The 55,809-nt window shown below is 68.3% G+C and carries 55 protein-coding genes and 1 pseudogene (2 of these 56 only partly in view); 26 read left to right on the top strand and 30 right to left on the bottom strand.

Going from position 1 to position 55,809, the window contains the following annotated elements:
- On the top strand, positions 1–433 hold the 3' end of the coding sequence (locus DMB86_RS04430) for a pseudouridine synthase (RefSeq protein ID WP_113716724.1). It extends 494 nt beyond the left edge of the window; 433 of the gene's 927 nt are visible here — the last part of the coding sequence; its start codon lies beyond the left edge, outside the window; it ends in the stop codon at positions 431–433.
- A gap of 133 nt (positions 434–566) precedes the next feature.
- Here DMB86_RS04430 and DMB86_RS04425 read toward each other — a convergent pair whose 3' ends face one another.
- From DMB86_RS04425 to DMB86_RS04405, 5 genes are all read right to left on the bottom strand, one after another.
- Complete coding sequence (locus DMB86_RS04425; protein WP_113716723.1) at positions 567–872, bottom strand: hypothetical protein; 306 nt, start codon at positions 870–872, stop codon at positions 567–569.
- A 158-nt stretch (positions 873–1,030) separates the two neighbouring features.
- Complete coding sequence (gene ppc, locus DMB86_RS04420) at positions 1,031–3,850, bottom strand: phosphoenolpyruvate carboxylase (RefSeq protein ID WP_113716722.1); 2,820 nt, start codon at positions 3,848–3,850, stop codon at positions 1,031–1,033.
- Between the two features lie 120 nt (positions 3,851–3,970).
- Positions 3,971–4,573, bottom strand: a complete 603-nt coding sequence (locus DMB86_RS04415) for an SRPBCC domain-containing protein (RefSeq protein ID WP_113716721.1) — start codon at positions 4,571–4,573, stop codon at positions 3,971–3,973.
- 119 nt (positions 4,574–4,692) lie between these two features.
- Complete coding sequence (locus tag DMB86_RS04410) at positions 4,693–5,874, bottom strand: acyl-CoA dehydrogenase family protein (protein ID WP_113716720.1); 1,182 nt, start codon at positions 5,872–5,874, stop codon at positions 4,693–4,695.
- Entirely contained in the window at positions 5,871–6,650 is a 780-nt protein-coding gene (locus DMB86_RS04405) for a 3-hydroxyacyl-CoA dehydrogenase (protein ID WP_113716719.1), read from the bottom strand. Before DMB86_RS04405 ends, DMB86_RS04410 begins: the two co-directional genes overlap by 4 nt.
- Positions 6,651–6,756: 106 nt before the next feature.
- Here DMB86_RS04405 and DMB86_RS04400 point away from each other — a divergent pair, with 106 nt between their 5' ends.
- On the top strand, positions 6,757–7,821 hold the full coding sequence (locus tag DMB86_RS04400) for a glycoside hydrolase family 76 protein (protein ID WP_113719334.1): 1,065 nt from the start codon (positions 6,757–6,759) through the stop codon (positions 7,819–7,821).
- Positions 7,822–7,917: 96 nt separating this feature from the next.
- Here DMB86_RS04400 and DMB86_RS04395 read toward each other — a convergent pair whose 3' ends face one another.
- Positions 7,918–8,505, bottom strand: a complete 588-nt coding sequence (locus tag DMB86_RS04395) for a YdeI/OmpD-associated family protein (RefSeq protein ID WP_113716718.1) — start codon at positions 8,503–8,505, stop codon at positions 7,918–7,920.
- A gap of 51 nt (positions 8,506–8,556) precedes the next feature.
- Between DMB86_RS04395 and DMB86_RS04390 the strand changes: the two genes are divergently transcribed.
- The 3 genes from DMB86_RS04390 to DMB86_RS04380 all read left to right on the top strand — a co-directional run bounded on the left by DMB86_RS04390 (position 8,557) and on the right by DMB86_RS04380 (position 10,677).
- Entirely contained in the window at positions 8,557–9,288 is a 732-nt protein-coding gene (locus DMB86_RS04390; protein WP_113716717.1) for a VOC family protein, read from the top strand.
- A gap of 40 nt (positions 9,289–9,328) precedes the next feature.
- Complete coding sequence (locus DMB86_RS04385) at positions 9,329–9,868, top strand: NUDIX hydrolase family protein (protein WP_113716716.1); 540 nt, start codon at positions 9,329–9,331, stop codon at positions 9,866–9,868.
- A 92-nt stretch (positions 9,869–9,960) separates the two neighbouring features.
- The gene (locus DMB86_RS04380; RefSeq protein ID WP_113716715.1) at positions 9,961–10,677 is read left to right on the top strand and encodes an SRPBCC family protein; all 717 of its coding nucleotides are present in this window, start codon (positions 9,961–9,963) and stop codon (positions 10,675–10,677) included.
- Positions 10,678–10,765: 88 nt separating this feature from the next.
- On the opposite strand, the gene mctP is transcribed toward DMB86_RS04380, so the two are convergent.
- Entirely contained in the window at positions 10,766–12,478 is a 1,713-nt protein-coding gene (gene mctP / locus DMB86_RS04375; protein WP_269467410.1) for a monocarboxylate uptake permease MctP, read from the bottom strand.
- Positions 12,475–12,789 (bottom strand): DUF3311 domain-containing protein, encoded by a 315-nt coding sequence (locus DMB86_RS04370; RefSeq protein WP_113716714.1) that lies wholly within the window; start codon positions 12,787–12,789, stop codon positions 12,475–12,477. The genes mctP and DMB86_RS04370 overlap by 4 nt, the downstream gene beginning before the upstream one ends.
- 373 nt (positions 12,790–13,162) lie before the next feature.
- Here DMB86_RS04370 and tgt point away from each other — a divergent pair, with 373 nt between their 5' ends.
- Positions 13,163–14,518 (top strand): tRNA guanosine(34) transglycosylase Tgt, encoded by a 1,356-nt coding sequence (gene tgt / locus DMB86_RS04365; RefSeq protein WP_418202300.1) that lies wholly within the window; start codon positions 13,163–13,165, stop codon positions 14,516–14,518.
- Between the two features lie 75 nt (positions 14,519–14,593).
- On the opposite strand, the pseudogene DMB86_RS21315 reads toward tgt, so the two are convergent.
- The 8 genes and pseudogenes from DMB86_RS21315 to DMB86_RS04330 all read right to left on the bottom strand — a co-directional run.
- Positions 14,594–14,671, bottom strand: a pseudogene (locus tag DMB86_RS21315) (DNA-binding response regulator); the annotation flags it as partial.
- 29 nt (positions 14,672–14,700) lie between these two features.
- A complete protein-coding gene (locus DMB86_RS21395; RefSeq protein WP_257792227.1) occupies positions 14,701–14,826 on the bottom strand; it encodes a hypothetical protein in 126 nt (41 codons plus the stop codon).
- On the bottom strand, positions 14,823–15,128 hold the full coding sequence (locus DMB86_RS20850) for an ATP-binding protein (protein ID WP_129545461.1): 306 nt from the start codon (positions 15,126–15,128) through the stop codon (positions 14,823–14,825). The genes DMB86_RS21395 and DMB86_RS20850 overlap by 4 nt, the downstream gene beginning before the upstream one ends.
- A gap of 25 nt (positions 15,129–15,153) precedes the next feature.
- Positions 15,154–15,405, bottom strand: coding sequence for a hypothetical protein (locus DMB86_RS04350; protein WP_129545460.1), 252 nt, complete (start codon positions 15,403–15,405; stop codon positions 15,154–15,156).
- Between the two features lie 362 nt (positions 15,406–15,767).
- Positions 15,768–15,983 (bottom strand): hypothetical protein, encoded by a 216-nt coding sequence (locus DMB86_RS04345; protein WP_113716711.1) that lies wholly within the window; start codon positions 15,981–15,983, stop codon positions 15,768–15,770.
- Between the two features lie 34 nt (positions 15,984–16,017).
- The gene (locus DMB86_RS04340) at positions 16,018–16,278 is read right to left on the bottom strand and encodes a hypothetical protein (RefSeq protein ID WP_113716710.1); all 261 of its coding nucleotides are present in this window, start codon (positions 16,276–16,278) and stop codon (positions 16,018–16,020) included.
- Between the two features lie 216 nt (positions 16,279–16,494).
- A complete protein-coding gene (locus DMB86_RS04335) occupies positions 16,495–17,289 on the bottom strand; it encodes an SDR family NAD(P)-dependent oxidoreductase (protein WP_113716709.1) in 795 nt (264 codons plus the stop codon).
- Positions 17,273–17,779 (bottom strand): MarR family winged helix-turn-helix transcriptional regulator, encoded by a 507-nt coding sequence (locus DMB86_RS04330; RefSeq protein WP_227878593.1) that lies wholly within the window; start codon positions 17,777–17,779, stop codon positions 17,273–17,275. The genes DMB86_RS04335 and DMB86_RS04330 overlap by 17 nt, the downstream gene beginning before the upstream one ends.
- Before the next feature lie 216 nt (positions 17,780–17,995).
- Here DMB86_RS04330 and DMB86_RS04325 point away from each other — a divergent pair, with 216 nt between their 5' ends.
- Positions 17,996–19,363, top strand: coding sequence for an MFS transporter (locus tag DMB86_RS04325; protein WP_227878592.1), 1,368 nt, complete (start codon positions 17,996–17,998; stop codon positions 19,361–19,363).
- 150 nt (positions 19,364–19,513) lie between these two features.
- On the opposite strand, the gene DMB86_RS04320 is transcribed toward DMB86_RS04325, so the two are convergent.
- The 6 genes from DMB86_RS04320 to DMB86_RS04295 form a co-directional block, all read right to left on the bottom strand.
- Positions 19,514–20,251 carry a queuosine precursor transporter gene (locus DMB86_RS04320; protein ID WP_113716706.1) on the bottom strand — a complete coding sequence of 246 codons (738 nt, stop codon included), beginning with the start codon at positions 20,249–20,251 and terminating at the stop codon, positions 19,514–19,516.
- Between the two features lie 11 nt (positions 20,252–20,262).
- Entirely contained in the window at positions 20,263–20,874 is a 612-nt protein-coding gene (locus DMB86_RS04315; protein ID WP_129545459.1) for a hypothetical protein, read from the bottom strand.
- A gap of 107 nt (positions 20,875–20,981) precedes the next feature.
- Positions 20,982–21,800, bottom strand: a complete 819-nt coding sequence (locus DMB86_RS04310) for a MerR family transcriptional regulator (protein WP_113716704.1) — start codon at positions 21,798–21,800, stop codon at positions 20,982–20,984.
- A 217-nt stretch (positions 21,801–22,017) separates the two neighbouring features.
- On the bottom strand, positions 22,018–22,590 hold the full coding sequence (locus tag DMB86_RS04305; protein WP_113716703.1) for a hypothetical protein: 573 nt from the start codon (positions 22,588–22,590) through the stop codon (positions 22,018–22,020).
- A gap of 97 nt (positions 22,591–22,687) precedes the next feature.
- A complete protein-coding gene (kynA, locus tag DMB86_RS04300) occupies positions 22,688–23,530 on the bottom strand; it encodes a tryptophan 2,3-dioxygenase (RefSeq protein ID WP_113716702.1) in 843 nt (280 codons plus the stop codon).
- Between the two features lie 35 nt (positions 23,531–23,565).
- On the bottom strand, positions 23,566–24,309 hold the full coding sequence (locus DMB86_RS04295) for an alpha/beta hydrolase (RefSeq protein WP_113719332.1): 744 nt from the start codon (positions 24,307–24,309) through the stop codon (positions 23,566–23,568).
- A 172-nt stretch (positions 24,310–24,481) separates the two neighbouring features.
- Between DMB86_RS04295 and DMB86_RS04290 the strand changes: the two genes are divergently transcribed.
- Together DMB86_RS04290 and DMB86_RS04285 are read left to right on the top strand one after the other, a co-directional pair.
- Positions 24,482–25,408 carry an NADP-dependent oxidoreductase gene (locus DMB86_RS04290; RefSeq protein ID WP_113716701.1) on the top strand — a complete coding sequence of 309 codons (927 nt, stop codon included), beginning with the start codon at positions 24,482–24,484 and terminating at the stop codon, positions 25,406–25,408.
- Positions 25,409–25,525: 117 nt separating this feature from the next.
- A complete protein-coding gene (locus DMB86_RS04285) occupies positions 25,526–26,818 on the top strand; it encodes a hypothetical protein (protein ID WP_113716700.1) in 1,293 nt (430 codons plus the stop codon).
- Positions 26,819–26,854: 36 nt separating this feature from the next.
- Here the strand turns inward: DMB86_RS04285 and DMB86_RS04280 are convergent, their stop codons facing one another.
- Positions 26,855–27,772, bottom strand: a complete 918-nt coding sequence (locus tag DMB86_RS04280) for a ketopantoate reductase family protein (protein WP_113716699.1) — start codon at positions 27,770–27,772, stop codon at positions 26,855–26,857.
- On the bottom strand, positions 27,769–28,260 hold the full coding sequence (locus DMB86_RS04275) for a DUF2127 domain-containing protein (RefSeq protein WP_171814363.1): 492 nt from the start codon (positions 28,258–28,260) through the stop codon (positions 27,769–27,771). Before DMB86_RS04275 ends, DMB86_RS04280 begins: the two co-directional genes overlap by 4 nt.
- A gap of 183 nt (positions 28,261–28,443) precedes the next feature.
- Between DMB86_RS04275 and DMB86_RS04270 the strand changes: the two genes are divergently transcribed.
- Positions 28,444–28,791, top strand: a complete 348-nt coding sequence (locus tag DMB86_RS04270; protein WP_129545457.1) for a hypothetical protein — start codon at positions 28,444–28,446, stop codon at positions 28,789–28,791.
- A gap of 84 nt (positions 28,792–28,875) precedes the next feature.
- Here DMB86_RS04270 and DMB86_RS04265 read toward each other — a convergent pair whose 3' ends face one another.
- On the bottom strand, positions 28,876–30,879 hold the full coding sequence (locus DMB86_RS04265) for a vWA domain-containing protein (protein WP_113716696.1): 2,004 nt from the start codon (positions 30,877–30,879) through the stop codon (positions 28,876–28,878).
- An 8-nt stretch (positions 30,880–30,887) separates the two neighbouring features.
- Positions 30,888–32,276 (bottom strand): sigma 54-interacting transcriptional regulator, encoded by a 1,389-nt coding sequence (locus DMB86_RS04260; RefSeq protein WP_113716695.1) that lies wholly within the window; start codon positions 32,274–32,276, stop codon positions 30,888–30,890.
- Positions 32,277–32,507: 231 nt separating this feature from the next.
- Here DMB86_RS04260 and DMB86_RS04255 point away from each other — a divergent pair, with 231 nt between their 5' ends.
- Both DMB86_RS04255 and DMB86_RS04250 read left to right on the top strand, forming a co-directional pair.
- Positions 32,508–33,158 carry a histidine phosphatase family protein gene (locus DMB86_RS04255; RefSeq protein ID WP_113716694.1) on the top strand — a complete coding sequence of 217 codons (651 nt, stop codon included), beginning with the start codon at positions 32,508–32,510 and terminating at the stop codon, positions 33,156–33,158.
- A 13-nt stretch (positions 33,159–33,171) separates the two neighbouring features.
- The gene (locus DMB86_RS04250; RefSeq protein WP_113716693.1) at positions 33,172–33,873 is read left to right on the top strand and encodes an SCO1664 family protein; all 702 of its coding nucleotides are present in this window, start codon (positions 33,172–33,174) and stop codon (positions 33,871–33,873) included.
- Positions 33,874–33,895: 22 nt separating this feature from the next.
- Here DMB86_RS04250 and DMB86_RS04245 read toward each other — a convergent pair whose 3' ends face one another.
- The 3 genes from DMB86_RS04245 to DMB86_RS04235 form a co-directional block, all read right to left on the bottom strand.
- Positions 33,896–35,263 carry an MFS transporter gene (locus tag DMB86_RS04245; protein ID WP_113716692.1) on the bottom strand — a complete coding sequence of 456 codons (1,368 nt, stop codon included), beginning with the start codon at positions 35,261–35,263 and terminating at the stop codon, positions 33,896–33,898.
- Between the two features lie 151 nt (positions 35,264–35,414).
- Entirely contained in the window at positions 35,415–35,924 is a 510-nt protein-coding gene (locus DMB86_RS04240; RefSeq protein ID WP_113716691.1) for a hypothetical protein, read from the bottom strand.
- Positions 35,902–37,869: a primary-amine oxidase gene (locus DMB86_RS04235; RefSeq protein ID WP_113716690.1), complete on the bottom strand. Its 1,968-nt coding sequence runs from the start codon at positions 37,867–37,869 to the stop codon at positions 35,902–35,904. Before DMB86_RS04235 ends, DMB86_RS04240 begins: the two co-directional genes overlap by 23 nt.
- Positions 37,870–38,007: 138 nt before the next feature.
- Here DMB86_RS04235 and DMB86_RS04230 point away from each other — a divergent pair, with 138 nt between their 5' ends.
- From DMB86_RS04230 to DMB86_RS04165, 14 genes are all read left to right on the top strand, one after another.
- Positions 38,008–38,598 carry a TetR/AcrR family transcriptional regulator gene (locus DMB86_RS04230; protein WP_113716689.1) on the top strand — a complete coding sequence of 197 codons (591 nt, stop codon included), beginning with the start codon at positions 38,008–38,010 and terminating at the stop codon, positions 38,596–38,598.
- Positions 38,599–38,977: 379 nt separating this feature from the next.
- Positions 38,978–39,955 carry an AraC-like ligand-binding domain-containing protein gene (locus DMB86_RS04225; protein WP_113716688.1) on the top strand — a complete coding sequence of 326 codons (978 nt, stop codon included), beginning with the start codon at positions 38,978–38,980 and terminating at the stop codon, positions 39,953–39,955.
- Positions 39,956–40,131: 176 nt separating this feature from the next.
- The gene (locus DMB86_RS04220) at positions 40,132–41,541 is read left to right on the top strand and encodes an aldehyde dehydrogenase family protein (protein WP_113716687.1); all 1,410 of its coding nucleotides are present in this window, start codon (positions 40,132–40,134) and stop codon (positions 41,539–41,541) included.
- Positions 41,542–41,829: 288 nt separating this feature from the next.
- Positions 41,830–43,332, top strand: a complete 1,503-nt coding sequence (locus DMB86_RS04215; protein WP_113716686.1) for an APC family permease — start codon at positions 41,830–41,832, stop codon at positions 43,330–43,332.
- Between the two features lie 244 nt (positions 43,333–43,576).
- Positions 43,577–44,290 carry an IclR family transcriptional regulator gene (locus DMB86_RS04210; protein ID WP_113716685.1) on the top strand — a complete coding sequence of 238 codons (714 nt, stop codon included), beginning with the start codon at positions 43,577–43,579 and terminating at the stop codon, positions 44,288–44,290.
- Between the two features lie 296 nt (positions 44,291–44,586).
- The gene (locus DMB86_RS04205) at positions 44,587–46,059 is read left to right on the top strand and encodes a fumarylacetoacetate hydrolase family protein (protein ID WP_113716684.1); all 1,473 of its coding nucleotides are present in this window, start codon (positions 44,587–44,589) and stop codon (positions 46,057–46,059) included.
- Positions 46,056–46,772: a GntR family transcriptional regulator gene (locus tag DMB86_RS04200; protein ID WP_113719331.1), complete on the top strand. Its 717-nt coding sequence runs from the start codon at positions 46,056–46,058 to the stop codon at positions 46,770–46,772. The genes DMB86_RS04205 and DMB86_RS04200 overlap by 4 nt, the downstream gene beginning before the upstream one ends.
- Positions 46,773–46,812: 40 nt before the next feature.
- Positions 46,813–48,318 carry a 5-carboxymethyl-2-hydroxymuconate semialdehyde dehydrogenase gene (gene hpaE / locus DMB86_RS04195; protein ID WP_113716683.1) on the top strand — a complete coding sequence of 502 codons (1,506 nt, stop codon included), beginning with the start codon at positions 46,813–46,815 and terminating at the stop codon, positions 48,316–48,318.
- 27 nt (positions 48,319–48,345) lie between these two features.
- Entirely contained in the window at positions 48,346–49,419 is a 1,074-nt protein-coding gene (gene hpaD / locus DMB86_RS04190) for a 3,4-dihydroxyphenylacetate 2,3-dioxygenase (protein WP_113716682.1), read from the top strand.
- A gap of 217 nt (positions 49,420–49,636) precedes the next feature.
- Positions 49,637–50,422: a 2-oxo-hept-4-ene-1,7-dioate hydratase gene (gene hpaH / locus DMB86_RS04185; RefSeq protein ID WP_113716681.1), complete on the top strand. Its 786-nt coding sequence runs from the start codon at positions 49,637–49,639 to the stop codon at positions 50,420–50,422.
- Positions 50,407–51,222 carry an HpcH/HpaI aldolase family protein gene (locus tag DMB86_RS04180; protein ID WP_171814362.1) on the top strand — a complete coding sequence of 272 codons (816 nt, stop codon included), beginning with the start codon at positions 50,407–50,409 and terminating at the stop codon, positions 51,220–51,222. Before hpaH ends, DMB86_RS04180 begins: the two co-directional genes overlap by 16 nt.
- 112 nt (positions 51,223–51,334) lie before the next feature.
- On the top strand, positions 51,335–52,813 hold the full coding sequence (locus DMB86_RS04175) for an NAD-dependent succinate-semialdehyde dehydrogenase (protein ID WP_113716680.1): 1,479 nt from the start codon (positions 51,335–51,337) through the stop codon (positions 52,811–52,813).
- A 130-nt stretch (positions 52,814–52,943) separates the two neighbouring features.
- On the top strand, positions 52,944–53,234 hold the full coding sequence (locus DMB86_RS04170) for an antibiotic biosynthesis monooxygenase family protein (protein WP_113716679.1): 291 nt from the start codon (positions 52,944–52,946) through the stop codon (positions 53,232–53,234).
- A gap of 155 nt (positions 53,235–53,389) precedes the next feature.
- Positions 53,390–54,271 carry an aldo/keto reductase gene (locus DMB86_RS04165; protein WP_227878591.1) on the top strand — a complete coding sequence of 294 codons (882 nt, stop codon included), beginning with the start codon at positions 53,390–53,392 and terminating at the stop codon, positions 54,269–54,271.
- A gap of 123 nt (positions 54,272–54,394) precedes the next feature.
- Here DMB86_RS04165 and DMB86_RS04160 read toward each other — a convergent pair whose 3' ends face one another.
- A protein-coding gene (locus tag DMB86_RS04160) for an FAD-binding monooxygenase (RefSeq protein WP_113716677.1) crosses the window boundary here: on the bottom strand, positions 54,395–55,809 show its 3' portion. The gene runs 484 nt beyond the window's last position; 1,415 of the gene's 1,899 nt are visible here — the last part of the coding sequence; the start codon falls outside the window, past its right edge — the gene reads right to left on this strand; its stop codon occupies positions 54,395–54,397.

Raw genomic sequence — 55,809 nt, 5'->3', positions numbered from 1 at the left:
GCGCATCCAGAAGACGTACCGGGCCGTGGCGCCCGTCCGCCCCGGGCTGGATTTTCCGCTGGTGGTGCGCAGCCGCATGGTCAAGTCCCGCACATATCTGCTGGCCGAGGAAGTGCCCGGGGAACCCAACGCGGAAACCAGGATCGAGCTGATGGACACGCGGATGGACGCCGCAACCGGCCGGCAGCTGGGCCTCTACGACCTCCAGCCGCGCACCGGCAAGACCCACCAGCTGCGCGTCCACCTGGCTTCCGCGGGCATCGGCATCCTCAACGACCCGTTCTATCCCGTGCTCGAAGAACAGGCGCCGGACGACTACAGCAAACCGCTGCAGCTGCTGGCGCACAGCATTTCCTTTACCGACCCGCTCACGGGGCTGCCGGCCCGGTACTCCTCCAAGCTGCGCCTCGCCGCGTTCCCGGCCCACAACTGACCCGCAGTAGATGTCGAAAAACGTCGCGAAATCGCGTTTTTTCGACATCTACTGCGGGCCAGTTGGCGAATTTCGGGAGGGTTTGCGCGGACGTCCGTCCCGTCCAACTTCTGCCACACGGAACCGGGCTGGCTCAGAGCGGGAGCCATTTTCCTGCCGAACGGCGGAAGGTGCGCAGGGCGCCTGTCAGTGCCACGGAGCCCAGGCCGTGCTGCAGGGAGGCCGCGGTGTCCCGCGCCAGGTGGTTTTCGGCGTCGTACTCGCTGCCCTCCACCATGAAACGTACCGTGATGCGCGGAACCCCGGCCACGACGTCGAGCTGGTTGGCCTCCACCACGTGCCGGGAGGCCACCACGGCCACGGCCGTGTCCATGACCTCCTCCGGGGCGTGCCCGGGGCGCAGGCCGGTGATCTGGATGGTGGCGCGGAAGGAAGGCATTGGCCCAGCCTAGCGGCGCTTGTCGTGATCCATGGTCACGACCAACGCGCCGGAGGGGCTGGTTTGCTCGTAGGCTGCGTCAGGGAGACCGGAGGCCGCCCGCGGCCGAGGATCGGAAAGCAGCCGAGGGCATGCCTGCCTTTCCGGCGAACCTTCGCCTATCCGGTGTTCCGCAGGCCGGCGGCGACGCCGTTAATGGTGATGAGCATGGCCCGCTGGAGGCGCTCGTCCACCTCGGCCTTGGCGATTCCGGCCTCGCGGACGCGGCGCAGCAGTTCCACCTGAAGGTAGGAGATGGGGTCCAGGTACTGGTCGCGCACGTTCAGGGAGCGCTTGAGCAGCGGCTGCTTGTCCAGGAGCTCGGCCTCGCCCGTGAGCCGCTGGATTTCCGCCACGGTGAGGTCGTACTCCGCGCGGATGGTGGCAAACAGGTGCGTCAGGGACTCCGGCACCAGGGTGCGTACGTAATGCGCGGCGATGTCCATGTCCGTCTTGGCCAGGGTCATTTCCACGTTGGAGATGGTGGAGGAGAAGAAGCGCCAGTGCGCCAGCATTTCCGCCAGCTCGGCTTCGCGGCCGGCCTCGCGGGCCGCCTTGAGGCCGGAGCCCACGCCGAACCACCCGGGCACGATCTGCCGGGACTGGGTCCAGCCGAACACCCACGGGATGGCGCGCAGCCCGCCCAGCCCGGAGCCGGAGTCGGGCCGCTTGGATGGGCGGGAGCCGATGTTCAGGCTGCCCAGCTGTTCCACCGGGGTGGAGGCCAGGAAGTAGGCGGGCAGGTCGGCGTCGTCAATCAAGGCGCGGTAGCTGGCAAAGGCGGCGCCGGAGACAATTTCCATGACCTCGCCGAAGCGGACCAGGTCGTCCTCGGTGTGGCGGGGGGCCTGGTGCAGCGCGGAGCCCTGCATGACGGCGGCCAGCGAAAGCTCCAGGTTCTCGCGGGCCAGCTCGGGAAGCGAGTACTTGTCGGAGATGACCTCCCCCTGCTCGGTGAACTTGATGGCGCCTTCAAGCACGCCGTTGGGCTGGGCCAGGATGGCGTCATAGGTGGGACCGCCGCCGCGGCCCACGGATCCGCCGCGCCCGTGGAACATGCGCACGTTGACTCCGTGCTTGACCGCCACGTCGCGCAGCTTCCGCTGGGTCTTGTGGATCTCCCACTGACTGGTCATGACGCCGGATTCCTTGTTGGAGTCCGAATATCCGAGCATGATTTCCTGGACATTGCCGCGCAGTCGCACCAGCTCCCGGTAGGTGGGGTCGGAGAGCAGCTGGTCCACAATTTCACCAGACGCGCGCAGTTCCTCCACAGTCTCCAGCAGCGGCGCGAACCCGATCTTCGCATACCTGTTGTCCCCCGTGACCTGGACCAGGCCTGCCTCGCGTGCCAGCACGGCCGGGGCCAGGACGTCGTCGGCGCCGCGGGTCATCGAGATGATGTAGGTTTCGACGACGTCCGGCCCGTACGTGCGCAGCGCCCGGCGCACCACGCGGAAGACGTCGTACGTGCCATCCGCCGCGCCGTCGAGCTTGATGGGGTGGCCGGAGAGCGGGCGGTGGCTGGCCAGCTCCCGGCTAAGGACCTGCAGGCGCCCGGCCCGGTCCAGTTCCGCGTAGGGGCCGGGCAGTTCGCCCACCCGGTCCAGCAACTGCCCAACGGCGTCGTGGTGGTGGTCCGCGTGCTCCCGGATGTCCAGGGTGGCCAGGTGCAGGCCGAAGGAGGCGACGGCGCGGCGGACCGCGGCCAGGGCGCCGTCCGCCACCAGCGCGGCCGAGTTGTTGCGCAGGGAGGTCTCCAGCAGGGCCAGGTCCGCCAGGAGTTCGGCGGTGTTCGCGTAGTCGCGGCCGGGCTCGTGGTGGGCGTCCGCGGCGATGCGCCGCCGGGTGTTCAGCAGCTTGGCCTTGATGCAGGTGAGCTTGAGCCGGTACGGCTCCTCGGCGTTGAGCTCAAGCACGCGGGGGTCGATCCCCGGCAAATTGGCCAGGTCCACCGTGATGGACTCCAGAAGTTCCGCATCCGCGCCATAGAGGGAACTGGAGTTGGAGAGGACGCTCAGCAGCTCGTCGATCATCGCGACGCTGATCTTCACGGCGTTCGCGTTTTGCAGGACCAGCACGTCGCGGGTCACGTCCGGGGTCACGTTGGGGTTGCCGTCCCGGTCCCCGCCAATCCAGGAGCCGAAGCGCAGCGGCGCGGCGTCCTCGGGCAGCGTCACCCCATGTGCCCCGAGGAGGCCGCTGAGTTCGGTCAGGACCTCCGGCATGGCGTCCGTGAGGATGTTGTTCAGGTAGTAGATGGCGTTGCGGGCCTCGTCCATCGGCGTGGGGCGGACCTTGCGGAGCTCGTCCGTCTGCCACATCTGGTCGATGATCTCCGCGAGCTTGCGGTCCTGCCGGCTGCGCGCGCTGCTGCCTTCCGCGGACGGCGTGGCCAGGATGTCGGAGAGCTTGCGCACCTTGTCCAGGACCGAACGGCGTGAGGCCTCGGTGGGGTGGGCGGTGAATATGGGGCGGACGTCCAGTTCGTCGACCACCTTTTGCAGCGCCTCGGCACCGGCCTTCTCCGCGATATCGGCAACGGTCCTGGCCAGCCAGCCGTCCTCTTCGGCCCGCGCGCGCAGGCTGCGGACCCGGTGGACCTGCTCGGCGGCATTGGCCAGGTGGAAGTAAAACGCAAAGGCGCGCACAAGGTCGGTTGCCTGCTCGAGGGGCAGGGAGGCGAGGACCTCGCGGACCTGCTCGGCGACGTCGTTCGCGCTCCACGGGCCGGTCCCCGTCTCCCCGCGCGCGGCCTCCTTGGACTCCTTGGTCAGCAGCCGGACCTGCTCCACCATGGCCAGCAGTTCCGGGCCGTGCTGGCGGACCAGGGACTCGCCGAGCAGGGTGCTGACGCGGCGGACGTCGCGGCGCAGGTCCGTGTCCCCGGCAGGATCCTGGGTGTTTTCCAGCAGGGTGGCGGGCAGTTCAGAGCTCATGAGTCAGCGTCCTTACGGTCTGTGATTCTGGAGTGCTCGTATGCGGCGTTGAATACGGTGGGGCCCAAGCTGGGGCCTTTTGGATAGTACTGTGTGGGCCCTCACACCCGCCAGTCGGTCTCAGGTGCCGGGCGAAACATAGGCCGCGTGGACCTGCTCCCAGCAGGGGTAAAAATCGTCCCACCAGTGCTGCCAGTCCACGGCCCTGCCCTCCAGCGCCTCGGCCAGGTGGTCCAGGTGCACGTGCCAGCCGGCCAGCGACATCAGCACCACGTCCTGCGGCACCGCAATGACATTCGTGAAGACCAGCCGGGTACCGGCGCCGCTGGGCGTGAGCTCCACCCGGATGGTGCCATGCATGGCGTTGCTGATTTCCAGGACCTGCGGCGCTGCGGCTTCCAGGACGCGCCCGTTCCACCAATCGGTTTCGATGCCGTGGCCCTCGTCCTTGACGTTGAGCCATTTGAGGTCAAAGGACGATCCCGTCCGGGCCCGGCCTCGCACCCTGCACCACCACAGCTCGGTGTTGGCGGGCTCCGTCAGCATGGCCCACACCTCCCCCGGCGCGGCCGCGTAGTTGCGGGCGAGGGTCAGCTTGACCTGTCCGCCGTCCAGTGTCTCGACGGTGCCCGGCGCAAAACGGGCCATGTCCTTGTTCAGGCGGCCGTTGTCCGGACGGTCTTGCTGCCGTCCGGCCTTGTCAGTGTGGCTGTTCGATCCCATCACACCATTCTTTCACCGTCCCGCACCGTTGAGGTTGGAGATCATGACGCCGCGAGGAACGAGCGGGCGTCATGATCTCCAACCTCAACGGGGCACCGGGGCACCGGGGCAACGGGGCGTCACACGATCGCGGAGATGCCCGTGATGGCGCGCCCGGCGATGAGGGTGTTGACCTCGTGCGAGCCCTCGTACGTGTAGATGGCCTCGGCGTCGGCAAAGATCTTGGCCATGCGGTAATCGGTGACAATGCCGTTGCCGCCCAGGATGGACCTGCCCATCGCCACGGTCTCGCGCATGGCCGCCGTGGTGTGCGCCTTGGCCAGCGCCACCTGCGCCATCGTGGCGTCGCCGTCCCCGTCACGGTCCTGCAGCGCGGCAAGGCGCACCATCATGGCCAGCGAGGCCGTCGCGTTGCCGAGCATCTTCACCAGCTGGCCCTGGACCAGCTGGAAGGACGCCAGCGGCCTGCCAAACTGGTGGCGTTCGACGGCGTAGGCCCGGGCCACGTCGAAGGCCGCCAGCTGCTGCCCCACGGCCTGCCATGCGACGGAAATCCGCGAGGCGCGCAGGAGTTTGTTCGTGTCGCCGAACGAGCCGATGCCGCTGAAGCGGTCGCGCTCCTCCACGCGCACGTCATCGAGCAGGATGTCCGCGTTTTGGACGGTCCGCAGCGCGATCTTGTGCTCGATCCTGGTCCGCGTCACACCCGGCAGGGACGCGTCCAGGATGAAGCCGCGCACCTGCCCGGTGTCGGCATCCTTGGCCCAAAGCAGCATGTGGTTGCAGAACGTCCCGTTGCCGATCCAGCGCTTGGCGCCGTTGAGCACCCAGGAGGTGCCGGCGTCGTCCACCACCTTGCGGGCGGTGGTGACCATGCCGCCGGCCACGTCGCTGCCGTGGCCAGGCTCCGTCAGGGCGAAGGCGCCCGTGGTGCGCAGGGCGACGGCGTCCGCCAGCAGCCGCTCCTTCTGGTCCTCGGAGCCAAAGTCGATCAGGGCCTGGACAAAGAGGTCGTGGTGGACCAGGAAGAACGTGGCCAGCGAGGTGTCCGCGCGCGTCATCTCCGCCACCACCAGGCCGGTGAACAGGTGGCTGAAGTGGCGCCGGTCCGGGGCGGCGAGCCCCAGCGCGGCGATCTGCGGCAGGATGTGGGCCGGGAACTCGGCGTCGTTCCACCAGTCCACGGCGTGCGGGGCAACCTCGGCGGCCAGAAACTCGCGCAGCTGCGCCAGCTTGGCCGCCTCCCCGGCGGTGAGCAGGGATTCGACGTCGTAAAAGTCCGCCTCGGGAAGGTCCGTCACTTGGGCGCCATCCGGATGGCGCCGTCGAGCCGGATGGTTTCGCCGTTGAGCATGGCGTTGGCGGTGATGTGCTCCACCAGCGCGGCGTATTCGGCCGGCTTGCCCAGGCGCGATGGGTGCGGCACCTGCTGCCCCAGCGAATCCTGCGCGGCCTGCGGCAGCCCGGCCAGCATGGGCGTTTCGAAAATGCCCGGCGCGATGGTCATGACGCGGATCAGGGAGCGCGCCAGTTCGCGGGCCAGGGGCAGGGTCATGGCCGCGACGGCGCCCTTGGACGCGGCGTAGGCGGGCTGGCCGATCTGCCCGTCGAAGGCGGCCACGGAGGCGGTGTTGACGATGACGCCGCGCTCGGGGCCGAACTCGCCGTCGAGCTGCTGGGCCGCGGCCATGGCCTCAGCGCAGAGACGGACCACGTTGAAGGTGCCGACCAGGTTGACCTGGACCACGCGGCTGAACTGCTCCAGGGGCAGGACGCCCTCACGGCCCAGCACCTTGCCCGGCGTCGCGATTCCCGCGCAGTTGACCGCGATGCGCAGCGTGCCGAGTCCGGCCGCCGCCTCGATGGCCGCGCGCACCTGGCCTTCGTCGGTCACGTCCGCCGGAACAAATACGGCCCGCTCCCCCAGTTCCGCCGCCAGCTCCGCACCGCTGGAGCTGGGCAGGTCCACCAGCACGACGCCGGCCCCCGCCGCGTGCAGGCGCCTCGCCGTGGCGGCGCCCAGGCCGGAGGCGCCGCCGGTGACGAGCGCAACGGTGCCGTTGTTTGAAATGTCCATGTTTCCTCCTCGTTGAGGTCCGCCGGGCCGCTGCCGGGCTGCCAAACTGCGTTAATGCATACTAACTGAAATCCAGAGGCCCCACGGCAAACAGTACGCTGTGTACATGACGGGCAACAGCGGGCGGCACGGGGCCGGAGGCCCGGCCGGCGGGGGCCAGCCAGCCGATTGGGGCATGCTCGCCGCCGCGGCGGCGGGCGCCGTGCACGCACGCTTTGGCCACCGGCTCATGCGGCTGCCCGGCACGTGGATCGGCGCCGTTGCCAGCCCTCCTGCCCAGGCACCGGCCCCGTGGTCGGAGTGGCACTACTGGTGGCAGGCCCACTACCTCGATGCCGTGGTGGATGCGGGATTCCGCGGCCTGCGCGGGGGCAACCGGGACGCCGCCGCACAAGACCTGGCACGGGGAAGGGCGCTGCTGCGCGGCATCATGGTCCGCAACTTTGGCCGCTTCCCCAATTTTTACTACGACGACATGGCCTGGCTGGCCCTGGCCGCCGGCCGGCTCGACCAGCTTTCGCGGGCGGCCGCGGGCAGGCCTGCAACGCTCGCCGGCCTTGCCTCCTCCACGCTCACGGCCCAGCTGCGCGCCGCGCACGACGACGTCCTGGGAGGTGGCCTTTACTGGTCCCGGAAGCGCGACTACAAGAACACTCCCGTGAACGGGCCCGCGGCCCTGCACTTTGCCCGTATCGGCGAACCGAACCGGGGCCGCGCGTTGGCGGACTGGCTGCGCGCGCGGCTGTTCGACGACGCGTCAGGGCTGTACCTGGACGGCCTCCATCCCTCCGCCCGCGGCCCGGAGGTGGAACGCACCATCTACACCTACAACCAGGGGCCTGTCCTGGCCGCCCTGCTGGCACTGGACCATCCCCGGTACGCGGAACAGGCGGCGGAACTGGTGGCCGCAATCGAACGGCGGCTGGCCACCGGAGGCGGCGGTCTGCGGCTGGAACCGGGCGCGGACGGCAGCCTGTTCACCGGCATCCTGTGCCGGTACCTGGCCGTCTCCGCGGGGGACCGGCGGCTGCCCGCCCCGGCGCGCACCACGGCGGCGCGGCTGGTCCGGGACACGGCCGGCGAACTCGTCGGCGCACCGGAGCCGGGGATGCTGTCCGCCGCCGTGCAGCGCTGGACGGTCTTCGAGGCGGCGGCCGCCCTCGGCAGCTGAGCGCCAGAACCCGCGAAATTCATCCCGCCGACCTTCCCGCAGCACCGTCGGCCGCCACGCCACAAAACAGAGGGGCTGCAGTTTCTGCCACACAGCTCAGGGACGGCGCTTTTGGGGATAGGGGGCGTCCCCGGCCGCCAGCATCTCCACGAAGCGGGCAATCTTCGCGGCCCGGGCCGCCGGGGCCTTCACCGTGGTGGTCCGGTAGATCAGGGCGTAGCGGTTCACGGCCGTCAGGACATTGAACATGGCCTGCGCCCGCGGATTGTCCGCGATGGCCGCGGCGAGGTCTGCCGGGACCTCCGCCGCCGACTGGCCCGCGTAGGCTGCCTCCCAGCGGCCGTCGGCCTTGGCAGCGTCGACGGCGGCCTGCCCGGCAGCTTCGAGCAGTCCAGCGGCGGCAAGCCGCTCAATGTTGCCGATGTTGTTCTTCGACCATTTGCTGGTCCGCGTGCGCGGCGTGAACCGCGTAAGGTAGCTGCCGGCGTCGCGCCTGCCGATGACGCCGTCAATCCAGCCAAAACAGAGTGCCCCATCGAGGGCGCCGGCGTAGTCCAGCGCCGTGACGGTGCCACCCTTTTTGTGCAGCACCAGCCGGACTCCCGGGCTCGACGCGTGGTGTTCGGCCAGCCAGGCCCGCCACGACCCCGCGTCCGGCAGCAGAAGTTCGGGCAGCTCGATCATGGCTTTACCCTAACTTTGGTAGCGTGGGGGCACCACCACCGTCGGAGAAAAATGCTGCGAGTGCGCCCCATCCTGTTCACGTCCAGGCCGGACCGTTGGACCGCCCTGCTCACCGCGCTGGGCCTGGCCTGCACGGAGGACCACGGCGGCTGGCGCGTCTTTGGCTCCGGCAACGGCAAGGTGGGCCTGCACCGGGTCGCCCCGGGCAGCGAGGACGACGGCGTGACGCGGCTGGGCTTTGAAATCCGCGAACGCGAGGTTTTTGTCCGCCGCACCCTTGCCGACGGCACGCGGGCCGAGCTGGTCGAATCCGACCACGGCCCCTCAGCACGCGTCACGGCCCCTGACGGCTTCAGCTTCCTGGCCGACCCAGTCGCGGATGCCGCGGACCTCGCGGATGCCGCGGACGACCCCGGAGACGCGGGGCCCGGGAACGGCACCCGGGGACATCGAGCCCCCGGGCGGCTCACGGTGGTCCAGCTGTGGCGCACGCCGGAGCCGGATGGTGCCCGGAAGGTGCTTGCGGACATCGGCGCCCGCCCCGTCCCGCCGCGCACTGACGGCCACGCCGCCTTCCGCGCCAAGAACGGCGGCCTGGTGGTTGTGCAGCCCAGGCCGGCATCCGGCGTCGTGCCGGCCCTGGAGTACGACGGCGACCTCGCCGCCCTCGGCGCCCGCCTCACCTCCCAGGGGGTGCCGGCTGCACCGGACCGCGGCGCCCTGTCGGTGCAAACCCCGGACGGCACCTTGCGGATCATGGCGGACGGGGCCGCGTGGACGTGAGCGGAAGCTGGCCGGGGCGTTCATGCGGTAGAACTGTTACATGAGCGTCCGTACCCCTGATCCGTATCCCGGCTGGCTGTCCGAAGAGGACCTGTACGAAGCCAGGAACCGGCTTCCCATGGTTTATGTGGAGGCCGTGCCGGTGCGCCTGGACCCCCTGGGCTATGTCAACGAGGTGGGCCTGCTGCTGCAGGCCGACGAGAACGGCAGCATGGTGCGCACGCTGGTGTCCGGGCGCGTCCTTTACCGGGAAACCATCCGCGCCGCGTTGATCAGGCACATTGAAAAGGACCTGGGCGCCCTGGCGTTCCCGCAGCTGCCCGTCAGCCCCGTCCCGTTCACGGTGGCAGAATACCTTCCCTCTCCGTCGCAAACCGGATTCACGGACGAGCGGCAGCACGCCGTCGCCCTCGCCTACGTCATCCCGGTGACCGGCGAATGCGAGCCGCGGCAGGATGCCTTGGAGCTGACGTGGATGACGCCGGAGGAAGTGCTCAGTCCGGGCGTGCAGGCGGAGTTTGCGGGAGGCCGCGGCGCGCTGGTCCGTCAGGCAATCTCCTACGCCGGGCTGGGGCGCTAGACACCGCCCTAGGCCGGGCCGGGGACGCTGAACACCGCCCCCGGCCGTTGGCGTGCTGGCCCCTTCCTTGGAAGCGGCGTAGATTACGATGCATGGACACGACCCAGCCTTCAGTCCTTGTCAACGCCGACGCCGAACAGGTGTGGCTCATGCTGCGTGAACCTGCCAGGACCGCCCAGTGGCACGGCTGGGAAATGGAAGGCCTGGCCGACGAGATCCGCCAGATCTACCACGACGACGTCAAGGAAAGCCCCGACCACCTCCGCCTGGAGTTGAGCATGGGGGACGTCTTCACCCTTGTTCCCCGCCCCGACGGCACCTTGGTGACCATGAAACGCGGGACGGCCACCGGAGAATGGGCCAAGTACGAATCCGACATCACCGAGGGCTGGAGCATCTTTCTCCAGCAGCTTCGGTTCGCGCTCGAACGCCATCCGCATACACCGCGCCGCACCGTCTTCGTGGACGGCACCAGCGCCGCGCACACCAACCTTTGGGACGCACTGGGCATTGACACCGGCTGGCTCCCCGACCCGGGGGAGCCCTACGAGGTCACGCTCACCACGGGCGCCACGCTCACCGGCAAGGTCTGGTACCGCACCGACACCCAGCTGGGCCTGACCGTGGCGGACTACGCCGAGCATGGCGACGGGCTGCTCATTCTGGCCCAGCAGGCCGCCGTCGACGGCCTGCGGGATCATCCCGGCGCCCAGGTCATCGCCTCGACGTATGGCCTGGGCGCGTCCGCCCTGGAGGCCATCGGCGCCCAGTGGGACACCTTCATGGAAACCCACTTTCCGGACGCGTAGGGCGCCAGGTACAGCGAAAAGGCAAGGGAACGACGCCGGCCAGCGGGCCGGCGTCGTTCCCTTGCCTTTTCCCCTGGAGCCGGAAGGGCTAAATGACCGGCCCGGGCGTGTCCACCGACCTGGCCGCGAACGCCCGGACCTCGGGATCGTCCTCGTCGGCACCGTAGTCGGAGGCCCTAGTGATGTCCTTACCGTCCGGAACCTTCAGCGCACGCAGCACCAGCGTCACCACCAGGGCCACCACGGCGTTCAGGACAAACGCCGTGACGGCGATGTACACCTTGGTGTTCGTGCCCGGAATGGCGGCAATGGATCCGCCAAAGTGCGCGTGCGTGACGGGGTTGACCACGCTGTACGCGGTCCACGTGCCGTACACGATGCCCACGGCCCAGCCGGCAAACAGCGCCCACTTGTGGAACCAGCGCGTATAGAGGCCGGCCACAATCGCCGGGAACGTCTGCAGGATCCAGATGCCGCCCAGCAGCTGCATGTTGATGGCCGCCGAGGCGTCCAGGCCGATGACAAATATCAAGGCACCGAATTTCACCACCAGGGAGGCCAGCTTGGAGACCTTGGCCTCCTGCCGCGGCGTCGCGTCCTTCCTGAAGAGGTCCCTGTAGATGTTGCGGGTAAACAGATTGGCGGCCGCGATGGACATGATGGCGGCGGGCACCAGGGCGCCCACGGCAATGGCTGCCAGTGCGACACCGGCAAACCAGGACGGGAAGTTGTCCAGGAACAGCTGCGGCACCACCAGCTGCGGGTTGATGGTCTTGCCGTTCAGCTCCACAGGATGGGTTCCGGCGGCGATGGCCACGTAGCCCAGCAGCGCCAGGAAGCCGAGCACCAGGGAGTACAGCGGCAGCACGGCGGCGTTCTTGCGGATGGTGTTGCGGCTCTTCGTGGCCAGCACGCCCGTGATGGAGTGTGGGTACATGAAAAGCGCCATGGCCGAGCCCAGCGCCAGCGTCGCGTAGGCCGCGTAGCTGTCCGCGCCCGGGATGAACGGGCCGGGGACCTTGCCTGTGGCCGGGTTCACGGTGGTCATCTTTTCCTGGGCTGCGCCGAAGATGTGCTCCCAACCGCCAAATTTCGACGGCAGGTAGATGATGGCAACGATGACGGCCAGGTAGATCAGCACGTCCTTGACGACGGCGATCATGGCCGGGGCGCGCAGTCCCGAGGTGTACGTGTAAACCGCGAGCACCACAAAGGCGACAATCAGCGGCAGGTCGTTGAGGAACCAGTTGCCTGGATTGCCCACGCCCAGCACAGTCAGCACCGACTTGATGCCCACCAGCTGCAGGGCAATGTAGGGCATGGTGGCGATGATGCCCGTCAGGGCGATGGCGAGCGTCAGGGGCCTGCTGCCGTAGCGCCCACCCACAAAGTCGGCCGTCGTGACAAAACCGTGCCGCTTGGACACCGACCACAGACGGGCCATCAGCAGGAACACGATCGGGTACAGCACGATCGTGTAGGGGACAGCGAAGAAGCCGCTCACGGAACCGGCCGCCCACATGGCCGCCGGCACCGCCACGAACGTATACGCCGTGTACAAGTCGCCGCCGAGCAGGAACCACGTAATCCAGGAACCAAACTTCCGCCCGCCCAGGCCCCACTCGTCCAGCGAGTGCAGCCCGTCCGTTCCGCCGCTGCGCCAACGGGCAGCATAGAACCCCAGGATGCCCACCAGGACAAACAGGACTATGACGACGACGAGGGCCGTCACGTTGATCCCCCGCGTTGCCGTCGGCGCCGCGGCCAGCACGCCCGTCAGGTTCCCCAGCGCGGCGCTCACTTGGCCTCACCGCCGGCGTCGTGCCTGCCATGGTGACCGGGCTCCGGCCGCACGGCGGCGCGGCGGCGCTTGTCCTCGGCCGTCAACAGCCAGTAGGAGATCCCGATCAGGATGGCGCAAATGGGCACCCACATCATCTGGTACCAGTAGAAGAAGGGGAAGCCGAACAGACGCGGGCCGTCCTTGGCATACATGGGAACCACCAGCGGCATGATGATGGCAGCCGCCAGGAGAACACCGCTGATGACGTACGGCAGGGGTTTCGCCGGGCCTCGCGTGGGGGAATCGTGGGTGATGTTCGTTGCGGACATGAGCAGCTCCTTCGGGCTCTGAAGTCCTTGATGGTTCTTGTCTCGTTCATGGTAAGGACCACGACCGAGCGACCGGTAGGTTATGGGCGAAAGTATTTTCGCGTGTCGCAGCCCACTCCCCGTTGAAGTTCGAGATAATCCCCACGCCCTCCCACCACTCGCAAGCTCGAGGCGGGCCCCTCGGGCGCGTGGGCCCAACGCCCTCCCGCCACTCGCAAGCTCGAGGCGGGCCCCTCGGGCGCGTGGGCCCAACGCCCTCCCGCCACTCGCAAGCTCGAGGCGGGCCCCTCGGGCGCGTGGGCCCAACGCCCTCCCACCACTCGCACCACGGCTTTTCCACCGGCGGAGGGCGTGGGCGGCAAACACTGGCAAAATGGAGACCATGCCTTCCCCCGTAGCCAGCACCGACCTGCTCACCACCGCGCCAACCGCGCCCCACGGCATTCCCGGCCGGCCGGCGTCCCAGGGCGAGTTTGGTTTCCAGCTGGGTGCCCGGCTGCGTGAGCGCTGTGCGCCGTCGGGCGCCGCCGTCGAACTTAATGGGGGAGAATTCCAGGGCCGCACCGGCGTCATCACCACCCCGCACGGCGCCATCAAGACCCCGGCGTTCATCGCCGTCGGCACCAAGGCCACCGTGAAATCCGTGCTGCCGGAGTCCATGGCGGAGCTCGGCGCCCAGGCGCTGCTCTCCAACGCCTACCACCTGTACCTGCAGCCCGGCGCGGACATCCTGGACGAGGCAGGCGGCCTGGGAAAGTTCATGAACTGGTCCGGCCCCACGTTCACGGACAGCGGCGGATTCCAGGTCATGTCCCTGGGCTCGGGCTTCAAAAAGGTCATCAACATGGACGCCGCGGCCGCCTCCCCGCATGCCGGCGCGGACGATTCCGTGGCCGTGGGCAAGGAGCGGCTGGCGCACATCGACGACGACGGCGTCTGGTTCAAGTCGCACCTGAACGGGGACATGCACCGCTTCACCCCGGAGGTGTCGATGCAGGTCCAGCACCAGATCGGCGCGGACATCATGTTCGCCTTCGACGAGCTGACCACGCTGCTGAACTCGCGCGGCTACCAGGAAATGTCGCTGGAGCGCACCCGCCTGTGGGCGCAACGCTGCATCGCCGAGCATTTCCGGCTCACGGAGGACCGGGCGGGCAAGCCGTACCAGGCGTTGTTTGGCGTGATCCAGGGCGCCCAGTACGAGGACCTGCGCCGGAAGGCCTCCCGCGATTTGGGCTCCATGGACTTTGACGGTTATGGGATCGGCGGGGCGCTGGAGAAGGAAAACCTCGGCACCATCGTGCGCTGGTGCGCGGAGGAACTGCCCGAGGACAAGCCGCGCCACCTGCTGGGCATCTCCGAACCCGACGACATTTTCACGGCCATCGAGAACGGGGCGGACACCTTTGACTGCGTCTCCCCCACGCGCGTGGCCCGTACCTCGGCGTTTTACACCCCGGACGGCCGGTTCAACCTGTCCGGCGCCCGCTTCAAGCGAGACTTTGCGCCCCTCGTGGACGGCTGCGACTGCTACGCATGCGCCAACTACAGCCGCGCCTACATCCACCACCTGTTCAAGGCCAAGGAGATGGTGTCCGCCACCCTGGTGTCGATCCACAACGAACGCTTTGTGGTGAAAATGGTCGACGACGCCCGGCTCGCCATCGAGGACGGCACGTTCTTCGATTTCAAGGCCGAGACGCTGCGGCGCTACTACGCGAACCGGTAGGCCGCAGGAGCTCCTGGCCCGGTCGCGCAGGGCCTGAAAGACATATTCATCCAAGTCAAAGGTGGTCAGGACCACGACGGCGGACGCGGTGTGCGCCGCGGCAAGCCGCCGGACGGCCTCCAGCCCGTCCATGAACGGCATCCTGATGTCCATAAGGACGACGTCGGGATGCAGTTGCGCTGTCAGCGACAGTGCCGGCTTTCCGTCGCCTGCTCACCCACCACCTCCAGGTCCGGTTCCAGGTTGAGCATCAGCTTGAACCCGTCCCGGATCAGCTGCTGGTCGTCCACGTGCAAGACGGTCGTCATGTGCCCTCCCCTCCCGCGGCGCCGCTGGACCGGGAGCCCGGGCCGGGGATGCGCGCGCAAACCCGCCAGCCGCCGTCGTCCATGGGCCCGGCATCGAGCGTTCCGCCCGCCAGCTGCATCCGTTCGCGCAGTCCCAGAAGGCCTAGCCCCTGCCGGGACCGCCGGCGGGCGCGTTGCCCGGCGCGTTGCGGATCTCCGCCTCCACCCCGCCGCCGGCAGGCTGCACGGACACGCTGGTCGGGATCATGCCGGCCGTCCAGCGCGGCGCCGGCAGCGTCTGCCTGCACGGCGATCACGCTCATGCTGTGGCCAAGCACGTCGTGAAGTTCACGGGCTATCCGAAGCCGCTCCTCGGCGACGGCCAGGCGGGCAACATCGCAGCTGTTGGTATTTCAGGCGGCCACGCCACACCCGGGCGGCCCGGCCCAGCAGCCAGATCCCACCAAACACCAGGACGATGAACAGATAGTCGGGCCCGTGCCCCAGCCATTCACCGGCCAGCCGGGCGGCCAGTAGCACCGTTCCGCCAAAGGCCGCGGCGCCTTCGGAGGACCAGGCGGCCACCGAGTGCATCCCCACGGCGAACACCACCAGCGACCACAACGACCCTGGCGTGTGCGCCAGCCATCCTGGAGAAGGTTAGCCACGGCGGCAGCCAGGGCGGGCAGCAGCGGGAGCTTGCGGCGCCAGGCCAGCGGGGCCGTCATGGCCACGGCGGCCGGAACGGTGATTACCAGCGGGCCCTCATCGGGGGTTGAGTGGGATCCGTGCCGTCATTAGCGCTAGCAGGATTTCCGTTTCGGGGTAGCGGCTACGATCAGTGCTTATGGCTGGAGTTTTTCTCACTGAGGCGCAGTCCGCCGCATACACCGTTAATGAGATGGTCCCGCACGCTATGTGGCGGCCCGGGTGTCCGTGGCGGGGATGCGTGGGTATGCCGTTCACATGCGTGGTGGTTTGGGCAGGCGTTCGCTGCTGGTTGCGGCCCGGGCGGCGAGCTGTTCGAATTGTGTCTGCGTGAGGTCGTTGTCTGCGGAATGTGGTTCCGGGGGGCCGGCCAGGCAATCCGCAGCCCGTGCGACTTCCGCCGTTGTGAGGCTTCGCTGGCCGAGGTCCAGGAGGGCGATCATGGCCAGTGTTTCGAACTGTGTGGCCACGGTGTTACAGTCTGCCCGGGATATTCCGGCGTGTTCATCGGCAGGATTCAGGGGAGAGCGCAGCCTTCAGGTTTGGATCCGCCCGCAGGGCGCCCCCGCCGATGCCGATCGTGAAGAAGATCGCGGTGAACCCCGCGATGATCGTGCCCCCACCCAACTGCAGCCCGGCCGCGATAAGCATCGCCCCGCCCATGACCACGACCACGACCACGACCAGGCCGAGATTGGCCGAATACCGGCCCTTCCGCGGCCGGACCGAGCCTCCGCCGCTGCTGGCCGCCGCCGCGCCGTTCATCCTGCCCTGTTCTGAGACATCTGTCCCACTCGTAACGCCGTCGATGCGGGGCAGCCGATCCCACGGCCCCCGCGGTCTCGATCGCAACCTTCTGCTCGTTCGTCACATCATCCCTCCACAGTCTCACAGGCCGGTCAAGTCGGCGTACCGATCCATCAGAGCACCACGGCACGGCGGCGGGACCCAAGCCCGGGGCCAGCCGCCGTCCTCGTCCGGTCAAGCGGGCAGGAAACCCCGCCGGTCTTCGGCGATGGAGCTGTGGCTGGACATGCCGCCGTCGACGGTGAGCAGCTGTCCGGTCAGGTAGCGCGACTCGTCCGAGGCCAGGAAGAGCATGGTGTTGGCGATGTCGTCCGGCTCGCCCAGGAACGGCAGGGCGTTGTGCGCCACTATTGCGTCGATCTCCGCAGATGAGAGATTGTCGAGCAGTGCCGGGGACGAGATCGCGCCGGGGGCTACCGCATTGCAGCGCACGTTCCGGGGTCCGTATTGGGTGGCGATGTATTGGGTCAGGCGGATGACGGCGGCCTTCGCGGTGCCGTAGGCGCTTTGCAGGTAGTCGCCGGAGAGCCCGGCGACCGATGCCGTGTTGATGATCGAGCCGCCGCCGGCAGCGATCATATGCGGCAGTGCCAGGCGCGCGCCCAGCACGGTGCTGCGCACGTTCAGCGCCATCGTCTTGTCGAATTCATCCAGGTCCATGCGCAGCAGGTCCAGGTCCTTGCGGGGGTTGCTCCCACCCACGTGGTTGCACAGGACGTGCAGGGAGCCGAATTCATCCACCGCCCGCCCGATCAGGGAAGCGATGGACTCTTCGTCCATGACGTTGACGGCCGTCCCGACGGCTGTGCCTCCGGCTTCGGTGATCTCCGCGGCCGCAGCCACAGCGCGGTCGGCATTGACGTCGCCGATGACGACGGCGGCGCCCTCGGCAGCAAAGCGGTGTGCTGCGGCCAGGCCGATTCCGCTCGCTCCTCCGGTGATGACTGCGGTCTTATGTTCTAGGCGCATGGGAATCCTTGTCCTTGGTCATGGTGGTTGGGTCGGTTGGATCATCCAGATCGGGGCGGGGCCAATGCCGGCCCTCGAGGTCCTCGATCGCAACATTGAAGCGCATCAACAGCTCGGCGAACTGTTCCACGTCGGCGCGCTCCCACGAGCCGATGGTCCGTTTGACACCGGCTTCATAGTGGAACCGGTCGGCATTAAGCTGACGCAGGCCCTCCGCGGATGGACGGAATCGGCGCGCCGTGCCGCCCGCTGGATCCAGGCATGGTTCGGCGTGCCCGGCGCGCTGCAGGGCCGCGATCTGCCGATTGACGGTCGACAGGTCCAGTCCGAAAGCCCGGGCCATCCCCTTGATCGTCAGCGGGCCCTCCGCCTCCAGACGGCTCAGGATCAGGTAGGCGGACCGTTCCAGCCGCAGGTTCCGATCCCGGGACTTCAGGTACTGCCGGGACAGCAGGGCCAATTCACGTTCGAGGATGCGCACGTCGTTCACATCGATTCCTTGTCGTCGCGGATAATGCGCTGAATGGCCAGAAAAAGCCGCGGATGTCCAATATGTGCATCATACACAATGTATGTATGATGCACATACTATGGGTATTCGACGGTTAGTGGGAGATAGATGAACGCGATAGCACAATCCGCACCTCGGGTGAATGGGGAGGCTGCGGAACCGAGCGGTCGTCGACCGGGCGGAAGACCCGGCTTGGTGATCTTCGCGCTGAGCTTCGCCGGGGTCGTCGTCGCCTTGATGCAGACGCTGGTCATCCCCCTGATTCCGCAACTTCCAAGGCTTCTGCACACGACGGCGTCCAACGCGTCCTGGGTCGTGACGGCCACGCTGCTAGCCGGCGCCGTGGTGACCCCGATCAGCGGCCGGTTAGGTGACATGTTCGGCAAGCGCCGCATGCTCATCCTATCCATGACGGCACTCATTGTCGGGTCGGTGTTGTGCGCTGTCACAGAAGAATTCCGCTTAGTGGTCGCCGGACGGGCACTGCAGGGCATCGCCACCGGAGCCATTCCGCTGGGCATCAGCATCCTCCGCGACGAACTGCCGCCGAAGCGGGTCGCATTCGGGATGGCCGTTGTCAGCGCGACCCTCGGCGTCGGCGGTGCCATCGGTCTGCCAGTGTCCGCTGCCATCGCCCAGGCGGGCAATTGGCACGTCCTGTTCTGGGCCGCCGCCGGAATGGGCGTACTCGCCCTGGGCCTGGTCCTGGGGGTGGTGCGCGAATCGCCGGTGCGGTTGGGCCCCTCGGTGCGATTCGATTACCTGGGCGCGGCAGGTCTGGGCCTGGGCCTGGTGGCCTTGCTCGTCGGCGTAAGCAAGGGTGCGACGTGGGGCTGGGCGTCACCCCTGACATGGGGCTCGCTCGGTATCTCCCTCATGGTGCTCCTACTCTGGGGCATCTACGAGTTGCGTACCGCTGCACCCCTGGTCGACCTGCGCGTGTCGGCTCGACGCCAGGTCCTGTTTACCAACCTGGCCTCCGTCGTCGTCGGGTTCGCCATGTACGGGATGTCGCTGACCTTGCCGCAGCTGCTGATGACTCCCAAAAGTACCGGGTACGGCTTCGGCCTCGACATGGTCCAGGCAGGACTGGTCCTGGCCCCGGGCGGGCTGGTGATGCTCTTGCTGTCGCCGATTTCCGCGGGGATTTCTGCCCGCAGGGGGCCCAAGTTCACGCTCATGGCAGGGGCAGCAGTCATCGCTGTCGGTTACGGGTTCGCCCTTCTCGCCAACACGCAGATCTGGCAGGTCATGGTGGCCGGCATGATCATCAGCGGCGGCATCGGCCTTGCCTATGCTTCGATGCCGGCCCTGATCATGGCATCGGTGCCCGTCCACGAAACTGCCTCCGCCAACGGCCTCAACACACTGATGCGCTCGGTGGGCACCACTGTATCGGCCGCGGTCATGGCCCTGGTCTTGACGGCCATGACCGTCACGGTCGGTTCCACGAAAATCCCCTCGCAGGACGGTTTCGTCATGACCTTCGTCATCGGCGCGGTCGCCGCACTCACAGCCGTCGCCGTGGTCGCGTTCATTCCCCGGCGCCCGGCTGGCATGTGAGCAGAACCGCCACGGGCAGGAATGAGCGATAGACGCAGGTGACGCGGGACGACCTGCGCTGCTGGCGAGGTTCGTGCCCACGGGGCTGGCGCTGCGGGCGAGGAATGCAGCGCTTGCCGCGCCGGCGGCGAACTCGGGCCGGGCTACGCGTCAGATGGCGTAGCTCGGTTCGTGCCGCTTGAACCAGCCGATCACCAGGGTGGTCACGGGGACCAGCAGGTACTGCACGCCCACCTTGTACAGGAAGCCCACCAGCACGTAGTTGGCGAACATGCCAAAGCCGACAATGCCGATGACCGGCGCGGCAATCGTGCAGAAGATGAGGGTGTCGATGAATTCACCCACGCCGCTGGAGCCCATGAGGCGCATCCACAGTTTCCGTTCCCCCTGGCGGGCCTTGAGCCGGACCATGATGAGCGAGTTGATGGTCTGTCCGGCCAGGAACGCGAGCAGGCTGGCCAGCACGATCTGCGGGACCGGGCCCAGGGCCTCCACCAGGGCGTGCTGCTTGGCCACGCCGTAGTCGTCGGTGAATCCGGGCAGCGCAATGATCACCCAGTAGCTCAGCGACGCAAAAATGGACAGCGCGAACGTGGTGAAGATGGCCTTGCGCGCCATCTTAAAACCGTAAATTTCACTGATCACGTCTCCCAGGATGTAGGCGAACGGGAAGAGGAAGAAGCCGCCGTCGGTCACGATCGGCCCAAAAAGGACACCTTTGGAGGCGCCAATGTTGGAGAGGATGACGATCACGGCCATGCTCGCCAGCATGATGCCGTAGTACCGGCTCCCGACGTCGGCAAAGCGGGCGCCAACTTGGGGGCTGGCCGCAGCCCCGGGAGTGGCGTTGGTTTCGGGCGTGGCGGCATTGTTTTGCAGCGAAGGCATGGCAGGCAGTCTCAAATCGGTTGTAAGTGGTTCGCCCAGCCGCCCCCGCATGAGGTGGCGGCCGGCTGTATTATCACTGGGCCCGTCTGCACCCGGGCCACCACCAATTCTGCCATGCCGTGCCGGGCTGCACCTCCGACGGTGCCGGCGGCCTGCCCGGCGCGGATCTTTCCCCTGGCGTCCACGACGGTGAGGTCATCGCCGCAGATGGCGCACGGTGCCTTCAGCCGCCCGCGCAGCAGGTTCTTGCGCAGGTAGGCCTGTTCGAGCCGGATGGTGGTCGGTGTCTGCTGGTCCGGCTCGTCGGCGCCCCACGCGCTGCCGGGCAGCCCGCGCAGGCTCCCCGCGGACGACTGCGGGGCCGTTACACCGCACTCGTGAAGCAGCGCCTGCCCCTCCTCCTCGGTCAGCGCGGAAATGTACCGTTGGAGCGGCTTGCCGGCGGCATTCTGGGGTCCCGGACCACTTTCCGCGGTGAGGCCGGCGGCGCGTTCACGGTGCACCCGGAGACCATCGGCCAGCGGCGTCGTGCGCACCAGCCAGCCGTCGTCGCACTCGCCCAACTGCTTCTCATGGCCGTCTGGCCGTGGCGCGTCCTGCCATTTCTCGCTCACCACGCTCACGGCCCGGATGTAGGGCCAAAGTAGTTGAAAACCACGTCGCCGCGCCACTTGTGAAGCTGCGCAAGGTTCAGTGGTGAACTCTGCGCAGCTTCACAGCCGGCAACGGCTCAGGGCCGCCTGACAGGCTCCTGCAGCTCGGTGATCCACTGCTGCTGATCCGGGCCCATGCCGTAGTCGAGGTACAGCTCCCGGTTCAGGCCGGTGGAAACCCAGCCGTTGGCGTCGATCCACCGGGCCAAGGCCTGCACCGACGGCATGACGTTGTCCATGACCCCGCGGTGGATCAACGTTGCTGCCTGCTCCACGGCCGGAAGGTCCACCACGTCAAAGGCGCCGCCGGCCACGGAGGCCGAAATCTGGGCGCCGGCGTGCACACGGACGCGCCCGCCGTCGAGCCACTCGTAGTACGCAACGCCGGGGCCGGTGGGCGCGACCCCGGCAGCGTCCAGCGCGCCGTACAGCCTTTCGTAGAGCGGCTGGATGACGGGGCTGATGGAGGACGGCTCGAAGCTCTCCGCTTCCGCGGACAACTCGGCGAGCCGGACAGCCGGGATGGACTTGATGATGACTTCGTACTCGGGCATGGCGCCCTCACTTTCGATGACACGGAGCCTCGCCTCAACGGACGCCAGCCGGGCCGAATCCGCTGCGAGCCGTTCTTCAAGCTCGCTGCGGCGCAAACGCAGCATGCCGCGCAGTTCCTCCGCGCTCGGGCTGGAATCAAGGATCCGGGACACTGTTTCCAGTGTGAACCCGAGGTCCTTCAGCGCAACGATCCGGTTCAGCCGGGCCAGTTGCGGGCCCTCATAGTACCGGTATCCGGTGGAATCCACGCGGGCGGGGCGCAGCAGCGCAATGCTGTCGTAGTGGCGCAGCATGCGCACCGACACCCGGCCGGCCCTGGCGAAATCTCCTATTTGGAACATGACACCTTCAAGACTCGTACCTGCCACCGTGTCAGGGTCAATCCCCCATTCCTCCCCAACCTCGTTCCTCGGCCGGGGCCCCTCGAAACCGTGGCCCCACCCATTTCCTCCCCAACCTCGTTCCTCGGCCGGGGCCCCTCGAAACCGTGGCCCCACCCATTTCCTCCCCAACCTCGTTCCTCGGTCGGGGCCCCTCGAAACCGTGGCCCCCGGACAGCTATTTCTTGAAGCTGAGGATCTCCGCCACCTGCGTCCAGCCACGGGGAGCCATGCGTGCGGCCTGCCCGGAACCGGCCACAAAATACAGGACGTCGGCGCCATGCAGGAAGGCCTCCTCGCCCAGAGACGCGATCATGACGGTCTCCAGCTCGGTCTGCATGCCCTCCCCCTCGGGATCCACGTGCAGACCGCCCAGGACAGCCAGTCCGTCGGTCACCTTGACCCGTCCGCCAGCCACCGGGCGGTCGAACAAGGCAACCTCAACGGCGTCGTAGTGTTCCAGCGGCACTTCTGCCAGGTTTGTGTTCGGCGGCATGTGCGGGACAAGGTCAAGCTCATCGGTCGACGCGGACAGCAGGACGGCGGCGCCCGTTTCGGTGAGCCGCGCCGCGGCGGCAAACGCGCGGGCGGCCGCCGTGTCCTCGGTCACCAGGTGCATGACGCTTCCCTCGGCAATGGCGCCGGCACCGACCGGCCAGGCCAGAATCTGTTCCGCAGCGGGGTCCTCCAAGTCGCGGATGGCCGCCCAGGCCGGTCCCCAGGTACTCAGTGATTCGTGCCAGCTCGTCATCGTTGCATCCTTGCCTTGAATTTCGGTAGCCAAGAGCCGGTCGCGGGAAATGGCCGCGGGTCCGGCCCCTCCAGCATAGGCACACCGCCGGGCCGAATCAGTTCCCGATTTCGGTCCGGACGGCGTACAGTTCCGGGAAAAACGTCAGGTCCAGGGCCCGCTGCAGGAAGCCGACTCCGGAGGAGCCGCCCGTGCCGGACTTCATGCCGATGATCCGCTTGACCGTGGCCACATGGCGGAAGCGCCAGAGCTGGAAGTTGTCCTCCAGGTCCACCAGCTCCTCGCATGCCTCGTACAGGTCCCAGTGGTCGTCGGGCTTTTCATACACGACCCGGACAGCCTCCACGACGGCCTGGTTGAACACGTGCGCCTTGGTCAGGTCCCGTGCCAGCAGCTCCGCTGGGACGGCAAAGCCCCGGCGGGAGAGGAGCGCCAGGAATTCGTCATAGATGCTGGTTTGCCGCAGGATCTCCGCCAGCATGGCCCGGGCCGGCGGGTTAGCCTCAAACACCTTGAGCATCCCGGCGTTCTTGTTGCCCAGCATGAATTCCACGGCCCGGTACTGGTACGACTGGAACCCCGACGCCGAACCCAAGTCGCCGCGGAACTGCACGTATTCACTGGGTGTCAGGGTGGCCAGGATGCTCCACTGTTCCGTCAGCGAGCGCTGGATGTGCTTGATCCGGGCCACGCCCTTCATGGCGGCGCGCAGGTTGTCCGCGGCGAGCTGGACGCGCACGGCCCGCAGCTCGTGCAGCATGAGCTTGAGCCAGAGCTCGGAGGTCTGATGCTGGATGATGAACAGCATTTCGTCATGGTGCCGGCTGACGGGCTGCTGGGCGCTGAGCAGGGTGTCCAGCGCCAGGTAGCTTCCGTAGCTCATCTTGTCGCTGAAGTCCGTCTCAATGCCGGATTCAATTTTCCGGGTGTTCTGTGGCATGGCCGTTCCCCTTCACAAAGCGGTTTGAACTCACATTACGCCCGCGCCAGCAGCCCGAGGACCAGGTCCCGGCATACGGCCCAGGCGCGGCTGCCCGGGTCGATCAGGGCGTAGTGGTCGCCGGGGACGGAAATGAACTCCGCCGTCCCGCCCGCCGCGACCGCCGCCGCGACGTAACTGCGGCTCTGGGAGGCGGGGACGTCGTCGTCGTCCGCGGCCTGGACAGCGTACAGGGGGACGCCCAGGGGCAGGGCCGCCATGGGATCCGCGCGCGCCACATCCCGGCCCAGCAGCGCCGTCACTGCGCGGTTGCTCAGCCCCAGCCGCTGCGCCTCGGCCAGGTTCAACAGCCCGGACTGGCTGACGACGCCGGACACGGCCACCGCGGGTCCCCCGCCCACCGCCGTGGTTGGGAACGCGCCGCGGCCGGCCGCCCACACGCCCAGATGTCCGCCGGCGGAGTGGCCGAGCACCACCACGCGCGCAAGGTCCAGGCCGTGGCCCGCGGCGGCCAGTGCGTCGATGCCGGCCGCCACGTCCAGGAACGTCTCCGGCCAGCCCCCTCCGTTGCCCATGCGCCGGTACTCCAGGTTCCAGGCCGCCACCCCGTGCGCGGCGAGGTCGCGCGCCAGCGGGGCGCCCAGCTCGGCGCCGTACGTGCTGCGCCAGTAGCCGCCATGGATCACCACCACCACGCCTGCCTGGTCCGGTTCGTCCGGCAGGTGGAGGTCCGCCCACTGGGAGGGGTCCGGGCCGTAGGAATAGCGCTGCGGGATCATGGTCCACAGCGTAGCCGGTCCGTTCTGCGCACCCGCCGTGGCGGCCGGTGCGCAGACACTGTCATGCGCGCCGTAGCGCATGAACACCGCGCAGGGCCGGACGGGAATCATCCCGGCCGGCCCGCGGTTGGCCCAAGGAGACAGGAATCCAACAGCAGAGGCGGAGAACCCCATGAAGGCCATGAGCTATGCACGCTACGGCGGCGCTGAAGTCCTTGAACGTACCGAGCAGCCCGTGCCGAAGGTCTCCCCCGGATCCGTGCTGGTCCGGGTCAGGGCCGCCGGCGTCAACCCCGTGGACTGGAAGATCATGGCCGGCCATCTGGACCAAATCATGGACGTGACCTTCCCGGTGGTGCCGGGCTGGGATGTGGCCGGCGTCGTGGAGGCAGTGGGCCTTGACACGCCGGAGTTCGAGGTGGGGGACGAGGTCTACTCCTACGGCCGCCGCGACACCGTCCATGGAGGAACGTTTGCCGAGCTGGTCGCCCTGCCCGCCTCAGCGGTCTCCCGCAAGCCCGTGTCGCTGGGCTGGGAAGAAGCCGCAGGGCTTCCGCTGACCGGACTGACGGCGCTGCGGACGTTGGATGCCCTCCGCCTCACCGGGGGCGAGACGATTCTCGTCCACAACGGGTCCGGCGGGGTGGGCCGCACGGCCGTCCAGCTGGCCGTCCATGCAGGAGCCCGCGTGATTGCCACGGCGTCCGCCAAAAACCACGCCCGCCTGCGCGAACTTGGCGCCGAGCCGGTCGAGTACGGCGACGGCCTGGCCGGCCGTGTCCGCGCCCTGGCCCCCGACGGCGCGGACGCCGTGGCGGACTTCGCCGGCGGCGTGCTGGAAACGACGTTGGCCGTGCTCAAGGACGGCGGCCGCCACGCGTCGATTGCCGACGGTTCCGTCTCCGGACAGGGGGGCCGCTATGTCTGGGTCCGCCCGGACGCCCGCGAACTGGACCGGCTCAGCGCGCTGGTCGACGCCGGCACACTCACCGTTGACGTCTCCGCCACCTACCCGATGGAGGAGGCGGCCGCGGCGTTCGCTGCCAGCATGTCCGGACACGGCGGCGGCAAGATCGTCCTGTCGGAGTTCAGCAGCTAGGCGGCAGTCCTTTCAGAAGACCGCGTGACAATGAGCCACAGGCGGTGACGGCTGCGACCCCGGTGCCTTGCGGATACGGTTAGAGGGATCGTTTCCCCGCCGACCGCAAGGAACCCTGTGGCCAAGAAGTCCAACAAGTCCCGCTTCGGCAATCCCGCAAAGGCTGCCGCTGACACGGCCGCGCGGGCGAATGTCATGCCGCTGCGCGACGTGCGGTTGGACCGCGTCATGGAGGCGCTGGCGCCGGGATTTGCGCTCTGGCTGGAATCCCAGGGCCGTGGCGACGCCGGCATCGACACCAGCTTGATGATCCTCGACGACTTCTTTGACATGTACCGCACGGTTGAGCCCCGGCCCGACGCGACGTCGCTGGCGCCCGCCGCGGTGCGGGAGGTCCTGGAGGCCGGGACCGCAGCAGGTCCGCAGGACGGCTTTGCGCTGCGCAGCGGCGTGAGGGATTATGTGGGCTACCTGGTCCAGGCGTCACTGTGGACGGGGACTGCCGGGGAACTGGCGGAACTGCAGGAATTGTTCAAGCAGCCCGGCCTTGACGCCACCCCCGGCCTTGACGCCTTCGTGCCGCCACGTGCGGGCGCCGACAATGACGACGTCCGTAAAGACGACAGTGCCAGCGGCGGCGGTTTCGTTGACCCCGACGACTATGACTTTCCCGATGTCTACATTCCGAGGCTGACCGCCGAACAAGTCAAAAGCACGGTCGCGGCATCACCGCTGTGGAAGAACATTGAGTCGCTCCTGGCGTGGGTTGGCGGCGGCCGGGACGTCACCACCAAGGGAGCCCTGCGAAAGAAGGACAGGGCAGAAGCTGCCGCGGCCCTCACCGACAGCGGCGCCGGGATCCTTGGTGACGCCATCCGGTCATCCGCCACGCCCGCCGACCTCGAGTGGGAGGCCCTGAACAGGCTCAAGCTGTACTGGCACCTGCTGGGCGGCCTGGGACTGATCACGTTCGACGCCGGCCGGGCGGTCCTCCCGCCGCACACCAAGGAGCGCTTGGAATGTGAGGAAGCCAGGGTTGCGGCGTTTCTGGACGTGCTTGGCCAGTTCATCTTCATCTCCACCCTGACCGGATCCGAGCCCGGCAGCTACAACGGCTGGCACGTGGACATGGCCTCCTTCATGGCTGAATGCGCCACCGACAACCCGCCCGAATCGGCGCCGCTCGTCCATGCCCTGGAATCACCTGACGCCGTCCATCCGGACCTGCACATCCTCGCCAAGAACGTCGCAAGCTGGGCCGCGGAAGGGCTCGTCACCATTGACGACCACGTTACGGTCCCACCCGCATTCCGCCCGGATCTGGTTGGCATGCTGGAGGAGGACTTTCCTGTCAAGGCCGTGGGCCCGGGCGCAGGCGTGGACGTCGCGGAACTGTACCGCAAGGGCTGACCACCTTGCTTTCCCGCAGGCCGACGCCTGCCCCGCCTAAATCCGCCCGGCCTCGTGCACGCGCAGCTGCATGAGGGCCAGGTCGATGAGCGGCACCTCCAGGCCCATCTCCGCCGCGCGGCGCGCAAAGTCGCCCAGGATGTGTTCGGCCTCGTTGGGCAGCCCCGCCGTGACGTCGCGGTACAGCGACGAGGTGAACGTGGAGCCCGGCTGGGTCAGGAACCCCAGCGCCTCCGCGATGACGGGGTCCGGAACGGGGAAGCCAGCCTCGGTGGAGACGGCGACGGCCTCGGCCAGGGCCGCGTAGACAAAGTCGGCGCCGCCCGGGACGGCCACGATGGCGCCCACGGGCCCGCGCATCAGGCACGTCACGACGCCCGCCGTCGCGATGAACACCCACTTGTGCCACATCGAAGCGAGCGCGTCGGGGACCGCCCGGGCCGTGTAGCCGGGGACGTCGATCTCGGCGAGGATCCGCCGCACCCTGTCGCTGGGGCCGCCGCGCAGCTCGCCCAGGTCCCACTCGGCGAGGGGGCCCAGCTGGAGGATGCCACCGCCGTCGTCCAAGGTGGTGAGCACCTTGACCACGCTGCCCAGCAGCCGATCCTCCCCAAAGGCCGCGGCAAGCGCGTCGAGGTGCGCCATGCCGTTGAGGAAGGGGATGACCACCGTGTCCGGACCGACGGCGGGGGCCAGGTCGGCGATGGCGCCGGCGAGCCCGCCCGCCTTGACGGTGACCACCACGACGTCGAACGGCCCGCCCGGTTGGCCTGCCGTCACGATCTGCGGCTCGATCCGCTGGTCCTGGCCCAGCCCCGAAATCCGCAGCCCCCGCTCCCGCAGGACCGCCGCCCGGCCGCCGCGGACCAGGAAGGTCACGTCGCGCCCCGCCTGCGCGAGGCGTGCGCCAAAGTAGCCGCCGGTCGCGCCGGCCCCCACCACAAGAATCCTCATGTCAGCTCTTTTCTGCGTCTGCGGTGCCTGACGTATTCGTGCCAGGTCAGGCCCACAATCAGGATATCGAACACGGTCAGCACGACCAGCCCCAGCGACGGGGTGAGCGTGAGCTGGTAGAACTGGTAGAGGATGAAGATGACCAGGACGCCGATCATCCACGGGTAGGCCCAGAGCTTGTCCAGCAGCAGCGCCGTCACCAGGACCACCTTGACGATGCCGTGCGCCAGCAGGTAGGCGGCGGTGAAAACCACCACATGGTCGCTGAGGCCGGATGCGCCCTGCAGGATGTGGTTGGCGATGAAGTCGTTCGGATCGTCAGTCAGTTCCGGCTGGGTGATCAGGATGGCCAGATCCTTGATCTGCTCCGGCGCCACGAACAGCAGGAACAGCCCGCCCACCAGCTCCAGGGCCCCGTCGAGGCCCTTGAGGATGATGCCGATGGCAAAGAACCTGTCCCACCAGTCCGTGAATTTCAGTAAGGCCATGCCGCCTCCCAACGGAAATGCTGTCTGGAGCGTAGCACCGTCACCCGTGCGGCGGCTGGCCTGAATGAGGCCGGGCCGCAACGGTGACGCCGTGCTGAACGCGGCCACGGTGAAGTCGGGCAGGGCCTGCGCCCGGGGGCTGGGCCGGGGGTGTTCGGGCCAAATGGCCACCATGGTGGTCTGGTGGCCGGCGGCGCCAACGGACGCACGGCCACGGGAAAACCCTCGAGGCTGACCGGTGCCCAGTTGGGACGAGACATCCCCGGCGAGGCATTCCTGGTGCCCGTCGTCGAACTGTTCCGCAAGCACTGGCTCCTGGTCATCCTGGCGGCCCTGGTGTTTGTGGGCAACAACGCCGCCGGCTACATGGCCACGGGACGCTTCATCCCCAGCTGGTGTTCGCGGCGCAGGCGCACCTACACCGTCGGTTACATCGCCATGGCCCTGACAGCCCACCAGGCGGAGCAGGATCTGGGCTCCGCCATCTTCGACACGCGCCTCCCCTCGGCCGTGGCTCCCGCGCAGGCCTAAAAACCCGTGCAGGCCTACACCCCGGGCACGACGGCGGCACCCACCTTGGGCGGGTGCCGCCGTCGTGCCCGTCGCGCCCCGCGGCTATAGCGCCCAGCCGGCTTCACCGTACGGCCCCTGTGAATGCGTGCGGAGGTACTCCCGGAGGACGGCGGCGCCCAGGTCGCCGACGTCGGGCGCCACCACGCGGCCGCCAATGCGGCGGGCCATGCCATCCACGAACCGCTCCAGGCCGGGGTCCCCGCCCAGGCGGAAGAACGTCACCTGCGTGCCGGCCCGGCCCAGGCGGTCGAGTTCGGCGACCGTGGCGCCGACGGTCGCGGGGTCCGGCGGCCAGGAAAACCAGGGCTCGCCGTCGGGCAGGAGATGTGCGGTGGGTTCACCGTCGGTCACCACCAACAGGACCGGCTGCAGGGACCGGTGCTGGTGGAAGAAGCGCCCGGCCAGCAGCAGGCCGTGGTGCAGGTTGGTTCCCTGTTCCCGGTCCGCCGGCAGGGCGGTCAGCTCCCCGATGTCCATGGACTGCGCGCGAAGGCCGAACGTGATTAGCTGCAGCCGGTCCCCCCGGAAGCGGGTGGAGACGAGGTGGTGCAGGGCGAGCGCGGTGCGTTTCATGGGCACCCAGCGCCCCTCGGCGGCCATGGAGAAGGACACGTCCGCGAGCAGGACGACGGCGGCCCTGGTGCGCGCCTCGGTCTCCGCCACCTCGATGTCGCCGACCTCCAGGTGCAGGCCGTTGGCCGGGTTCCCGCCGTCGGCCGCGGTGCGGGTGATGGCGTTGGTGATGGTGCGGGTGACGTCCCACGGCTCGGCATCGCCGAACTGCCACGGGCGGCTGGATCCGGCCGGCTCCCCCGCGGCACCGGCGGCCCTTGTGTCCCGGGATCCCGTCCGGCCGGAGAGCTGCCTGGCGGTGTCGCGCAGCAGCGACTTGCCCAGGCGGCGCATGGCCTGCGGAGACAGCCGGAGGTCCCCGCCCGCATCACGCCGCAGGTAGCCGCCGTCCTGCATGGCCCGCTCGATCTCCGCGAGGGTGCGGGCCGAGACCGCCGCGTCCGCCCCCAGCTGGCGGGCGAGCGCGGCCAGGTCCAGGTCGTCAAGGCTTGATCCGGCGTAGGACTGGGAAAGCTGTTCGGCCAGCCCGTCCAGTTCGGCAAGGTCCTGGAGCACACCCGTGCCGTCGCCGAGGCCCAGGCCCTCCTGGCCGCCGAAGCGTTCGGAGCCGGACCAGTTCTCGCCCGGCCGCAGGGCCTGGAGGTTGGAGTCGAGCGCGTCGAGCTGCGCCATCAGCGCCTGCGAGCCGAAGGCCTGGGCGGAGAGCCGCGTCAGTTCCTCGCGCTGCTCCGCGGACATGGACTGCATGAGGCGCTGGGCCGCCGCCGCGCGCCGGGCCAGCGCGTCCACGAGCTCGTCGACCGATCGCGGGTTCTCCGGAAAAAAGTCTCCGTGGCGGCCCATGAAATCCTGGAAGTCCTGCGCGGTGTCCTCCCCGCGCCGGTGCTTTTCGAGCAGCCCGTTGAGGTCGCGCAGCATGGCCTCCACGGCCTCGCGGTCGTCCTCCGTGGCCCCCTCCAGGGCCTGTTTCATCCCGGCGAAGCGCTGGTCCAGGAGCTCGCGGCCCAGCAGGTCCTTGATCCGTTCGTAGGACTCCCTGGCCTCGCTGGACTGCCAGTCGTAGGAGGCTAGCTCGTTGACCGCGGCCGCGGTCGACGGCGGCAGGTTTTCCAGCTGCATTTCCCGGAAGGCGCGGTCGGTGTCATCCATGTCGACGTCGCGTGCCAGCTGCTTGCGTTCGGCGAGCACGGCAGCGTCGAGGAGCTTGCGGACCTCCTCGAGGGTGCCGTCCAGCCGGTGCCGGCCCAGCAGTTCATGGCGGCGCTGCTGGATGCGGCCAGCCAGCTCGTCCAGGCCCGGCCTGTTCCGGCCGCCGCGGCGCAGGTACTCCCTGAGCGCGCGGCGCGGTGAGTAACCGGCCATGACGTCCTCGGCGAGCGCGTCGAGGGCCTCGGCCAGGTCCACCGGCGGCGCCAGCGGATCGGGCCCCCCGGCATACCGTCCGTACCGGGAGCTGTGTTGGTGGACGCCCATGGTGCCTCCTACCCGTAGACCGTCTCCCCGCCGTCGGACTCCTTGGAGATCCGCCGGGCCAGGAAGAGCCCTTCCAGCGCCAGTTCAATCGCTGCCGCCCGCTGACCGTCGTTGCCCGCCTGCAGGTGGCTGCCGATCGCGTCGTAGAGGCCGGATCCGTCCAGTGCCGGGAGGTTGTCCAGAAACTCGCGGGCGGTGACGGCATCGCCCGTGGTCACGGTGACCTGGCCGTCGAACGCGGCCACCAGCGGGCTGAAATCCAGGCCGCGGTAGTGCAGCCGCACAGCCTCCGCGGTGGCCGTGCGCAGCAGGTGGCCCAGGATTTCCCGCTCGCGCCCCTCCTCCCCGGATTCAAATTCCAGCTTCCCGGACAGGACGGCCACCGCGCTTTCCAGGTCGACGATCCTTGCCACGGCCGTGTCTTCCCCGCGCACCGCGGCCCGCCGCAGCGCCGCCGCGGCGACCGTTTCGGCGCCCGCGATGCCGAACCGCGCCGAGACCCCGGAGCTTTGGTTGATGGCCGGGGACTGCCGCAGCGCGCGGGTGTAGCGGGCCAGGATTTCCAGGATGACCGGCGGGACGTCGGCCACCAGCTTCCCCTCCTGGCGGATGACGGCCACCTCGTCGTCGAGCTCCAACGGGTAGTGGGTGCGGATCTCCGCGCCAAACCGGTCCTTGAGGGGCGTGATGATCCGGCCGCGGTTGGTGTAGTCCTCGGGGTTGGCGGAGGCCACCACCAGGACGTCCAGCGGCAGGCGCAGCACATAGCCGCGGATCTGGATGTCGCGTTCCTCCATCACGTTCAGCAGTGAGACCTGGATCCGCTCGGCGAGGTCGGGCAGTTCGTTGATGGCGACGATGCCGCGGTTGGCGCGCGGGACCAGGCCGTAGTGGATGGTTTCCGGGTCACCGAGCCGGCGGCCCTCGGCGACCCGCATGGGATCGACGTCGCCGATGAGGTCGGCAACCGACGTGTCCGGGGTGGCCAGCTTCTCCACGTATCGTTCGGTTCGGTGGCGCCAGGCCACGGGCAGGCTGTCCCCTTCCCCGCGGACGCGGGCCCAGGACCGCTCCGTAATGGGTTCATAGGGGTGTTCGTTCAATTCCGAGCCATCAATCACCGGCGACCACTCGTCCAGCAGCCCGGCCAGTGTGCGCAGCAGGCGCGTCTTGCCCTGTCCGCGCTCGCCGAGCAGCACCACGTCGTGGCCGGCGAGCAGGGCACGTTCAAGTTGGGGAAGGACCGTCTCATCCAATCCGTGGATGCCCGGCCAGGGATCGCGGCCTGCCGACAGCGCCGCGAGCAGGTTGTCGCGGAGCTCGTGGCGCAGGTCCTTGTGCACATGCCCGGCGGCCCGCAGTTCACCAACGGTGGAGATGTCTGGACGATCACTCACACCTCCACGGTAGTCCACCCCATGCCCGTCAATCGAGACCCCGGCGGGGTTCGTCCGGCGGAAAGGGGACCGGCGCCCGGTCAAGAACCGGCCAGGAGGTCGATTCGGACATTTGAGGCTGATTTATCGACCTCAAATATCCAAATCGACCTCCTGGGTCCTTTACCGCTCCGCGACTCCCCCACCCCTCGCAAGCTCGGGCGGGGGCCCCTGCCGCTACGCTTAGTCCTGATGAGCGCAACAACAACTTCGGCGCCGGCGGGAACCCTGCTCCTGCTGGTGCGCCATGGTGAAACGCCGACCACGGGCCAGGTGCTGCCCGGCCGCGCGCCCGGGCTGCACCTCTCCGGCCGCGGGCACGTCCAGGCCGAGCGGATCGCCGACCGACTTGCCGGCCTGACGCCCGACGCCGTCCATTCCTCCCCATTGGAACGTGCCCGGGAAACGGCGGCGCCCAGTGCAGCCCGCTGGGGGCTCGAGGTGTCGGAGGACGCCGGGCTGACCGAGTGCGACTTCGGGGCGTGGACCGGCGCCCCGCTCTCCGAGCTGGCGCGACTGCCGGAGTGGCAGTCGGTCCAACAGACGCCGTCGGCCTTCCGCTTCCCGGACGGGGAGAGCTTCGTGGAGATGCAGACGCGGATGGTGAACACGCTGGAACGGTTGTGCGGGGCCCATCCGCGGGGCGTCGTCGTCTGCTTCTCCCATGCCGACCCGATCAAGGCGGCCGTGGCCCATTACCTGGGCACGCCGCTTGACCTCTTTCAGCGAATCACCATCAGTCCGGGCTCGGTTTCCGCCGTTTCGCTGGTGGAGGACCAAGGGCCGGCCGTGCTCATGGTCAATTCGACCCTGGAGCCGCTGGGCGGGCGGAGGCCGTCATGACCGAGGGGCCCCCGTGTCAGCCCGGGAGCTGACGCTGCTTGCCGGGGGCGGGGTGGAACTGGTGGGGCGCGTGGCGAACAGCAGCAACGCGACATTCCTGGTTGAGGTTTCCGACGGCGGCGATGCGGCCTACGCGATCTACAAGCCCGAAGCCGGGGAGCGGCCGCTGGCCGATTTCGCGCCGGGACTGTACCGGCGCGAACGGGCGGCCTACCTGCTCAGCGAGGCGCTGCAGTGGGAAATCGTGCCGCCAACGGTGATCCGGGGGGACGCGCCGCTGGGGATCGGATCGCTGCAGTGGTTCATCGAGGCCGACGCCGGTGAGCACTACTTCACGCTGTACGCGCACGCACCCGAGACCCGGGCGGCCCTGGCGCGGATTGCCGTGTTCGACTGCCTCGCCAACAACACCGACCGCAAGAGCGGACACGTGCTGCGCGGGCCGGACGGGCATATCTGGGGCATCGACAACGGGCTGTGCTTTGCCGCGGCCAGCAAGCTGCGCACGGTGATCTGGGATTTCGCGGGAGATCCCATCCCGGACGCCGTGCTGGCGGACATCGCGCCGCTTGGCGACGCCGTGCCGCCGGAGCTGGCGGACCTGCTCGACGACGGCGAGGCCGCCGCGCTGGCCCGGCGGGCGAGGCGCCTGCTGCGCGACGGCGTGCTGCCGGAAGATGCCACCGGCATGCGCTACCCGTGGCCGCTGGTGTGAGCGGCCACGGGCGGATGCGCTGCTACCGGCCCCCGGCCGCCTCTTCGGCGGCCAGGCGCACGAGTTCGTCGTCGAGGTCCTCCACATGGAGGTTGTTCCCGCGCGTCTCGCCCACCCAGAGCACGGCCGCGACCGAGACGACCGTGAGCGCCATGATGTAGAGCGCGATGGAGCCGGACCAGCCGGTTTTTTGCAGCAGGACTTCCGCCACCGTGGCGGCGAACGCCCCGCCGAGGATGGCACCGATCGCGTAGCCAATGGAGATGCCCGAGTAGCGGATGTGTGCCGGGAACATCTCGGCGTACATTGCTGACTGCGGGCCGTAGGAGAGGCCCAGGCCGATGGTCAGCACGAACACGGCGGCGCCGTAGATCACCACGTTGCCTGTGTCGATCAGGAGGAACATGGGGATCATCCACACGAACACCAGCGCATAGCCGGCCACGAACGTGGCGCGCCGGCCGATCTTGTCCGAGAGCCAGCCGCCGACCAGGGTGAAGATGAGCCACCCGACCGAGCCGATGGTGGTGGCCAGCAGCACCGGGGCCAGGGGCATGTGCAGCACCTTGGTCGTGTAGGCGATGAGGAACGCGATGACCAGGTAGCCGGCGGCGTTGTTGGAGACGAAGATCAGGGCTGACTGGATGACCTGCTTGGTGTTCGTCTGGAACAGCTGCTTTAGCGGGGTGCGCTCGGAGGCCTTGCGCAGCGCCAGCTGCTTGAAGACCGGGGATTCCTCCACCGCGCGGCGGATCAGGTAGCCGACAAACACGAGCACCACCGAGAGCAGGAACGGGATGCGCCATCCCCAGGCGGTGAACTGCTCCGGCGTCGTCACGGTCCGCAGGATAAACAGCATGCCGGTGGCCAGGATCATGCCCAGCGGCACGCCGATCTGCGGGTAGGCGCCGAAGTAGCCGCGCTTGCCGGCCGGGGCGTGTTCGACGGCCATCAGCGCTGCGCCGCCCCATTCACCACCGGCGGAGAAGCCCTGGACGACGCGCAGCAGCACCAGCAGCAGCGGTGCTCCCATGCCGATCTGCGCATACGTCGGCAGCAGGCCGATCAGGGCCGTCGCCACACCCATGAGGATCAGCGTGAGCACCAGGATGCGCTTGCGGCCAAACTTGTCGCCGAGGTGGCCGGCGACGATCGCGCCCAATGGGCGGAAAAGGAAGGAGATGCCGATCATGGCGAAGGCCAGAATCTGGCCGAGCCCCGGGTTGCTCTCGCTCAGCGGCTTGAGGAACAACGGTGTCAGCAGCGTTGCCGTGAGCTGGGCAAAGATAAAGAAGTCGTACCACTCGATCGTGGTGCCGACCAGCGTGCCGGCCAGGACCCGGCGGGCCTCCTTGGGGAGGGACGGTGCCACTGTTGGGGAGGGGGCCATGCGAACTCCATCGTTCAGCGCGTAATCGCGGATTCTTCAGGTGGAAAGTTACCGACCGTTCGGACGGTAATACCAATCGAGCCAGCGTACCACGAATTGTGGGCGAACTCACAACAAGCCGTGGTATGCGCAGACAGTGCCGGACCCGCGGTCAATCCGCGACGCAGGTCCGCGAGCGCCGCATCACCCACGCGGCCAGCATGGCCACGGCCAGCTCCAGGGCCACGATGCACAGCATCGAGGCCGGCTGGGACATCGCACCGGCCAGGCCGCCGTCGGCCATGGCTGGCATGGAGGCTATGGCTGGCATGGCTGGCATGGAGGCCATGGCGCCCATGCCACCGTGGCCGTGCCCTGCCATGGAGCCCGGCGCCAGGAGCAGGACCGCGTGCACGCCCACCATGGCCAGCGCCATCCCGAAGAGCAGTTGAACGGCCCGCTCGTGGCCGCGGCGCCACACCGACACGGCGCACGGCAGGCAGGCCGCGGCCATCAGGAACATGAGCGCCGCCTCCCACGGCACGCCGCGGTGTTCCCACGCCATCCAGACGTGTGCGCCGACGGAGCCCAGGGCGACGGCGGCGCACAGGCGGGCCGGGAACCCGGCCCGCCTCACGGGGCTGACGCGGTTCCCCGTGTCAGCACTGGCAGTGATCGCCACCGTCGGCCCCGCCCTGGTCGCCGGCGTGATGATCCGCCTGGCCCGCGGCCCCGTGCCCGCCCTTGCTGCTGGCCGGCACATCAAGCACGGGGCTGTGGTCAAAGAAGCCCTCGGGGCGCAGCTTGAACCCGACGGAGTCGACGGGCATGATCGGCCAGTCCTCCACGCGCGGGAAGTGGGTCAGCCCGAACGTGTGCCAGAGGACGATGTCCTGGCCGTCCAGCTCGCGGTCCGCCTCGATGTACGCTGGCAGGCCGGCCCCGCCGCCGTGCTGGTTGACGAAGTCGCCTGTCGGGTAGCGCTCGTCTTCCGCGAAGCGGGTGACCCAGAGGTCCTTCGTGGCAAAGGCGGCACGTCGGGCCACGGAGGAGGCCGGATCGGCCAGCAGCATGGGCTGGCCCTGGGGGTGCAGCTTGTAGCCCACCGGCTCGCCGAGGCGGTTCAGGGAGCCGGGATTGGTGACCACCCAGGTCCGGCCGGCGCGCATGTCCGCCTCCCGGACGGCGTCGGACTCCCTGGCCAGGACGGTCCGCTTGCGGGTAAAGGCGTTGCCGCGCTCGTTGCCCTCGCCCATCGGCACGCGCACCACGTCCTCCTCCTCGACGCGGTTCGCGAAGCCGTCCAGGGCCACGTCCAGGCGCGCGCCGAACAAGTGCTGGTGGTACGGCGCGCCCAGGCCCGGTGCCAGTTCCGAGGCGTAGGGGTAGCCCTTGCCCGGGTAGGCGCTGGTAAAGACCACGCCGGTGGCCTTGGCCTCAAACTCGATGGTGCCGTCCAGGTAGAGGTACCAGTAGAAGCCGTAGTCGTAGTTGCCGATCGTGGTGAAGAAGGAGACCACCAGGCGGCGGTTGCGTCGCGTGTAGTCGATCCCGGTCCACAGGTCCGAGTGTTTGGAGAGGATGGACCAGTCCTCCTCGTGCATGCAGATGCCGTTGCCGATCTCGCGCGGGTTGCCGAATGCGTCGCTGATGACCGGGCTCAGGTAGGTGATCTCGCCGAGGCAGTCGCAGCCCAGCTCCAGGGAATTGGCGTACTGGCCCACCAGGTATTCCCCGGTGTCAAAGTAGTTCTGCCAGGACCGCACGGGGGACGGGTCGCCGTAGGGCACCACCATTTCGGCGATCGAGGCGCGCTTGATGATGGAGCGGCGGCGGCCGCCGTCGTCGAACGCCAGGTTGTGCAGGACCACGCCTTCGCGGGCGTCAAAGCCCACATCAAGGCTCCACTTCTCCCACTCGATGTGGTTGCCGCCCGTGACGGTGAAGCTCGGCCCCTCGGGCTGGGTGATGTTGATGGGTTTTTGCGTTTCCCGCATGGGCCCGGTCAGTTCCGGGTCGGTGTAGTTGCCGTGCTCGGCCGGAACGGGGACCACTCCGTAGTCCACCACGGCGTCGACGCTCTTGTGGGTCACGTCGACGTACGCCACGAGGCCGTCCACCGGGTGGGCCCACGGGCTGTCCTCGGGGAAGTCCTGGACGAAAGCCAGCCCGCGCAGGATGCGGCGGCCTTTCTCCTCCGGGTACTCGAAGACGCCGGCGGAGAGCGGGGCCACGCGCACCTTGGCGACGTCGAGGTTCCGGGCCTTGAGGGCCTTCAGCCAGTCGGGATGGCTGGCCAGGATTTCCTCCACGACCTCGAACTCCTCCTCCAGCACGGGCAGCTCACCCGAGGTCGCCGTGTCAAGTTCGACGGCGGATTCCACGGCTCCGCTTGTCACGGAGACCACCGCGTCCCTCGGGGCGGCACCGGAGACGTCGTGCAGGAACACCCGGAAGCGGCGGTCGAATTCGGTGGCGCCGCGTGGCGGATCAAGCAGGCCGAGGTAGGCGATGCGAGCCGACTCCCCCAGCAGCCCTTCACGCTGCAGGATGTCCCGCACGGATTTGATTTCCGCGGCGCTGGCCAGGGGGTGGGGGGAGGTTTCGACGGCGGTTTCGGCTGTCATGGCTTCTCTTTCCGTGGCGGGCGGCCGCGCGGCAGCCCTCGTTTTTATTCTATGATTGTAGAGAATACCTCCACGTAAGATGCATCACAAGGGGTCAGCCCCTTGTATTTGCCGCCACGGCCCGCCAGGAGAACCTCAGTGCCCAAGATTGTGGACCACGACCAGCGCCGCCTTGAGCTGGTGGACGCCACCTGGCGCATCATCGCCCGGCACGGGATCGAGGGCGCCACGATGCGTGAGATTGCCCTCGAGGCCGGCTTCGCCAACGGCGCGCTGAAGCCCTACTTCCCCACGAAGGATGACCTCATCACCTTCGCCTTCGGGCATGTGTTCAACCGGACCAACCAGCGCATCGCCGGCACCTCCGCCGGCAAGGCGGGCCTGGAGGCGCTGCGGGGATTCTGTCGGGAAGTGCTGCCCCTGGACGAGGACCGCATCAACGAGGCCCGGATCGTCATTCCTTTCTGGCAGAAGGCCCTGACCGACCCCGAAAAGGCCGAACTGCACGAAACCTCCATGAACCAGTGGCGCTCCGCACTTCAAGGACACCTCCGCCAGGCGCGGGACCGCGGGGAGGTCACCACCGCCGTGGGCGACGAGGACATCGTCAACCAGCTGATGAGCATGCTGCTCGGGGCCCAGATCGTCGCCGCCATGTCTCCCGGGGAACACCTGCCTGCCCAGCTGGACGCAGCCCTGGACGCCTACCTCCTGCTCCTCCACCCCTAGCCCCCGCTTCCCGCCTCCGTTGAGGTTGGAGATAACCACCCCTCCCCCCGCTGAGGTTGGAGATAACCACCCCTCCCCCCGCTGAGGTTGGAGATAACCACCTCTCCCCCCGCTGAGGTTGGAGATAACCACCTCCCAAAACCGTCAAGGAGGGGATTATCTCGAACGTCAACGGGGCGGGGGGTCGTGATCTCGAACGTCAACGGGGCGGCCGGGATATTCGCCGATTGTCGAAAATAAGTGACAGCAGCCACAACAGCCGCTAAGGTGATGAAAAGTGTCGTCCGACACACCTCCGGGCCCCGGCCACTCGGCTGCGACGCCCTCCCGGTCGGCACGCTCCCGCCACACCGGCCCTCGCTCCAAGGGAATTTTGTCAATGACCACCTCCCTCGACACCTCCACACCCGACATTGCCGACGCAGTCCACACCGCCGTCGCCGATTCATTCTCCGCCTGGCACGATCTCATCTCGGAATCATTCGTGCCGCTGTATGTCCGCTCCGGCGACCCCGACCACTTCCGCGGACAGCTGCGCTCCCGCCTCCTGGACGAACTGTCCATTGTGGAGGTCACGGCCATGGGGCACAGCGTCCACCGGACCCCGTCGCTGATCGCACTATCGGACAGGCTGTACTACAAGCTCAACCTCCAGCTGGCCGGCACCGGGATCCTGGTGCAGGACAACCGTGAGGCCGTCCTCCGCCCCGGGGACCTGGCCGTCTATGACACCCACCGCCCCTACACGCTCGGCTTCGAATCCGATTTCCGCACGCTGGTCCTGATGTTCCCGCACGACGCCCTGGACCTGCCGGCCGGTTCCGTGGCCGGGCTGACAGCCACGCGGATGGCCGCCGACGAAGGGCTGGGGCGGATGATCAGCCCCTTCATGACCCAGCTGGCGGAAAATCTAGAGGTCCTTTCCGGCCCCAGCGGGCACCGGCTGGCCCACAACACGGTGGACCTGCTCAGCACCATGTTCGCCTCCGAGCTTGACCGGCGCCCGGACAACACGGCACATCCGCACGCCGAACTTCTGGGCCGGATCCGCCGCTTCATCGAGGCCAACCTGGCCGATCCCGGGCTGTCCCCGGCAGGCGTTGCCGCGGCGCATTTCATCTCCACCCGCCACCTGCACAATGTCTTCCAGGAGGCGGGCACCACCGTGGCGCAGTGGATCCGCACGCGGCGACTGGAGAACTGCCGGCGCGAACTGCGCGATCCCCTGCAGGGCCACCGGGCCGTCAGCACCATTGCGGCCCGCTGGGGCTTTGTCGACGCAGCACACTTCAGCCGCATCTTCCGTGACGCATTTGGCGAGCCGCCCAGCAGATACCGCCGGCCCGTCCGCGGCTAGAAGCCGCGCCCGGCGGCCCTGGCCGAGAGCCGCTGCGCGGTTCCAACCCCCCTGTCGCCTCCGTTCGCCGGCCGTCAACAGTCCTACGCTCAAAGACAAGACGGCACACGTTCGTCCCGGCACACTGGAGCCATTAGACCTTCACCCCCCCACCACCGACTCGAAGTGGAGTTTTCATGGAAACGTACGCTGACATCCTCACGTCCATTGCACCGGCCTCCGGGACAACACGGACCCTGCTCGACCCGGCCACGGGCGAGCCCGTCGGGGAAGCCCCCGTGCACACCGTCGAGGACCTGGAACGCGCCGTCGCTGCCGCCGCCGCCGCCCAGCCCGCCTGGGCAGCCCTCGGCCACGCGGCCCGCAGCTCCGCGCTCCTGCGGGCGGCGGACGCCGTCGAACGATCCGCCGAGGCCCTGGCCGTGCTGCTCTCCCGCGAGCAGGGCAAGCCGCTCAACGGCCCCAACGCCCGCTTCGAGGTGGGCGCCTGCGCCGCCTGGCTCCGCGCCACTGCCGCCACCGAACTGGCTCCGGAGACCGTGGTGGACGACGGCGAAACGCACGCCGAACTCCACTACCGGCCCATCGGCACCGTCGGCGCGATCGGCCCGTGGAACTGGCCGATGATGATCACCGTCTGGCAGATCGCCCCGGCACTGCGCATGGGCAACGCCGTCGTCGTCAAGCCCTCCGAATACACGCCGCTGAGCGTGCTGGCGCTGGCCGGCGTGATCAACCAGGAACTGCCCGAGGGCCTGCTCTCGGTGGTCTGCGGCGGCCGGGACGTCGGCGCCCGCCTGGCCGAACACCCCGCGATCGGCAAGATCATGTTCACCGGTTCCACCGCCACCGGAAAGGCCATCATCAAGTCCTCGGCCGGCACGGTCAAGCGCCTGACCCTCGAGCTCGGCGGCAACGACGCCGGAATCGTGCTCCCGGACGCCGATCCGGCGGCCATCGCGGAGGACCTGTTCTGGGGCGCGTTCATCAACACCGGCCAGACCTGCGCCGCCCTCAAGCGCCTCTACGTCCACGACGACATTTACGACGCCGTCTGCGAGGCGCTCACGAAAGTCGCCACCGCGATGCCCATGGGCGTGGGCCTGGACGAGAACAATTTGCTCGGCCCCCTGCAAAACAAGGCCCAGTTCGACATCGTGTCCCGGCTCGTGGACGCGGCCAGGGACTCCGGGGCGCGCGTCCTGCTCGGGGGAAATCCGCAGGCGGACCAGCCAGGCTACTTCTACCCGACCACGCTGGTCGCGGACATCGAGAACAGCAACCCGCTCGTGGCCGAGGAACAGTTCGGCCCCGCCCTGCCGATCATCCGCTACAGCACCGTCGACGAGGCGGTGGAGATGGCCAACGCGCTCGACGTCGGTCTCGGCGCCTCCGTCTGGTCCTCCGACCCGGCCCAGGCCCGCGCCGTCGCCGCCCGCATCCAGGCCGGCACGGTCTGGATCAACAAGCACGGTGCCGTAGACCCCCGCATTCCCTTCGGCGGCGCCAAGCAGTCCGGCTACGGACTTGAATTTGGCGTCGAGGGGCTCAAGGCCCTCGGCGTGCCCCAGGTCATCACCGGCTGATCTGCCGCCGCCGGCGGGCCCGAGGTCCGGACGGCCCCGACGGCGGCTTTGCAGGCCGGGGGGCGCTTGGAGGCCGGGGAGGGACCGCGACCACATTCTGGGGTTGCGGTCCTCTTTCCTGCCCGTCTCCCCCGGGCCTGCGCTTCGACAACGTTTTCACCGCTGGCGCTTTCGCGGCGGGGCCGGGAAGCCTGCACTGGAAGTCAATCGCGGTGCCGCGAACAACAAGACACGCCCTGTGACACCTGCCACACTGAAGGTATCTTTATTCTCCCACTGGAGGTTTTAATGTCACACGAAAAGACCCTTCCGTCCGCCGGCCCCGCCGCCGGCAACGGGGACACCCAAGGCCTAAGCAAGCGCACGCTCGGCGTGCCCGCCCTCGTCTTCATGATCATCGCCGCCTCGGCGCCGCTGACGGTGGTTGCAGGCGGCATCCCCAGCAACTTTGCGGTCACGGGAAACGTCGGCATCCCTCTGTCGTTCATCGTCCTCGGCGTCTGCCTGGTCCTCTTCGCCGTCGGCTACGCGGCAATGAGCGCCCACATCCGCAATGCCGGCGCGTTTTACGCCTATATTGCCCAGGGGATTGGCCGGGCCACGGGGGTGGCCGCGGCCTGGGTGGCGCTTGTCTCCTACAACGCGATGCAGATCGGCATCTACGGCCTCTTCGGCTTTGCGTCGGCGTCCTTTGTCAATGCCAAGCTGGGGCTCAACGTCCCCTGGTGGGTCACGGCACTGGTGGGCTTCGTCATTGTCGGCTGGCTGGGCATCAACAAGGTTGACCTGTCCGCCAAGATCATCGGCATCCTCGTGGGGCTGGAGTTCGTGGCGGTCATCGTTTTCGACCTGGTCGCCTTCGCAGTGAGTCCGGAAGGTGTCAGCGGTGCTGGTTTGGCGCCGTCGAACTTGTTCACGGCCGGCGTTGGCGCCGCACTGGCGTTCAGCATGGCGGCCTTCATGGGATTTGAGTCGGCCGCCATCTACAGCGAGGAAGCAAAGGACCCGGCCCGGTCCATCGCCCGCGCCACGTACATTGCCGTGGGCATCATCTCCCTGTTCTACGCATTCTCCGGCTGGGCCATGACCATCGGCACCGGTCCCGGCAAGATCATCGCCGAGTCGCAGAAATTTGGTCCGGACCTGTTGTTTGTCTTCCTGTCCGGCCATGGCGAGGTGATTGTCTCCGACATCGCCCAGGTGCTGTTCATCACGAGCCTGCTGGCGGCCCTGATCGCGTTCCACAACGCGGTGGCCCGGTATGTGTTCTCGCTGGGCCGCGAAAGCGTGTTGCCGCGCGGGTTTGCCCGTGTCAATGCCCGGCACGCCCCTGTCGCCGGTTCGCTGACCCAGTCCGCGCTGGCCTTGGTCATGCTGGCAGTGTTTGCCGTCGCCGGGATTGGTTCATCGCTCGGCGAGCTGTACCCGGTCCTGACCTTCTTCACGTGGCTGACCAACACGGCGGCCTTCGGCCTCGTGCTGCTGCTGGTCCTGATCTCGGTGGCCGTCATTGGCTACTTCCGCAAGCACGCGGCCGGGTATTCCCTGTGGACCCGGCTGGTGGCGCCCGCCCTGGCCACGCTGAGCCTGGGCGCGGTGTTTGTGCTGATCGTGGTGAACTTCAATGTGCTGATCGGAACCGAAGGCTTTTCCCCGCTTTCGGTCATTCTGCCGGCGCTGGTGGTGGTGCCGGGCATTGCCGGCCTCTTCTGGGGCTTGCGGCTGAAGCGCGACCGCCCGGAGATTTACCGGGGAATCGGCTTCGGCGGGGCGCCGGACACCTCCGACTGAGGGCTTCGGCACGCGCTTCTGGGCGTCCCGGCATCCGCCGGGACGCCCTTCCGTTGTGAGACCGGCCGCGCCTGCCGCTCGAGGCAGAGTTCGATATCCGAACCACGTGTCCTAATATGGGATAAATTGATTGTGAGGGCAACCACAACAACGAGGCCCGCGCAGGTATCGGCGTGTAGACCGCACCGCATGCCGCGACCGCCTGCAGGCCGCTGGACAGGAAGATGACGTGAGCACAGACGCAATGGACAGCCGCCCGGCGAAAGTACCCGCCCACTCCCAGACCCTCTCCCGCGGCATCCGGGCGTTGGAGATCCTGGCCGAGGCCCAGTCCCCCCTGACGATCGCCGAGCTCTCCGAGGCGCTGGGCGTGCACCGCTCCATCGCCTACCGTATCCTGCGCACGCTGGAGGACCACTCGCTCTTGATGCGGGACGACGCCGGCCGCGTCCAGGCTGGCCCCGGGCTGGCGGCGCTCGCCCGGGGTGTCAACCGCGACCTCCAGACGGCGTCACTGCCTGAACTGACCGAACTGGCCAACGAACTGTCCATGACGGCGTTTATTGCCGTGTGGGACCACCGCGATTCCGTCACCCTCCTGACAGTGGAGCCGCGTCATTCCGGTGCCACGCTGGCCCAACGCCCGGGCACGCGCCACTCCTTCAGTTCCGGCGCGCCCGGCATTGCCATCCAGTCCGCCATCAGCGAAGACGCCTGGGAGCGGCTGGCACCCGGCCTGCCCTACCGGCCCGAAGCACGCGCGGCCCGGACGGCCGGATTCGCCACCAGCCACGACGAGGTCCTCCCCGGCGTCGCCGCGATCGCCGCACCCATCCACATCCCCGGCGGCATGCCGGCGGCCATCTGCGTGGTCTCGCTCGGGCCCAGCGCGGATCCGGCCGCCATCGGCGCGCGGCTGGCCGCCAGCGCCCGCGCCATCGAAGGACAGCTGCAATAGTCCCTGGCGACTGGCGCCGCCCCGGATCAGGATCGAAACTGCAGCAGATGCGCTGCGCCGGCCCGGATCCAGATCGAAACGGCAGCAGATGCGCTTAAATTGGCCACCAAACCGCATCAGCTGCATTTTCAATCACCGCAAGGGCCGATGCGCTCCAGCGGCGGCTCCGAAAACGACCGCTGCGGGGGCTTGACGTGACCGAGGCCACCACGCTAGGATAATCGTATACGATTTCGTACTTGATATCGGGGCCGCAGGCAAGGGCCCGCACAGCAAACCCATCACAGGAGTGTTCCGTGGAACAAGTCACCGCAGCCACGCTCAAGCAGGCCGGCAAGGTCATCGCCGTTCATCTGGCGTACCAGTCCCGGGCCGACCAGCGCGGGCGCACCCCTGCCAAGCCGTCCTACTTCCTGAAGGCGTCGTCCTCCCTGAGCCTGAGCGGCTCGGAGATTGAGCGCCCGGCCGGCTGCGAGCTGCTCGCCTACGAGGGTGAGATCGCCCTGGTCATCGGCACGGCGGCGCGCCGCGTCAGCCCGGACGATGCCTGGCAGCACGTCGGGCACGTCACCGCCAGCAACGATCTCGGCGTCTACGACCTCAAGTACGCGGACAAGGGCTCCAACGTCCGGTCGAAGTCCGGCGACGGCTTCACCCCCTTCGGCCCGGCCCTGATCCCCGCGGCCGACGTCGATCCCTCCGCCCTGCGCGTGCGCACCTGGGTCAATGGCCAGCTCGTCCAGGATGACACCACCAAAGGCCTGATCTTCCCGTTCCGCCAGATCGTGGCGGACCTGTCCCAGCTGATGACCCTCGAACCGGGCGACATCATCCTCACCGGCACCCCGGCCGGATCTTCAGTTGCTGTCCCGGGCGACGTCATCGAGGTTGAGGTCGACGCCCCGGAGTCCGGGCTCACCACCGGGCGGCTGCGCACCGCCGTCGTCCAGGGCACCGGGGAGCTGGCGGAGTTTGGCAACGTGCCGAAAGCCACCGACGCCGACCGCGAGGACGCGTGGGGCTCCGCCGAGGCCGCCGGACTGGCCCCGAAGGGCCTGAGCGCCGAGCTCAAGCGCAAGCTGACCAGCGTCGGCACCGCCACGCTCAGCTCCCAGCTTCGCAAGCGCGGCCTGAACAATGTCAGCATCGACGGCCTGAAGTCGACCCGGCCGGAGCTGCGGATCGCCGGCACCGCCCGCACGCTGCGTTACGTGCCCAACCGGGAGGACCTGTTCAAGGTCCACGGGGGCGGCTATAACGCCCAAAAGCGCATCATCAACACCTTGAACGACGGCGACGTCCTCGTCATGGAGGCCCGCGGCGAACCCGGCACCGGCACCGTCGGGGACATCCTGGCCCTGCGCGCCCAAATCAACGGGGCAGCGGCCATCGTGACCGACGGCGGCGTGCGAGACGTGGCCGCCGTGGCGGCGCTGGACATGCCCACCTTCTACACCGGCGCCCACCCCGCCGTGCTGGGCCGCAAGCACATTCCGTGGGACACCGACCTGACCATCTCCTGCGGCGGCGCCACCGTCCAGCCCGGGGACGTCATCGTCGGCGACTCGGACGGCCTGCTGGTGATCCCGCCGTCGTTGGCGGAGGAAGTGGCCGACGACGCCATCGCCCAGGAGCACGAGGAGACGTTCATTGCGGAGATGGTCGCGGAGGGCCACGGCGTGGACGGCCTCTACCCGATGAACGCGGCCTGGAAGGCGAAGTTCGCCGAGTGGGCGCTCACGCATCCGAACCCCGCGGCGCAGCCGTGACCACGCCCGCGGCCGGGAACCGGCCAGGCGAGACGGCTGGCAGCAAGTCGGAGCGCGCCTACGCCGCCATCAAGGAGAAAATCCTCGGCGGCGAATACACGCCGGGCTACCGGCTGGTGCTGGCCAAGCTGGCCGAGGACCTCGGCTTCAGCGTGGTGCCCGTCCGCGAGGCCATCCGCCGCCTGGAGGCCGAAAGCTTCGTCACCTTCGAGCGCAACGTGGGCGCCACAGTCGCGGGAATCGACCCCACCGAGTACCTGTACACGATGCAGACGCTCAGCATTGTGGAGGGGGCGGCCACCGCCCTCTCCGCCCCCCTGATCACGCCGGAGGACATCGTCCGGGCCAGGGCCGTCAACGCGGCCATGCGCGAGTGCCTGGAGCATTTTGACCCCGTCCGCTTCACGGCGCTGAACCTGGACTTCCACAGCGTCCTGTTTGAAAACTGCCCCAACCCGCACATCCTGGACCTGGTCCACCGCGGCTGGAACCGGCTGCAGGCACTGCGCTCCTCCACCTTCAACTACGTCCCGGGCCGCGCCCGGGAATCCGTGGCTGAACACGAGGCATTGCTGAACCTGCTCGAAGGCGGCGCGGACGCCGAAACCGTGGAACGCGCGGCGCGCGCCCACCGCGGCGCCACCCTGGACGCCTATCTGGCCCGCAGCAGCCCCGACCAGCGGGCACACGCCCCGCTGACGCCCACGTACTGACAGACCCCCACCCGAACACCCGAAGAAAAGGACATTCTCAATGGCTGAGCACTACCTTCCGGAGAACCTGCCCACGCACATCCAGCACTACATCGACGGCAAATTTGTCGATTCCGTCGGCGGCGAGACCTTTGACGTCCTGGACCCCGTCTCCAACAGCACCTACGCCACGGCCGCGGCCGGGCAGAAGGCGGACATCGACCTCGCCGTCGCCGCCGCCACCACGGCATTCACCGACGGCCCGTGGCCGCGCATGAAGCCGCGCGAGCGCGCCCGCGTCCTGAACAAGATCGCCGACGCCGTCGAGGCCCAGGAGGCCCGGCTGGCCGAGCTGGAGACCTTCGACTCCGGCCTGCCCATCACCCAGGCCCGCGGCCAGGCGCTGCGCGCTGCCGAGAACTTCCGCTTCTTCGCGGACCTGATCGTGGCCCAGTTTGACGACGCCATGAAGGTCCCCGGCTCCCAGATCAACTACGTCAACCGCAAGCCGATCGGCGTCGCTGGCCTCATTACGCCCTGGAACACGCCGTTCATGCTCGAGTCCTGGAAGCTGGCCCCCGCGCTCGCCTCCGGCTGCACCGTGGTGCTCAAGCCCGCCGAGTTCACCCCCCTCTCGGCCTCGCTCTGGGCCACCATCTTTGAAGAGGCCGGCCTCCCGCACGGCGTGTTCAACCTCGTCAACGGCCTCGGCGAGGACGCCGGCGACGCCCTCGTCAAACACCCGGACGTGCCGCTGATCTCCTTCACCGGCGAGACCACCACCGGGCAGACCATCTTCCGCAACGCCGCCACGTCCCTCAAGGGCCTGTCCATGGAACTCGGCGGCAAGAGCCCCTGCGTGGTCTTCGCCGACGCCGACCTCGACGCCGCGATCGACTCCGCCCTGTTCGGCGTCTTCTCCCTCAACGGCGAGCGCTGCACGGCCGGCTCCCGCATTCTCGTGGAGCGCAGCATCTACGACGAATTCTGCGAAAAGTACGCCGCCCGGGCCAAGAACATCGTCGTCGGCGACCCCCACGACCCCAAGACCGAGGTGGGCGCGCTGGTCCATCCCGAGCACTACAACAAGGTCATGTCCTACGTGGAGATCGGCAAGTCCGAGGGCCGGCTGCTGGCCGGCGGCGGGCGCCCCGAAGGGCTGGAGCACGGCAACTACGTGGCCCCGACCGTGTTCGCCGACGTGAAGCCCGACGCGCGGATCTTCCAGGAGGAGATCTTCGGCCCCGTTGTGGCCATCACGCCCTTTGAGAACGACGACGAGGCGCTCACCTTGGCGAACGGCGTCAAGTATGGCCTGGCCGCCTACATCTGGACGCAGAACCTCACCCGGGCACACAACTTCGCCCAGAACGTCGAGGCCGGCATGGTGTGGCTGAACAGCCACAACGTCCGCGACCTGCGCACCCCGTTCGGCGGGGTCAAGGCCTCCGGCCTGGGCCACGAGGGCGGCTTCCGCTCGATCGACTTCTACACCGACCAGCAGGCCGTGCACATCACGCTTGGCAGCGTCCACACCCCCAAATTCGGCGCTTCCGCCACCAACTGACCACACTTACTCATCGAGGAGTTCCCCATGACCGACTTCATCCCCACACCCTCCGTCCCCGCACCGGACATCGTCCGCTGCGCCTACATGGAAATGGTCGTCACCGACCTGGCCAGATCCCGCGCGTTCTACGTGGACGTGCTGGGCCTGCACGTCACCGAGGAAGATGAAAACACCATCTACCTGCGCTCCTTGGAGGAGTTCATCCACCACAACCTGGTGCTGCGCCAGGGCCCCGTGGCCGCCATCGCCGCCGCCGCCTTCCGGGTGAAGTCCCCCGCCGAGGTGGACGCCGCCGAGGCCTACTACAAGGAGCTGGGCTGCCGCACCGAACGCCGCAAGGACGGCTTCGTCAAGGGCATCGGCGACGCCGTCCGCGTGGAGGACCCGTTGGGCTTCCCCTACGAATTCTTTTACGAAACCACCCATGTGGAGCGCCTCACCCAGCGCTACGACCTCTACACGGCGGGCGAGCTGGTCCGCCTGGACCACTTCAACCAGGTCACCCCCGATGTCCCCCGCGGCCGCAAGTACCTCGAGGACCTGGGCTTCCGCGTCTCCGAGGACATCAAGGACTCCGACGGCGTCACCTACGCCGCCTGGATGCACCGCAAGCAGACCGTGCACGACACCGCCCTGACCGGCGGAGACGGCCCCCGCATGCACCACATCGCCTTCGCCACGCACGAGAAGCACAACATCATCCAGATCTGCGACAAGATGGGCGCGCTGCGCATCTCCGACCGGATCGAGCGCGGCCCCGGCCGCCACGGCGTCTCCAACGCCTTCTACCTGTACATCCTGGACCCGGACGACCACCGGGTGGAGATCTACACGCAGGACTACTACACCGGGGACCCGGACAACCCCACGGTCACCTGGGACGTCCACGACAACCAGCGCCGCGACTGGTGGGGGAACCCCGTGGTCCCGTCCTGGTACACCGAGGCCTCCCTGGTCCTGGACCTGGACGGCAACCCGCAGCCCGTCATCAAGCGGACCGAATCCTCCGAAATGGCCGTCACCGTAGGCGCGGACGGATTCTCCTACACCCGTGAGCCCAACGAGGAGCGCGGTTTCAAGATGGGCAACCAGCTCTGACGCACAACCGCCGACTCCTGCGCGCTGACCGCACGGAGCCGGCGGGGCATTTTGCCCGCGGGAGTGCGGTAGTTGCCTTCCCCAGTCTCGCAAGCTCGAATGGGGCCCCGCGGCAACTACCTTTCGGGCACCCGCGAAGCGGGCGGCGGGTAAATGCCCCGCCGGCGGAGGCGGTCAGGGCGCCGGCACCCGACTTTCGATACTGAGGAGACCAAACATGCTTGATGACGACACCATTGCATCGATTGCCGACGAACTCGTGGAGGCCGGCCGGAGCCGCGTGCCGGTTCCCCGCCTGACCCGGCGCCACCCGGACATGACGGTGGAAGACTCCTACCGCGTGCAAAGCCTGTGGCGCCAGCGCGGCGAGGCTGCCGGGCGGGTGCTGGGCGGGCACAAGATCGGCCTGACGTCCAAGGCGATGCAGTACGCCACGGGCATCACGGAGCCCGACTACGGGATCATCTTCAAGGACATGATCCTGGAGAACGGCTGCACGGTGGAGTGGAAGCAGTACTCACACCCGCGCATTGAGGTGGAACTGGCGTTCCTGCTCAAGAAGGACATCAGCGGCCCGGATGCCACCCTCTTCGACGTGCTGCGCGCCACTGAATATGTGGTGCCGGCGCTGGAAATCCTCGATTCACGAATTGAGATGGAGGGCAGGACCATCGTGGACACCATCAGCGACAACGCCGCGATGGGCGCCATGGTGGTGGGCGGCACTCCGGTCAAGCCGGATGCCCTGGACCTGCGCTGGGTCTCCGCCATCCTGTTCAAGAACCAGACCATCGAGGAGACCGGCGTGGCGGCCGGCGTGCTGAACCACCCGGCGCAGGGCGTGTCCTGGCTGGCCAACAAGATCGCCCCGCACGGCGACTCGCTCAAGGCCGGCGAGCTCATCCTGGCCGGCTCCTTCACCCGCCCCCTGTGGGTCAATGAAGGGGACACCGTTTTTGCGGACTACGGAAAGCTGGGGACCATCACATGCCAATTCGCGTAACCGCGGAGACATCCTTCAAGGACGCCCTGGCGGCTGCCGCCCGACCCTTGGCCGGCATGTGGGTGTGTTCCGGCAGCCCGCTGGTGGCCGAGATCTGCGCCGGGGCCGGGCTGGACTGGCTGCTGATCGACGCCGAGCACAGCCCCAACGGTCTGGAAGGGATCCTTGCCCAGCTGCAGGCCGTCCACGGCTACCCGGTGAAGGCCGTGGTGCGCCCGCCCGCCAACGACACCGTGCTCATCAAGCAGTACCTGGACCTGGGGGTACAGTCGCTGCTGATCCCCATGGTCCATACGGCCGACGACGCTGCTGCCGCGGTGTCCGCGGCCCACTACCCGCCGCGCGGGGTCCGCGGCGTGGGCTCGGCCCTCGCCCGGTCGGCCCGCTGGAACCGCATCCCGGACTACCTGGCGCGGGCCTCGGACACCATCACCGTGATCGTCCAGATCGAGTCGCGCGAGGCCGTGGACAACGCGGCGGAGATCGCGGCCGTGGACGGGATCGACGCCGTGTTCATCGGCCCGTCCGACCTCGCCGCGTCCATGGGCGTGCTGGGACAGCAGGAACACCCGGACGTCGTGGCCGCCGTCGAGCATTGCATCAAGGTCGCCAAGGCGGCCGGCAAGCCGGTGGGCGTGAACGCCTTTGCCGAGGCCACCGCGCACCGCTACCTGGCGGCCGGCGTGGACTTCATCCTCGTCGGTGCGGACGTGGCGATGCTGGCCCGCGGCAGCGAAGCCCTGGCCGCCCGCTATCTGCCGCCGCTGGGTGGGCCTGCCGAAACCCCCGCCAGCTACTGACCCCTCCCCCGTTGTTGAGGTTCGAGATAACCACCTCTGGGCGGCGCCCTGGGGGCGCCGGAGAGGTGGTTATCTCGAACCTCAACAACACAACGTCTCAAGGAGCACCTGCATGACCATCACAGTTGACCGCGAATCCGAGCTGCTCGCCTCCGTCCCTACCGGGCTGCTCATCAATGGCCAGTGGCGCGACGCCGCCGGCGGGCGCACCCTGGACGTCCACGATCCAGCCACCGGCCGGGTCCTGGCCGCCATCGCCGACGGCGGCAGCGAGGACGCGCTCGCCGCCCTCGACGCGGCGGCCGCGGCGCAGGCCGGCTGGGCCCGGACAGCCCCGCGTGTGCGCGGCGAGATCCTGCGCAAGGCCTTTGAACTCGTCACCGAACGGGCGGAGGACTTCGCCCTGCTGATGACGCTGGAAATGGGCAAGCCGCTGGCGGAGGCCCGCGGCGAGGTCGCCTACGGGGCGGAGTTCCTGCGCTGGTATTCGGAGGAGGCCGTGCGCGATTACGGCCGGTACGTGACCACGCCGGAAGGCAAAAACAAGATCCTGGTCCAGCACAAGCCCGTGGGCCCGTGCCTGCTGATCACGCCATGGAACTTCCCGCTGGCGATGGCCACGCGCAAGGTGGGACCCGCCGTCGCCGCGGGCTGCACCATGGTGCTCAAGCCCGCCAAGCTCACGCCGCTGACCGCGCAGCTGTTTGCGCAGGTCATGCAGGAGGCCGGACTGCCCGACGGCGTCCTGAACGTGGTCTCCGGCTCCAGCGCCGCGGCCATCTCCGGGCCCCTGCTGAAGGACTCGCGCCTGCGCAAGGTCTCCTTCACCGGCTCCACTGCGGTGGGCAAGCAGCTCATGGCCGACGCCACCCACAACGTGCTGCGTACTTCCATGGAACTGGGCGGCAACGCCCCCTTCATCGTGTTCGACGACGCCGACCTGGACAAGGCGGTGGACGGCGCCATGGCCGCGAAGATGCGCAACATGGGCGAAGCCTGCACCGCGGCGAACCGTTTCCTGGTCCACGAGTCCGTGGCCGGGGAGTTCACCGCCAAGCTTGCCGCCCGCATCGGGGCACTCACGGTGGGCCGCGGCACGGAGGCCGGGACCGACGTCGGACCCATGATCGAGGAAAAGGCGCGCGCCGGCATCCACGCACTGGTGACGGCCGCCGTCGCCGAGGGAGCCACCGTCCTGGCCGGCGGTGACGTCGTGGCAGGCGACGGGTACTTTTACCAGCCGACCGTCCTGGGCAACGTGCCCAACGGTGCCGCCATCCTGGCGCAGGAGATCTTCGGCCCCGTGGCCCCCGTGACCACGTTCACCGACGAGGACGACGCCATCCGGAGCGCCAATTCCACCGAATACGGCCTGGCCGCGTACCTGTACACGCGGGACTTCTCCCGCCTCCTGCGGGTCAGCGAGCAGCTGGAATTTGGCATGGTCGGCTTCAACGCCGGTGTCATCTCCAACGCGGCCGCACCGTTTGGCGGCGTCAAGCACTCGGGCCTGGGCCGCGAGGGCGGCTCGGAAGGCATTGCCGAATACACCAGCACGCAGTACATCGGCATCGCCGACCCGTACGCGTAAGCAGGCCTCAGCTTCCAGCCCCGCAGTGCGGTCCCCGGCCTGATGGCTGGGGACCGCACTGCTGTGGCGCGCAGTGCGCTAGCGTGGAGGGACAGGCGGCCCGGCCGTTCCGGGCCCGGAAGGAGCACCCATGTCCATCGTCGTCATTAACGCACTCAAGGTCCCCGTCGAGGCCGGTTCCGAACTGGAGGCGCGTTTCGCGGCCCGCAAGCATTCCGTGGACGGCTCCCCCGGATTCGAGGGCTTCCAGCTGCTGCGCCCCGTCGCCGGGGAGGAGCGCTACTTCGTCTACACGCAGTGGGCCACCCGGGAGGATTTTGAGAACTGGCGTGCCCAGCGGGCCGGCCATGACCACGCCGCCCAGGCGCCGGTGGCCAGCGGCATGGACCTGCTCGAGTTCGACGTCGTCGACCTGGGCTAAGCCCGGCACGGCCCCGTGAACCGGCGCACCGTTCAGCTCCAACGCCGCGCCACTTCTGAAGTGGCGCACGCCACGCTGCCAACGATGCGCAGGTTCACGGCAATTCCCGGAATATTGCCAGCACGGCGCCGGTTGGCCCGAATATGACGCAGAACATGGAACATGCAGCGGCCACCATCGACATCAAGGATCTTGGGACTGTCCAGCGGCTGGGGTACGGCGCCATGCGGATTACCGGGGAAGGCGTTTGGGGCGAACCCGCCGACCATGCCGCAGCCGTCGCCACGGTCCGGCGGGCCGTCGAACTGGGCGTCGATTTCATTGACACTGCGGACTCCTACGGCCCAGACGTGTCCGAACGCATCATCGCCGAGGCGCTGCACCCCTACCCCGCGGGGTTGCGCATTGCCACCAAGGCCGGCCAGGCGCGGCCCGCGCCCCACAAGTGGGTTCCCCTCGGCAGGGCCGAATACCTGCGCCAACAGGTCGAGCTGAGCCTGCGCAAACTCAAGGTGGAGGCCCTGGACCTGTTCCAGCTGCACCGCATCGACACCAAGGTGCCGGTGGAAGAGCAATTCGGGACCATGCGCGCGCTGCAGGACGAAGGCAAGGTCAGGGCCCTTGGACTCTCGCAGGTTTCGGTGGCGGAACTGAAAACCGCGGCCGGGTATTTCACGGTGGCGAGCGTGCAAAACCGGTACAACCTCACCGACCGCTCCTCCGAAGACGTGCTGGACTACGCGGAGGCAAACGGCATTGCGTTCATCCCGTGGGCCCCGATTTCCGCCGGGAGGCTGGCCGAGCCCGGCGGCACGGTGCAGGAGGCGGGGCAGCGGCTGGGTGCCACGGCTTCGCAGGTGGCCCTCGCCTGGCTGCTGCAGCGCTCCCCCGCCATGCTCCCGATTCCGGGCACGTCCTCCGTCAGGCACCTGGAAGAGAACCTCGGCGCCGCGGCGCTGCGCCTGGACCGGGAAACGTTCGACGAACTGGACGCGGCAGGGCGTGCCGAATACCGGCGGGCATCCACGCAGCAGTAGCCCCCTGGACCCGCCTGCGCGGACAGCCGCCGGCGCAGGCGGGGAACGGCATGCCCAAACTCGCGGCCCACCCCGGCCCGGGACCCGGTCCGGGGTGGGCCGCAGGGGACCGCCCGCACGCGGCTAGCGGGCCGCCTGCCGCGTGTTCAGGATCCGCGCGAAGAATTCGGCGAGTTCCGCGGTGGCCGTGAGCGGCAAAATGTTGGCCACGTACTGGTCGGGGCGGACGACGACGACCACGCCGTCGCGGCTCAGCCCGCGGACCTCGAAGATGTCATCCCCCGGAACCGTCCCGTAGACCTTTTCGTAGTCGGTGAGCTCAAACGGCCCCACGAAGGGCTTGAAGTCCGCGGGCACGGCGTTGATGTCGATGTCCTCATGGGGCTGCTGGTAGATGACCTTCACATCAAACCAGGCGTCGGCGTCGAGCCCCTCCGGCGTGGCCGCCAGCGGCGAGTCCGGCGCGGTGGAAAGCCACTGTGCGAAGTCGGCGACGGGCGAGGCGGCACCGGCCGGGGACCGGTCGGCGAAGACGTAGATGCGCCACCGGCCGTCCGCCGTGGCATGGTGGCCCAGGTGCATCGGGTTGGTGTCGCACACGCGGGACACCATGGCCGACTTGAAGCGCTTGCCGACCGGGAAGCCCGTGGCCAGCCCCTGGTGCGTGGCGGCCCCCGTGATCAGCGACGGCGCGTACTCGGTCATGAAGCCGGCCGGGAACTCCGCGGTGCGCACGTAGAAGTCCTCGAGCTCCGCCGGGTCGTCGAATTCCTCGGGCTTCTTGGCCATCATGGTCGACCACGTCTTGTCGAAGTCGATGAGGTTCTTGGCCACCACCTGGCGTTCGGCCGAGTAGGTGGCCAGCAGGGATGCCGGGCTGCGGCCCTCCAGGACGTGGCCAAGCTTCCAGGCGATGTTAAAGCCGTCCTGCATGGACACGTTCATGCCCTGACCGGCCTTGGCGCTGTGGGTGTGGCAGGCGTCGCCGGTGATGAAGACGCGGGGCGTGCGGGAGCCGAGCTGTTCGGGGACGACGTCGTCGAACCTGTCCGTAAGGCGGTGGCCCACCTCGTACACGCTGTGCCAGGCGATGTTGCGCACGTCCAGCGTGTAGGGGTGGAGGATCTGGTTGGCCTTGGCGATGATCTGCTCCATCGGGGTGTTGCGCACGGCGCCGTTGTCATCGTCCGGCACCACGCCGAGGTCGACGTACATGCGGAAGAGGTGCCCTCCCTCGCGCGGGATCAGGAGGATGGACCCGCCGTCGTGCGACTGGATGGCGCACTTGGTGCGGATGTCCGGGAAGTCGGTGCGGGCCAGCACGTCCATGACGCCCCAGGCGTGGTTGGCCTTGTCGCCGGCCATGGTGCAGCCGATCGAGGCGCGGACGCTGCTGCGGGCGCCGTCGCAGCCCACCACGTACTTGGCGCGGACCGTGCGCTCCGTGCCCGCGTCGGGGCCGGCACTGCGGACCAGCGTGACCGTGACGGGATGGTCGCCGCCGTCCGCCACGTCCAGGGCACGGAATTCCCATCCGT

Source organism: Arthrobacter dokdonellae, from assembly GCF_003268655.1.
In the GTDB taxonomy this organism is placed as follows: domain Bacteria; phylum Actinomycetota; class Actinomycetes; order Actinomycetales; family Micrococcaceae; genus Specibacter; species Specibacter dokdonellae.
Note: the sequence above shows the minus strand (reverse complement) of the source record. Positions and strands in the feature narration are given on the sequence as shown.

Bases quoted from the DNA above. Each gene is read 5' to 3' on its own strand.
- DMB86_RS04425 (WP_113716723.1), bottom strand. From the start codon at position 872: ATGCCTTCCTTCCGCGCCACCATCCAGATCACCGGCCTGCGCCCCGGG.
- ppc (WP_113716722.1), bottom strand. From the start codon at position 3,850: ATGAGCTCTGAACTGCCCGCCACCCTGCTGGAAAACACCCAGGATCCT.
- DMB86_RS04415 (WP_113716721.1), bottom strand. From the start codon at position 4,573: ATGGGATCGAACAGCCACACTGACAAGGCCGGACGGCAGCAAGACCGT.
- DMB86_RS04405 (WP_113716719.1), bottom strand. From the start codon at position 6,650: ATGGACATTTCAAACAACGGCACCGTTGCGCTCGTCACCGGCGGCGCC.
- DMB86_RS04400 (WP_113719334.1), top strand. From the start codon at position 6,757: ATGACGGGCAACAGCGGGCGGCACGGGGCCGGAGGCCCGGCCGGCGGG.
- DMB86_RS04395 (WP_113716718.1), bottom strand. From the start codon at position 8,505: ATGATCGAGCTGCCCGAACTTCTGCTGCCGGACGCGGGGTCGTGGCGG.
- DMB86_RS04390 (WP_113716717.1), top strand. From the start codon at position 8,557: ATGCTGCGAGTGCGCCCCATCCTGTTCACGTCCAGGCCGGACCGTTGG.
- DMB86_RS04385 (WP_113716716.1), top strand. From the start codon at position 9,329: ATGAGCGTCCGTACCCCTGATCCGTATCCCGGCTGGCTGTCCGAAGAG.
- DMB86_RS04380 (WP_113716715.1), top strand. From the start codon at position 9,961: ATGGACACGACCCAGCCTTCAGTCCTTGTCAACGCCGACGCCGAACAG.
- DMB86_RS04370 (WP_113716714.1), bottom strand. From the start codon at position 12,789: ATGTCCGCAACGAACATCACCCACGATTCCCCCACGCGAGGCCCGGCG.
- tgt (WP_418202300.1), top strand. From the start codon at position 13,163: ATGGAGACCATGCCTTCCCCCGTAGCCAGCACCGACCTGCTCACCACC.
- DMB86_RS21395 (WP_257792227.1), bottom strand. From the start codon at position 14,826: ATGACGACCGTCTTGCACGTGGACGACCAGCAGCTGATCCGGGACGGG.
- DMB86_RS20850 (WP_129545461.1), bottom strand. From the start codon at position 15,128: ATGAGCGTGATCGCCGTGCAGGCAGACGCTGCCGGCGCCGCGCTGGAC.
- DMB86_RS04340 (WP_113716710.1), bottom strand. From the start codon at position 16,278: ATGAACGGCGCGGCGGCGGCCAGCAGCGGCGGAGGCTCGGTCCGGCCG.
- DMB86_RS04335 (WP_113716709.1), bottom strand. From the start codon at position 17,289: ATGCGCCTAGAACATAAGACCGCAGTCATCACCGGAGGAGCGAGCGGA.
- DMB86_RS04320 (WP_113716706.1), bottom strand. From the start codon at position 20,251: ATGCCTTCGCTGCAAAACAATGCCGCCACGCCCGAAACCAACGCCACT.
- DMB86_RS04310 (WP_113716704.1), bottom strand. From the start codon at position 21,800: ATGTTCCAAATAGGAGATTTCGCCAGGGCCGGCCGGGTGTCGGTGCGC.
- DMB86_RS04305 (WP_113716703.1), bottom strand. From the start codon at position 22,590: ATGACGAGCTGGCACGAATCACTGAGTACCTGGGGACCGGCCTGGGCG.
- kynA (WP_113716702.1), bottom strand. From the start codon at position 23,530: ATGCCACAGAACACCCGGAAAATTGAATCCGGCATTGAGACGGACTTC.
- DMB86_RS04295 (WP_113719332.1), bottom strand. From the start codon at position 24,309: ATGATCCCGCAGCGCTATTCCTACGGCCCGGACCCCTCCCAGTGGGCG.
- DMB86_RS04290 (WP_113716701.1), top strand. From the start codon at position 24,482: ATGAAGGCCATGAGCTATGCACGCTACGGCGGCGCTGAAGTCCTTGAA.
- DMB86_RS04280 (WP_113716699.1), bottom strand. From the start codon at position 27,772: ATGAGGATTCTTGTGGTGGGGGCCGGCGCGACCGGCGGCTACTTTGGC.
- DMB86_RS04275 (WP_171814363.1), bottom strand. From the start codon at position 28,260: ATGGCCTTACTGAAATTCACGGACTGGTGGGACAGGTTCTTTGCCATC.
- DMB86_RS04265 (WP_113716696.1), bottom strand. From the start codon at position 30,879: ATGGGCGTCCACCAACACAGCTCCCGGTACGGACGGTATGCCGGGGGG.
- DMB86_RS04255 (WP_113716694.1), top strand. From the start codon at position 32,508: ATGAGCGCAACAACAACTTCGGCGCCGGCGGGAACCCTGCTCCTGCTG.
- DMB86_RS04245 (WP_113716692.1), bottom strand. From the start codon at position 35,263: ATGGCCCCCTCCCCAACAGTGGCACCGTCCCTCCCCAAGGAGGCCCGC.
- DMB86_RS04235 (WP_113716690.1), bottom strand. From the start codon at position 37,869: ATGACAGCCGAAACCGCCGTCGAAACCTCCCCCCACCCCCTGGCCAGC.
- DMB86_RS04225 (WP_113716688.1), top strand. From the start codon at position 38,978: ATGACCACCTCCCTCGACACCTCCACACCCGACATTGCCGACGCAGTC.
- DMB86_RS04220 (WP_113716687.1), top strand. From the start codon at position 40,132: ATGGAAACGTACGCTGACATCCTCACGTCCATTGCACCGGCCTCCGGG.
- DMB86_RS04215 (WP_113716686.1), top strand. From the start codon at position 41,830: ATGTCACACGAAAAGACCCTTCCGTCCGCCGGCCCCGCCGCCGGCAAC.
- DMB86_RS04210 (WP_113716685.1), top strand. From the start codon at position 43,577: ATGGACAGCCGCCCGGCGAAAGTACCCGCCCACTCCCAGACCCTCTCC.
- hpaE (WP_113716683.1), top strand. From the start codon at position 46,813: ATGGCTGAGCACTACCTTCCGGAGAACCTGCCCACGCACATCCAGCAC.
- hpaD (WP_113716682.1), top strand. From the start codon at position 48,346: ATGACCGACTTCATCCCCACACCCTCCGTCCCCGCACCGGACATCGTC.
- hpaH (WP_113716681.1), top strand. From the start codon at position 49,637: ATGCTTGATGACGACACCATTGCATCGATTGCCGACGAACTCGTGGAG.
- DMB86_RS04180 (WP_171814362.1), top strand. From the start codon at position 50,407: ATGCCAATTCGCGTAACCGCGGAGACATCCTTCAAGGACGCCCTGGCG.
- DMB86_RS04175 (WP_113716680.1), top strand. From the start codon at position 51,335: ATGACCATCACAGTTGACCGCGAATCCGAGCTGCTCGCCTCCGTCCCT.
- DMB86_RS04170 (WP_113716679.1), top strand. From the start codon at position 52,944: ATGTCCATCGTCGTCATTAACGCACTCAAGGTCCCCGTCGAGGCCGGT.
- DMB86_RS04165 (WP_227878591.1), top strand. From the start codon at position 53,390: ATGGAACATGCAGCGGCCACCATCGACATCAAGGATCTTGGGACTGTC.